Source organism: Mesorhizobium sp. 131-2-1 (genome assembly GCF_016756535.1).
Taxonomy (GTDB): Bacteria; Pseudomonadota; Alphaproteobacteria; order Rhizobiales; family Rhizobiaceae; genus Mesorhizobium.
Window position 1 is genome coordinate 4,162,121 of record NZ_AP023247.1, and the last position, 55,944, is coordinate 4,218,064.

55 protein-coding genes and 1 pseudogene (2 of these 56 only partly in view) are annotated in these 55,944 nt (G+C 65.2%); 20 read left to right on the forward strand and 36 right to left on the reverse strand.

The window, feature by feature from the left end:
- The 6 genes from JG743_RS20170 to hutI all read right to left on the reverse strand — a co-directional run.
- Positions 1-3,756 carry the beginning of a GH36-type glycosyl hydrolase domain-containing protein gene (locus JG743_RS20170; RefSeq protein WP_202292521.1) on the reverse strand. The gene continues 4,839 nt to the left of window position 1, outside the view, so 3,756 of the gene's 8,595 nt are visible here — the first part of the coding sequence; the start codon lies at positions 3,754-3,756; the stop codon falls past the left edge of the window.
- Positions 3,757-4,026: 270 nt separating this feature from the next.
- Positions 4,027-4,614: a HutD/Ves family protein gene (locus JG743_RS20175; RefSeq protein ID WP_202292522.1), complete on the reverse strand. Its 588-nt coding sequence runs from the start codon at positions 4,612-4,614 to the stop codon at positions 4,027-4,029.
- A 4-nt stretch (positions 4,615-4,618) separates the two neighbouring features.
- Positions 4,619-6,289, reverse strand: coding sequence for a urocanate hydratase (gene hutU / locus JG743_RS20180; protein WP_202302763.1), 1,671 nt, complete (start codon positions 6,287-6,289; stop codon positions 4,619-4,621).
- A gap of 28 nt (positions 6,290-6,317) precedes the next feature.
- Positions 6,318-7,133, reverse strand: a complete 816-nt coding sequence (gene hutG / locus JG743_RS20185) for an N-formylglutamate deformylase (RefSeq protein ID WP_202292523.1) — start codon at positions 7,131-7,133, stop codon at positions 6,318-6,320.
- Positions 7,130-8,671: a histidine ammonia-lyase gene (gene hutH, locus JG743_RS20190; protein WP_202292524.1), complete on the reverse strand. Its 1,542-nt coding sequence runs from the start codon at positions 8,669-8,671 to the stop codon at positions 7,130-7,132. Before hutH ends, hutG begins: the two co-directional genes overlap by 4 nt.
- On the reverse strand, positions 8,668-9,903 hold the full coding sequence (hutI, locus tag JG743_RS20195) for an imidazolonepropionase (protein WP_202292525.1): 1,236 nt from the start codon (positions 9,901-9,903) through the stop codon (positions 8,668-8,670). The genes hutH and hutI overlap by 4 nt, the downstream gene beginning before the upstream one ends.
- 97 nt (positions 9,904-10,000) lie before the next feature.
- Here hutI and JG743_RS20200 point away from each other — a divergent pair, with 97 nt between their 5' ends.
- Both JG743_RS20200 and hutC read left to right on the forward strand, forming a co-directional pair.
- Complete coding sequence (locus JG743_RS20200) at positions 10,001-11,356, forward strand: formimidoylglutamate deiminase (protein ID WP_202292526.1); 1,356 nt, start codon at positions 10,001-10,003, stop codon at positions 11,354-11,356.
- Positions 11,357-11,375: 19 nt separating this feature from the next.
- Positions 11,376-12,122: a histidine utilization repressor gene (gene hutC, locus JG743_RS20205; protein WP_202292527.1), complete on the forward strand. Its 747-nt coding sequence runs from the start codon at positions 11,376-11,378 to the stop codon at positions 12,120-12,122.
- Between the two features lie 123 nt (positions 12,123-12,245).
- Here the strand turns inward: hutC and JG743_RS20210 are convergent, their stop codons facing one another.
- On the reverse strand, positions 12,246-12,590 hold the full coding sequence (locus JG743_RS20210) for a RidA family protein (protein ID WP_202292528.1): 345 nt from the start codon (positions 12,588-12,590) through the stop codon (positions 12,246-12,248).
- A gap of 231 nt (positions 12,591-12,821) precedes the next feature.
- Between JG743_RS20210 and aztA the strand changes: the two genes are divergently transcribed.
- From aztA to JG743_RS20230, 4 genes are all read left to right on the forward strand, one after another.
- The gene (gene aztA / locus JG743_RS20215) at positions 12,822-13,649 is read left to right on the forward strand and encodes a zinc ABC transporter ATP-binding protein AztA (protein ID WP_202292529.1); all 828 of its coding nucleotides are present in this window, start codon (positions 12,822-12,824) and stop codon (positions 13,647-13,649) included.
- Positions 13,649-14,524 carry a zinc ABC transporter permease AztB gene (gene aztB, locus JG743_RS20220; protein WP_202292530.1) on the forward strand — a complete coding sequence of 292 codons (876 nt, stop codon included), beginning with the start codon at positions 13,649-13,651 and terminating at the stop codon, positions 14,522-14,524. The genes aztA and aztB overlap by 1 nt, the downstream gene beginning before the upstream one ends.
- 25 nt (positions 14,525-14,549) lie before the next feature.
- On the forward strand, positions 14,550-15,491 hold the full coding sequence (gene aztC / locus JG743_RS20225; protein WP_202292531.1) for a zinc ABC transporter substrate-binding protein AztC: 942 nt from the start codon (positions 14,550-14,552) through the stop codon (positions 15,489-15,491).
- Positions 15,492-15,659: 168 nt separating this feature from the next.
- Positions 15,660-15,998, forward strand: a complete 339-nt coding sequence (locus JG743_RS20230) for a TIGR01244 family sulfur transferase (RefSeq protein WP_202292532.1) — start codon at positions 15,660-15,662, stop codon at positions 15,996-15,998.
- Here the strand turns inward: JG743_RS20230 and JG743_RS20235 are convergent.
- Complete coding sequence (locus tag JG743_RS20235) at positions 15,995-16,462, reverse strand: Lrp/AsnC family transcriptional regulator (protein WP_202292533.1); 468 nt, start codon at positions 16,460-16,462, stop codon at positions 15,995-15,997. The two genes, JG743_RS20230 and JG743_RS20235, sit on opposite strands and share 4 nt — an antisense overlap.
- Positions 16,463-16,601: 139 nt before the next feature.
- On the opposite strand from JG743_RS20235, the gene hppD reads away from it, so the two are divergent.
- Positions 16,602-17,717, forward strand: a complete 1,116-nt coding sequence (gene hppD / locus JG743_RS20240) for a 4-hydroxyphenylpyruvate dioxygenase (protein ID WP_202292534.1) — start codon at positions 16,602-16,604, stop codon at positions 17,715-17,717.
- Between the two features lie 19 nt (positions 17,718-17,736).
- Here the strand turns inward: hppD and JG743_RS20245 are convergent, their stop codons facing one another.
- Genes JG743_RS20245 through hmgA form a run of 6 tightly spaced genes read right to left on the reverse strand, consistent with a single transcriptional unit; the run spans position 17,737 to position 22,120 of the window.
- Positions 17,737-18,273 (reverse strand): DinB family protein, encoded by a 537-nt coding sequence (locus JG743_RS20245; protein ID WP_202292535.1) that lies wholly within the window; start codon positions 18,271-18,273, stop codon positions 17,737-17,739.
- A complete protein-coding gene (locus JG743_RS20250) occupies positions 18,270-18,563 on the reverse strand; it encodes a hypothetical protein (RefSeq protein WP_202292536.1) in 294 nt (97 codons plus the stop codon). Before JG743_RS20250 ends, JG743_RS20245 begins: the two co-directional genes overlap by 4 nt.
- Positions 18,564-18,567: 4 nt before the next feature.
- Positions 18,568-19,581, reverse strand: coding sequence for a fumarylacetoacetate hydrolase family protein (locus JG743_RS20255; RefSeq protein WP_202292537.1), 1,014 nt, complete (start codon positions 19,579-19,581; stop codon positions 18,568-18,570).
- Positions 19,582-19,596: 15 nt separating this feature from the next.
- Entirely contained in the window at positions 19,597-19,947 is a 351-nt protein-coding gene (locus JG743_RS20260; RefSeq protein ID WP_202292538.1) for a DUF7660 family protein, read from the reverse strand.
- Between the two features lie 2 nt (positions 19,948-19,949).
- Positions 19,950-20,810, reverse strand: a complete 861-nt coding sequence (locus JG743_RS20265; RefSeq protein WP_446720867.1) for an MBL fold metallo-hydrolase — start codon at positions 20,808-20,810, stop codon at positions 19,950-19,952.
- Positions 20,807-22,120, reverse strand: a complete 1,314-nt coding sequence (gene hmgA / locus JG743_RS20270; protein ID WP_202292539.1) for a homogentisate 1,2-dioxygenase — start codon at positions 22,118-22,120, stop codon at positions 20,807-20,809. The genes JG743_RS20265 and hmgA overlap by 4 nt, the downstream gene beginning before the upstream one ends.
- 110 nt (positions 22,121-22,230) lie before the next feature.
- Here hmgA and JG743_RS20275 point away from each other — a divergent pair, with 110 nt between their 5' ends.
- The 3 genes and pseudogenes from JG743_RS20275 (at position 22,231) to JG743_RS20285 (ending at position 23,943) form a co-directional block, all read left to right on the forward strand.
- Positions 22,231-22,674: a MarR family winged helix-turn-helix transcriptional regulator gene (locus tag JG743_RS20275; protein WP_202292540.1), complete on the forward strand. Its 444-nt coding sequence runs from the start codon at positions 22,231-22,233 to the stop codon at positions 22,672-22,674.
- Positions 22,675-22,812: 138 nt separating this feature from the next.
- Positions 22,813-23,579 (forward strand): IS5 family transposase gene (locus JG743_RS20280; RefSeq protein WP_202292541.1). Its coding sequence is split into 2 segments (ribosomal slippage): positions 22,813-23,148 and positions 23,151-23,579, totalling 765 coding nucleotides; the frame shifts between segments, so codons are not numbered across the junction.
- Positions 23,580-23,656: 77 nt separating this feature from the next.
- Positions 23,657-23,943 (forward strand): annotated as a pseudogene (locus JG743_RS20285) (GIY-YIG nuclease family protein).
- A 183-nt stretch (positions 23,944-24,126) separates the two neighbouring features.
- Here the strand turns inward: JG743_RS20285 and tdh are convergent.
- Positions 24,127-25,161, reverse strand: a complete 1,035-nt coding sequence (tdh, locus tag JG743_RS20290; protein WP_202292542.1) for an L-threonine 3-dehydrogenase — start codon at positions 25,159-25,161, stop codon at positions 24,127-24,129.
- A 51-nt stretch (positions 25,162-25,212) separates the two neighbouring features.
- Entirely contained in the window at positions 25,213-26,400 is a 1,188-nt protein-coding gene (locus JG743_RS20295; protein WP_202292543.1) for a glycine C-acetyltransferase, read from the reverse strand.
- A 92-nt stretch (positions 26,401-26,492) separates the two neighbouring features.
- Between JG743_RS20295 and JG743_RS20300 the strand changes: the two genes are divergently transcribed.
- Together JG743_RS20300 and JG743_RS20305 are read left to right on the forward strand one after the other, a co-directional pair.
- The gene (locus JG743_RS20300; RefSeq protein ID WP_202292544.1) at positions 26,493-26,741 is read left to right on the forward strand and encodes a hypothetical protein; all 249 of its coding nucleotides are present in this window, start codon (positions 26,493-26,495) and stop codon (positions 26,739-26,741) included.
- The gene (locus JG743_RS20305; protein ID WP_202292545.1) at positions 26,702-28,771 is read left to right on the forward strand and encodes a putative bifunctional diguanylate cyclase/phosphodiesterase; all 2,070 of its coding nucleotides are present in this window, start codon (positions 26,702-26,704) and stop codon (positions 28,769-28,771) included. The genes JG743_RS20300 and JG743_RS20305 overlap by 40 nt, the downstream gene beginning before the upstream one ends.
- 38 nt (positions 28,772-28,809) lie before the next feature.
- Here the strand turns inward: JG743_RS20305 and JG743_RS20310 are convergent, their stop codons facing one another.
- Positions 28,810-29,208 carry a MarR family winged helix-turn-helix transcriptional regulator gene (locus tag JG743_RS20310; protein ID WP_244672833.1) on the reverse strand — a complete coding sequence of 133 codons (399 nt, stop codon included), beginning with the start codon at positions 29,206-29,208 and terminating at the stop codon, positions 28,810-28,812.
- Between the two features lie 140 nt (positions 29,209-29,348).
- Between JG743_RS20310 and JG743_RS20315 the strand changes: the two genes are divergently transcribed.
- Entirely contained in the window at positions 29,349-29,756 is a 408-nt protein-coding gene (locus JG743_RS20315; protein WP_202292547.1) for a hypothetical protein, read from the forward strand.
- Positions 29,757-29,890: 134 nt separating this feature from the next.
- On the opposite strand, the gene JG743_RS20320 is transcribed toward JG743_RS20315, so the two are convergent.
- Both JG743_RS20320 and JG743_RS20325 read right to left on the reverse strand, forming a co-directional pair.
- Positions 29,891-30,628 carry a hypothetical protein gene (locus tag JG743_RS20320; protein WP_202292548.1) on the reverse strand — a complete coding sequence of 246 codons (738 nt, stop codon included), beginning with the start codon at positions 30,626-30,628 and terminating at the stop codon, positions 29,891-29,893.
- Positions 30,629-30,739: 111 nt separating this feature from the next.
- Positions 30,740-32,785, reverse strand: a complete 2,046-nt coding sequence (locus tag JG743_RS20325; protein ID WP_202292549.1) for an oxidoreductase — start codon at positions 32,783-32,785, stop codon at positions 30,740-30,742.
- On the opposite strand from JG743_RS20325, the gene JG743_RS20330 reads away from it, so the two are divergent.
- Entirely contained in the window at positions 32,775-32,933 is a 159-nt protein-coding gene (locus JG743_RS20330) for a hypothetical protein (protein WP_202292550.1), read from the forward strand. The genes JG743_RS20325 and JG743_RS20330 overlap by 11 nt on opposite strands.
- Positions 32,926-33,387, forward strand: coding sequence for a preQ(1) synthase (gene queF / locus JG743_RS20335; RefSeq protein WP_202292551.1), 462 nt, complete (start codon positions 32,926-32,928; stop codon positions 33,385-33,387). The genes JG743_RS20330 and queF overlap by 8 nt, the downstream gene beginning before the upstream one ends.
- 20 nt (positions 33,388-33,407) lie before the next feature.
- Here the strand turns inward: queF and JG743_RS20340 are convergent, their stop codons facing one another.
- From JG743_RS20340 to JG743_RS20365, 6 genes are all read right to left on the reverse strand, one after another.
- Positions 33,408-33,989 carry a hypothetical protein gene (locus JG743_RS20340; RefSeq protein WP_202292552.1) on the reverse strand — a complete coding sequence of 194 codons (582 nt, stop codon included), beginning with the start codon at positions 33,987-33,989 and terminating at the stop codon, positions 33,408-33,410.
- A gap of 4 nt (positions 33,990-33,993) precedes the next feature.
- Positions 33,994-34,473, reverse strand: a complete 480-nt coding sequence (locus tag JG743_RS20345) for a DUF3828 domain-containing protein (RefSeq protein WP_202292553.1) — start codon at positions 34,471-34,473, stop codon at positions 33,994-33,996.
- A 179-nt stretch (positions 34,474-34,652) separates the two neighbouring features.
- Positions 34,653-36,635 carry an oxidoreductase gene (locus JG743_RS20350; RefSeq protein ID WP_202292554.1) on the reverse strand — a complete coding sequence of 661 codons (1,983 nt, stop codon included), beginning with the start codon at positions 36,633-36,635 and terminating at the stop codon, positions 34,653-34,655.
- 66 nt (positions 36,636-36,701) lie between these two features.
- On the reverse strand, positions 36,702-37,394 hold the full coding sequence (locus tag JG743_RS20355; protein ID WP_202292555.1) for a corrinoid protein: 693 nt from the start codon (positions 37,392-37,394) through the stop codon (positions 36,702-36,704).
- A gap of 92 nt (positions 37,395-37,486) precedes the next feature.
- Positions 37,487-39,136 carry an ABC transporter substrate-binding protein gene (locus tag JG743_RS20360; protein WP_202292556.1) on the reverse strand — a complete coding sequence of 550 codons (1,650 nt, stop codon included), beginning with the start codon at positions 39,134-39,136 and terminating at the stop codon, positions 37,487-37,489.
- 42 nt (positions 39,137-39,178) lie between these two features.
- Positions 39,179-40,729, reverse strand: a complete 1,551-nt coding sequence (locus JG743_RS20365) for a trimethylamine methyltransferase family protein (protein WP_202292557.1) — start codon at positions 40,727-40,729, stop codon at positions 39,179-39,181.
- Positions 40,730-40,819: 90 nt separating this feature from the next.
- Between JG743_RS20365 and JG743_RS20370 the strand changes: the two genes are divergently transcribed.
- Positions 40,820-41,725 (forward strand): LysR substrate-binding domain-containing protein, encoded by a 906-nt coding sequence (locus JG743_RS20370; RefSeq protein WP_202292558.1) that lies wholly within the window; start codon positions 40,820-40,822, stop codon positions 41,723-41,725.
- Between the two features lie 126 nt (positions 41,726-41,851).
- The gene (gene mutL / locus JG743_RS20375) at positions 41,852-43,720 is read left to right on the forward strand and encodes a DNA mismatch repair endonuclease MutL (RefSeq protein WP_202292559.1); all 1,869 of its coding nucleotides are present in this window, start codon (positions 41,852-41,854) and stop codon (positions 43,718-43,720) included.
- A gap of 30 nt (positions 43,721-43,750) precedes the next feature.
- On the opposite strand, the gene JG743_RS20380 is transcribed toward mutL, so the two are convergent.
- Together JG743_RS20380 and JG743_RS20385 are read right to left on the reverse strand one after the other, a co-directional pair.
- Positions 43,751-44,509 (reverse strand): hypothetical protein, encoded by a 759-nt coding sequence (locus JG743_RS20380; protein WP_202292560.1) that lies wholly within the window; start codon positions 44,507-44,509, stop codon positions 43,751-43,753.
- A gap of 109 nt (positions 44,510-44,618) precedes the next feature.
- Positions 44,619-45,512, reverse strand: a complete 894-nt coding sequence (locus JG743_RS20385; protein WP_202292561.1) for a DMT family transporter — start codon at positions 45,510-45,512, stop codon at positions 44,619-44,621.
- 90 nt (positions 45,513-45,602) lie between these two features.
- Here JG743_RS20385 and JG743_RS20390 point away from each other — a divergent pair, with 90 nt between their 5' ends.
- Positions 45,603-46,529 (forward strand): LysR substrate-binding domain-containing protein, encoded by a 927-nt coding sequence (locus tag JG743_RS20390; protein WP_202292562.1) that lies wholly within the window; start codon positions 45,603-45,605, stop codon positions 46,527-46,529.
- 15 nt (positions 46,530-46,544) lie between these two features.
- Here the strand turns inward: JG743_RS20390 and JG743_RS20395 are convergent, their stop codons facing one another.
- Positions 46,545-47,150, reverse strand: coding sequence for a hypothetical protein (locus JG743_RS20395; protein WP_202292563.1), 606 nt, complete (start codon positions 47,148-47,150; stop codon positions 46,545-46,547).
- Positions 47,151-47,249: 99 nt separating this feature from the next.
- Between JG743_RS20395 and JG743_RS20400 the strand changes: the two genes are divergently transcribed.
- The gene (locus JG743_RS20400; RefSeq protein WP_202292564.1) at positions 47,250-47,483 is read left to right on the forward strand and encodes a DUF2093 domain-containing protein; all 234 of its coding nucleotides are present in this window, start codon (positions 47,250-47,252) and stop codon (positions 47,481-47,483) included.
- 7 nt (positions 47,484-47,490) lie between these two features.
- Here the strand turns inward: JG743_RS20400 and lpxK are convergent, their stop codons facing one another.
- From lpxK to JG743_RS20430, 6 genes are all read right to left on the reverse strand, one after another.
- Positions 47,491-48,516 (reverse strand): tetraacyldisaccharide 4'-kinase, encoded by a 1,026-nt coding sequence (gene lpxK, locus JG743_RS20405; RefSeq protein ID WP_202292565.1) that lies wholly within the window; start codon positions 48,514-48,516, stop codon positions 47,491-47,493.
- 1 nt (position 48,517) lies between these two features.
- Positions 48,518-49,834 (reverse strand): lipid IV(A) 3-deoxy-D-manno-octulosonic acid transferase, encoded by a 1,317-nt coding sequence (waaA, locus tag JG743_RS20410; RefSeq protein WP_202292566.1) that lies wholly within the window; start codon positions 49,832-49,834, stop codon positions 48,518-48,520.
- The gene (locus JG743_RS20415) at positions 49,831-50,610 is read right to left on the reverse strand and encodes a lysophospholipid acyltransferase family protein (RefSeq protein ID WP_202292567.1); all 780 of its coding nucleotides are present in this window, start codon (positions 50,608-50,610) and stop codon (positions 49,831-49,833) included. Before JG743_RS20415 ends, waaA begins: the two co-directional genes overlap by 4 nt.
- A 5-nt stretch (positions 50,611-50,615) precedes the next feature.
- Complete coding sequence (locus JG743_RS20420; protein WP_202292568.1) at positions 50,616-50,861, reverse strand: DUF4170 domain-containing protein; 246 nt, start codon at positions 50,859-50,861, stop codon at positions 50,616-50,618.
- Between the two features lie 74 nt (positions 50,862-50,935).
- The gene (locus JG743_RS20425) at positions 50,936-51,742 is read right to left on the reverse strand and encodes a 3'(2'),5'-bisphosphate nucleotidase CysQ (RefSeq protein WP_202292569.1); all 807 of its coding nucleotides are present in this window, start codon (positions 51,740-51,742) and stop codon (positions 50,936-50,938) included.
- On the reverse strand, positions 51,729-53,072 hold the full coding sequence (locus JG743_RS20430; protein WP_202292570.1) for a TldD/PmbA family protein: 1,344 nt from the start codon (positions 53,070-53,072) through the stop codon (positions 51,729-51,731). Before JG743_RS20430 ends, JG743_RS20425 begins: the two co-directional genes overlap by 14 nt.
- Positions 53,073-53,240: 168 nt before the next feature.
- On the opposite strand from JG743_RS20430, the gene JG743_RS20435 reads away from it, so the two are divergent.
- Positions 53,241-53,657 carry a VOC family protein gene (locus tag JG743_RS20435; RefSeq protein WP_202292571.1) on the forward strand — a complete coding sequence of 139 codons (417 nt, stop codon included), beginning with the start codon at positions 53,241-53,243 and terminating at the stop codon, positions 53,655-53,657.
- Between the two features lie 30 nt (positions 53,658-53,687).
- Here JG743_RS20435 and JG743_RS20440 read toward each other — a convergent pair whose 3' ends face one another.
- Together JG743_RS20440 and JG743_RS20445 are read right to left on the reverse strand one after the other, a co-directional pair.
- Entirely contained in the window at positions 53,688-55,109 is a 1,422-nt protein-coding gene (locus tag JG743_RS20440) for a hypothetical protein (RefSeq protein ID WP_202292572.1), read from the reverse strand.
- A protein-coding gene (locus JG743_RS20445; RefSeq protein WP_202292573.1) for a CHAT domain-containing protein crosses the window boundary here: on the reverse strand, positions 55,106-55,944 show its 3' portion. It continues 844 nt past the right edge of the window; the window shows 839 of its 1,683 coding nt (coding positions 845-1,683); the start codon falls outside the window, past its right edge; it ends in the stop codon at positions 55,106-55,108. The genes JG743_RS20440 and JG743_RS20445 overlap by 4 nt, the downstream gene beginning before the upstream one ends.

A 55,944-nucleotide genomic window follows, 5' to 3' on the forward strand; every position in this document is an offset into this window, starting at 1 on the left:
GTGCGAGTCGTGCACATGCGCCTCGCAGGTGGCTTCGAGCCGCGCCGCCCAGTCGGCGATGACGTCGCTCTTCGGCGACGCCGCCTCGCTGTGGATGGCGGCGGCGAGCTTGCGGATCTCGCCGGCCAGCACCGCCAGGTTGATGGTGCGGATCGACGCCATCTCAGGCTGCGCCTTGATGGTCATCACGGCGCGGCGCATGCCGTCGAGACGGTCGGCCAGCCGCTGGCGCAGCGGCCTCAGCTGCCGGCGGTCGTCCGGCAGTTCCTCGAGGCTCTCGTCGAGGATGGTCACCGTGTCGAGGATGCCCTCGAAGTCGCCCTGCAGATGCACGGAAGGCGCTTCCGCCCATTCGGCGCAAGCCGCGGCGACCGCAACCAGATGGCCGGCGAGATTGCCGCTGTCGACCGCCGAGATATAGAGCGGATAGAGCGGCTTCAGCGTCGTCGTGTCGTACCAGTTGTAGAGATGGCCGCGGTCGCGCGGCATGCTCTCGATGGTCGTCATCGTCGCGTCGATGCGGGTGATGGCGTCGGACAGGCTGATCCAGCCGAAGTCGCGCGCCGACACCACCGACAGCAGGTAGACACCGATATTGGTCGGCGAGGTGCGCGGCGCCACCACCGGCGCCGGGCTTTCCTGGAAATTGTCCGGCGGCAGATGGTGATGCTCGGCCGTCACGAAGGTCTCGAAATAGTGCCAGGTGCGCCGCGCGATGGTGCGCAGCGTATGGATGTCGGCGGCCGAAATGCGCAGCCGGTCCTCGGTTTCGGCCGAGCGGCTGATCCAGCACGCGACAGCCGGCGAGCCGATCCAGAAGATGGCGAAGAAGAAGGCGACGAAGGCGCCGGTGGAATCGGCCAGCACGGGGATGGCAAGGCCGACGACGCCGATGATCACCGCGCCATACATTATGCCGTAATAGGCGCCGAGGTCGCTGCCGCCGCTCTTGTGCGCCTGCGAGGCTGTGCGCCATTCGAGCAGGTTCTGCCGGCTGACGAACAGGCGGTAGAGCGTACGGATGATGGCGTCGCCCATCATCCAGGCGAGATGCGCCATCAGCAGCACCTTGAGCGCCACCAGGGCGGTGCCGAAGATGGTGTCGCGCGCCAGCGCCGAGAAATGGCCGCGCGGCGTCTGGTCGCCGCTCTTGGGCAGGATACCGTTGACGATGTCGAAGGTGGGCGCCATGAACAAGGTGAGGATCAGCAGCGCCTGCCATTGCGCGGCCTGCGTGAACGGCAGCAAGGTCCAGCCGGCGATCGCCGCCATCACCCAGAAGATCGGCGTGAGCGAGCGGCGCAGATTGTCGACCATCTTCCAGCGCGACAGCGCCGGCACGCCCGAGCGCGGGTCGAGGATGAAGCCGAGAAGCTGCCAGTCGCCACGCGCCCAGCGGTGATGGCGGGACGCGTCGACCGAATAGCGGGTCGGATAGTCCTCGACCAGTTCGACATCGGTGACGAGCGCCGAGCGCGCCAGCGCGCCTTCGAGCAGGTCGTGGCTGAGGATGGTGTTTTCCTCGATGCGGCCCTTGAGCGCCGCCTCGAAGGCGTCGACATGGTACAGGCCCTTACCAGTGAAGGAGCCGTCGCCGAAGACGTCCTGGTAGACGTCCGAAACGGCGAAGACATAGGGGTCGAGGCCGCGGTTGGCGGAAAAGACGCGCTGGAAGAAGGAGGCATCGTCGCCGCTGGTCAGCGAAGCGGTGATGCGCGGCTGCAGGATGGTGTAGCCGGCGGTGACGACACGCTTGGTGGCATCGAAATGCGGCCGGTTGAGAGGGTGGCTGAGCTTGCCGGCCAAGCTGGCCACGGCATCGCGGGTGGTGCGTGTGTCGGCGTCCAGCGTCATCACATGGACGACGTTTTCCGGCAGCGGCACGTCAAGCGGCAGATAGGTGGTGTCGCTGTCGCCGCGCAGCAGAAGGTTCAGCTCATGCAGCTTGCCGCGCTTGCGCTCCCAGCCCATCCAGGAGCCCTGCGCGGCGTTGTAGAGCCGGCGCCGGTGCAGGACATAAAAGAGCGGCGCGCCTTCGGTCGGATAGCGGGCGTTGAGCCTGGCGATCTCGTCGCGGGCATATTGCAGGATCTCGATGTCGGCGGCGTCGATCTCGGTCTTCGAATCCGGCCAATCCGAAAGCAGCGCGAAATGGATTTCACCCGCCGAATTGGCGAGGTGATGCACCTCGATGTTGCGGATGTTCTCCTCGACGTCGTCGCGCGAGCCGATCAGCGAGGGCACCACGACCAGCGTGCGCGCCTCGGCGGGCACGCCATGCTTGTAGTCATAGCCGACGAGCCGCGTCGGCTTCAGGAACAGCGACACGACGGTGTTGAAGAAGGCGAGCGCGCCTTCCGAGGCCGGCACGGCGAACAGCGCCAGCATCAGGACGATCGACGGCAGCGACAGGCCGAGGTGGTCGAGCGCGTTGCCGGCGAGCGCCAGCAACAGCACCGTCAGCGCGAAGACCGGCACGACGACGCCCAGCCAGCCGGTGGCGGAGAAGGCACGCTTGACCGTGACACTGATGGTCGGCCGATAGCCGATCGCCTTTTCCAGCTCCAGCCGGCGCGGGCCGACGAGGAAGAAGCCGACATCGGTATGCGCCGTCGTGCCGGTACCGGGCGCTTCGATGTCAGGCACCTCAGCGCCGGAGGCATCGGCGATCAAAACATGGCCGGCAAGCTCGATCGCCTTTTCGGCGACGCGGAATTCCGAGAGTTCCGAGCGGCGCGCCAGTTCCTCGATCGCCGTGCGGTACTGGTCGCGCGAGAAGAAGTCGAGCGCGGCAAAGTCGGTCTTCTCGCGTAGCAGCGTGTCGATGCGGCTGACGCCCTCGAACCAGACCGTCCAGTCGACGTCGTTTATCAGGCGCAGGCCGCGGATGATGTTGCCGGTGGTGACATTGCCGCTGGACAGCGTGTGATGCTCGGAGATGATGATCTCCTCGGCATCGGAGCCGGTCTTCTCCAGCTCGCCCTCCAGCCACTCCAGCGCCCGGCCGGCATTCTGCGAGCCGTCGCGCAAGCGGTAGAGCAACTGGGTGGCGAAAGTGGTGTCCTGCGCGTGGCTGCCATAGTGCGACAGGATCTTCTGCCGGTCGGCATTGTCGTCGGTCGCCAGCACGCGGTCGGCGACCTCGTTGGCGATCTGACGCATCTGCCTGGTGCGGTTGACGCGCACGGCGATGCGGCGGAGATTCTCGATCAGCACAAAGCGCAGCAGCGACGGCAGCGCCCAGAGCTCGCCGATCTTGAGCGGCTCGACCGACTGGAATCCCTCGACGATCCCCTTGAACATGGTGGCCGAGACCGAGCTGTCGGAATGCGCGACATAGGTCCACGCCAGCGCCAGCGCGCGCGGCACGCTGGTTCCGTCCGCCAGCTTCAGAGTCGGCAGTTGGCGGTAGAAGCGGCGCGGCAGGTCGCGCTTGACCTGGAAGATGGTCTCCTCGACCAGGTAGTTGTTGTCGAGCAGCCATTGCGCCGCCGGCGTGATGGTTTCGCCCTTGGCCTGGGCAGCATTGGTCGAGCGGTAGACTTCGAGGATCCGCTTGGCGCTGTCGCGGATGCGGGCCTGGAACTCGAACGGCGCCAGGCCGAACAGATCCTTGACGTCCCCTTTGGCGAGACCGGCGCCAAGCTCGCGCAGCCGGTCTTCCGGCATGAAATTGGAGCGTATCGGCGCTTCGGTGATGACCGGGAAGCTGGCGCTCGTGAGTTCGATCTTGGCGGGATTCGTCTGTATGTTCATTTATAATTCCGTATGGCGGGCACGGTGCGGCGTCCCCGCCACGGCAATGGCCCTAAAACCTGCTCAAATGCAATTGGTTGCATGTCAACTTAGGCCGAAAGTTCGTTTTCCGCACCACGACAGGGCGTCATCTCTCAGCAACTCAATGGACGAGCGCCCCACGCTCCCCGTCCCATATCTGATCGAGGCAAGGATTCCGGCTTTTTCGTGATGCGGACAAGAGCTTACGCCAAATTTCGCCGGCGTCGCGATCATGTTTGGCAACAGGCGTTAATGGTTGCCGCCGGGCCGATCGATGCGGATCACAAACAGGATTGTGCTTCCAATGGGTTCCAGGCGCGGTTTGCGGGCGCCTCGATCCAGCACCAGCGCATCGAGCGGGCCGAGGCGGTCCGGCGTGTCGCCGACCAGCATGATTTCGCGGTCGAGGGGCAGGACGAGGGTGGTATCCGCCTCTGCCTCGATTTCCAGCGGCGCCGCGACCGTCAGCCGCTCGACCGTGTGCGCCATGCGGCCGCGCCGGGTCATGACGTTGAGGTCGGTGATCGGGCCGGAGATCAATACGGCCCCGGTCGGCACGTCGGCAGGAAAGGAAAACGGGGCGGAGGCCGCGGTCAGTTCGGCCGGCGCGCCGCCGGCTATGTCGAGCACGATCCCCTGCCCTTCCAGCACGCAAAGCGTGCGGTCGATGCCGGCAAAGCTGGAGAACGCGCCGCCGGCCTCGATGCGCGCCATGGAGACGCGCCAGTCGAAATCGTCGAGCCCGGCACCGTCGGGTGAGACGGCGACTTCGGTCGTCGTGCCGCCGCCGTTCTTCCACGGCATGACGCGGTAGCCGGCGGCACGAAGGATGCGCATCGCCTCAGCCCAGGATGCCCGGCAGGTTGAGCTGGTGCTCTTTCGCGCATTCGATGGCGATGTCGTAGCCGGCGTCGGCATGGCGCATGACGCCGGTCGCCGGATCGTTCCACAGAACGCGTTCCAGGCGCTTGGCGGCCGCCGGCGTGCCGTCGGCGACGATGACCATGCCGGAATGCTGCGAGAAGCCCATGCCGACGCCGCCGCCATGATGCAGCGACACCCACGTGGCGCCCGACGCGGTGTTGAGCAGCGCGTTGAGAAGCGGCCAGTCGGAGACGGCGTCGGAGCCATCCTTCATCGCCTCGGTCTCGCGGTTTGGCGAGGCGACCGAACCTGAATCAAGATGGTCGCGGCCGATGACGACGGGCGCCTTGAGCTCGCCCCTGGCCACCATCTCGTTGAAGGCGAGACCCAGCCTGTGGCGGTCGCCGAGACCGACCCAGCAGATGCGTGCCGGCAGCCCCTGAAAGGAAATGCGCTCGCGCGCCATGTCCAGCCAGTTGTGCAGATGGGTGTTGCCGGGGGTCAGCTCACGCACCTTGGCGTCGGTCTTGTAGATGTCCTCCGGATCGCCTGAAAGTGCTGCCCAGCGAAACGGGCCGATGCCGCGGCAGAACAGCGGACGGATATAGGCCGGCACGAAGCCGGGGAAGGCAAAGGCGTTCTCGAATCCCTCTTCCTTGGCAACCTGGCGGATGTTGTTGCCGTAGTCGAGCGTCGGCACGCCGGCGTTCCAGAACGCGACCATCGCCTCGACATGCTCTCGCATCGACGCGCGCGCCGCCTTCTCGACCGCCTTCGGGTCCGAGACGCGCTTCTCGCGCCACTCGGCCATGGTCCAGCCCTTAGGCAGATAGCCGTTCACCGGATCGTGCGCCGATGTCTGGTCGGTGACCATATCGGGGCGGATGCCGCGCCTGAACATTTCCGGCACGATCTCGGCCGCATTGCCGAGCAGGCCGACCGACTTCGCCTCGCCAGCCTTTGTCCAGCGCTCGATCTTCTCCAGCGCCTCGTCCAGCGTCTCGGCCTTCTCGTCGACATAGCGGGTGCGCAAGCGGAAATCGATCGAGTCCGGGTTGCATTCAATGGCGAGACACGAGGCGCCGGCCATGACGGCCGCCAGCGGCTGCGCGCCGCCCATGCCGCCGAGACCGGCGGTCAGGATCCATTTGCCCTTGAGATTGCCGCCATAGTGCTGGCGGCCGGCCTCGACAAAGGTCTCGTAGGTGCCCTGGACGATGCCTTGCGTGCCGATATAGATCCAGGAGCCGGCCGTCATCTGGCCGTACATCATCAGGCCCTTCTTATCGAGCTCGTTGAATTTTTCCCAGTTCGCCCAATGCGGCACGATGTTGGAGTTGGCGATCAGCACGCGCGGCGCATCGGCGTGCGTCCGGAAGACGCCGACCGGCTTACCGGACTGGACCAGAAGCGTCTCGTCATCACCTAGCGCCTTCAGCGAGGCGACAATGCGGTCGAAATCGTTCCAGGTGCGCGCAGCGCGGCCGATGCCGCCATAGACGACCAGCTCGTTGGGGTTTTCGGCGACATCGGGGTCGAGATTGTTCATCAGCATGCGCAGCGGCGCCTCGGTCAGCCAACTGCGGGCGTTGAGATCTGTGCCGCGCGGGCTGCGGATTTCGCGGATGTTGTGACGGGGATTGGTCATCATTGTCCCTTTCGAGTAAGGCGGCGCGTCAGCGCCCGGCCCAGTCAATGGCGGTTTCGAGGATGGTCTTCAGCGTGGCGCGGATCGGCGCGGCGTATTCGGCGTCGTAGGGCACCGGCCAGTTGTCCGGCGCGCCCCTTCCTTCGGGTTCGCGCATGTAGCCGCGGTTGGAAAGCTCCATCTGCAGCGCATGGACGCCGTTCTGCGGCTGGCCGAAATGGCGCGTGATCCAGCCGCCCTTGAAGCGGCCGTTGACGACCCAGGTCTGACCGGTACCAGCCATGATCTCGGCGATCTTGGCCTGGAGCGCCGGAGCGGCGCTCTTGCCGTCATTGGTGCCGAGGTTGAACACCGGCAGCGTGCCACCGAACAGGCGCGGTAGCACCGAGCGGATCGAGTGGCAGTCGTAGAGGACGACTCTTTCATGCATCCCGCGCAGCCGGTCGATCTCGGCCTGCAGTGCCGCATGATAGGGCTTGAAGTAGGTCTCGCGGCGTTCGTCGATTTCCGAGGGTGTCGGCTCACCGCCCATACGATAGAGCGGGTCGCCATCGAAAGTCTCGGTCGGGCAGAGTCCGGTCGTCGCCTGGCCGGGATAGAGCGAGACGCCCGAAGGGTCGCGATTGACGTCGATGACGGTGCGCGAGATTGCGGTGTGGACGACTGTGGCGCCGAGATCTGCCGCGAAATCATAGAGCTTGTCGATCCACCAGTCGCAGTCGCGGCGGCCGAGCCAAGGGGAGACCAGCCGGCTCTCCAGCCCCGCGAGATCGATGCCGGTGTGCGGGATGGAGACCAGTAGCGGTGCCGTGCCCCGGGTGACGGTGAGCCAGTCAGCCATCATGCCGCTCCCGCAATCCAGGGCAGCGCGATCGCGCTGGCTGCCTTCACTGCGGCGCCGCTGCGCACCATGGCGATGGCCTTTTCCATGTCGGGATGGAAATGGCGGTCATTGTCGAGATGCGGCACCTCGGCCCGGACCAGCTTGCGCACGGCCTCGAGCGCTTGGCTCGACGCAAGCGGTTGATGGAAATCGCAGCCTTGCGCCGCGGCCAGCAATTCGATGCCGATGACCGCCGTGGCGTTCTCGATCATGCCGAGCAGTCGGCGGGCGCCGTGCGCGGCCATCGAGACGTGATCTTCCTGGTTGGCCGAGGTCGGGATCGAATCGACGCTCGCCGGATAGGCCTTCTGCTTGTTCTCCGAAACGAGTGCGGCTGCCGTCACCTGCGGGATCATGAAGCCGGAATTCAGGCCCGGCTTCGGCGTCAGGAAGGCGGGCATGCCGGACAGCGCCGGATCGACAAGCATGGCGATGCGGCGTTCCGACAGCGAGCCGATCTCGCAGACGGCAAGCGCGATCATGTCGGCGGCGAAGGCCACCGGTTCGGCGTGGAAATTGCCGCCCGAAAGCGCGGTATCATCCTCGGCGAAGATCAGGGGGTTGTCGGTGACGCCATTGGCTTCGGTCTCGAGCGTATCGGCCGCCTTTCGCAGCACGTCGAGCGAAGCGCCCATCACCTGTGGCTGGCAGCGCAGGCAGTACGGGTCCTGCACGCGCTCGTCGCCGACGCGGTGCGATTCACGAATGGCGCTGCCGGCCATCAGGTTGCGCAGCGCATCCGCCGTCTCGATCTGGCCGCGATGCTTCCTGAGCAGATGGATGCGCGGGTCGAACGGCGCGTCCGAGCCCTTGGCGGCGTCGGTCGAGAGCGCGCCGGCGACAAGCGCCGATTGAAAGAGCACTTCGGCCTCGAACAGGCCGGCGAGCGCGAATGCCGTCGAGAACTGGGTGCCGTTTAGCAGCGCCAAGCCTTCCTTGGCACCCAATGTCACCGGCTCCAGCCCGTGCGAGACGAAGGCAACCTTAGCCGGGAAGCGGCCGTGCGGAGTAAAGCATTCGCCGACGCCGATCATGACGGCCGTCATGTGCGACAGCGGCGCGAGGTCGCCAGATGCGCCGACCGAGCCTTGCGCCGGCACAACCGGAATGACGTCGTTGGCAAGCATTGCCTCCAGCAACTCGATGGTCTGCGGCCGCACGCCGGAGGCGCCCTGCGCGAGGCTGGCGAGCTTCAACGCCATCATCAGCCGGGTGACAGCGACCGGCATCGGCTCGCCGACGCCGGCGGCATGCGACAGCACGATGTTGCGCTGCAAGGTTTCGAGATCGGCAGCGGGGATGCGCACGCTGGCCAGCTTGCCAAAGCCGGTGTTGATGCCATAGACCGGCTCGCCCTTGGCGACGATACGCTCGACCGCCTCGGCGCTGGCCTTGATCTTCGGCTTGCAGGCGGCATCCAGCTTCGGCACGGCGCCACGATAGATGGCGCGCCAGTCGGCAAGCGTAGCGCTTCCGGGTTTCAGAATGAGTTCGGTCATTGTCCTCTCCAGATGCGGGCGTGCAGCGGGTTGAAACCCATGCGGTAGACGAGTTCGGCCGGGCGCTCGATGTCCCAGATGGCAAGGTCGGCGGCCTTTCCCGCCTCCAGCGTGCCGGTATTGTCCAGCAGTCCAAGCGCACGCGCGGCCTCACGGGTGACGCCGGCAAGGCATTCCTCGACAGTCAGGCCGAACAGGGTCGCGGCCATGTTCATGGTGAGCAGCAAGGACGTGAGCGGCGAGGTGCCGGGATTGCTGTCGGTGGCGACCGCCATCTTCACGCCATGCCGGCGGAACAGCTCGACCGGCGGCTTCCTAGTCTCGCGGATGAAGTAATAGGCGCCGGGCAGGATCGTCGCCACGGTTCCGGCCCTGGCCATTGCCGCCGCGCCCGCCTCGTCGGTGTATTCGAGATGGTCGGCCGACAGCGCGCCGTAGCGCGCGGCCAGCTCGGCGCCGTGCAGGTTGGAGAGCTGGTCGGCGTGGAGTTTTACCGGCAGGCCGAGGGCCTTGGCCTTGTCGAAGACGCGCGCCATCTGCTCCGGAGAAAAGGCGATGCCCTCGCAGAAACCGTCGATCGCGTCGGCCAGGCCTTCCGCGGCCACGGCGGGCACGATCTCGTTCGCGACGAGGTCGATGAAAGCGTCCTTATCGCCCTTGGCCTCGGGCGGCAGCGCATGGGCGGCGAGGCATGTGGTGCGAACCGTCACCGGGCGTTCGCCGCCCAGGCGGCGCGCGGCACGCAGCGACTTCTTCTCGTTGTCGACGTCGAGGCCGTAACCAGATTTCACTTCGATGGTGGTGACGCCCTCGGCCATCAGCGCATCGAGGCGCGGCAGCGTCTGGGCAACCAATTGATCCTCGCTGGCGGAACGCAGCGACTTCACCGAGGAAACGATGCCGCCGCCGGCCCTGGCCACCTCTTCATAGGTGGCGCCGGCCAGCCGCATCTCGAACTCGTTGGCGCGGTTGCCGGCGTAGACGAGATGGGTGTGGCAGTCGACCAGGCCGGGCGTGATCCAGCGGCCTTCACAGTCGGTGATGTCAGCACCCTGAACGAGCGCCGCCGGCATGTCGGCCTCCGGTCCGGCATAGGCGATCAGGCCGTCGCGGGCGACGATCGCGCCGTTTTCGACGAGGCCCAATCCCGGCGCGCCTTCGGCCATGGTTGCCAGGCGCGCGTTGCGCCAAAGGTGAAGGCTCCCTGCCCGGCTTTTGATTTGTGCCGCCATCATCTTTTCCGTTTGATTGGATGACGATTATGTATATACATATTGAAACGCACTGCAAGCGCTATTGTCATCGGAAAACGGGATTCGGAGAAAAAACGTGACGGCGATCTTCGCGGAACAGGCACTTCTGCCGGACGGCTGGAACGACAATGTCAGGGTCACGCTGGCCGGCGGCCACGTCACGGCGGTCGAGCCGGGCGCCTTGCCGCAGGCCGGCGACGAGCGCCATGCCATCCTTCTTCCCGGCATGCCCAATCTGCACAGCCACGCCTTCCAGCGCGGCATGGCGGGGCTCGCCGAACTGCGCGGCCCTTCGGCCGACAGTTTCTGGAGCTGGCGCGAGGTGATGTACCGCTTCGCGCTGTCGATGACGCCCGACCAGGTCGAGACAGTGGCGGCGCAGCTCTATGTCGAGATGCTGGAGGCCGGTTTCTCCCGCGTCGGCGAGTTCCACTACCTCCACCACGACCGCGATGGAAAACCGTACGCCAACATCGCCGAGATGGCGGAGCGCATCACGGCGGCGGCCGCCGGCACCGGTATAGGCCTGACGCTGCTGCCCGTCTTCTATGCCCATTCGTCATTCGGCGGCGCCGCACCCAATGAAGGCCAACGGCGATTCATCAATGATGTCGAGCGGTTCGGACGCTTACTTGAGAAAAGCCGCGAAAGCGTTCGCAGGCTCGATCAGGCGATCGTTGGCGTCGCCCCGCACAGCCTGCGCGCCGCAACGCCGGAGGAGCTCGACGCGGTGACCGCGATGGCGCCTGATGGCCCGATCCACATCCATATCGCCGAGCAGGTGAAGGAAGTGGAGGACTGCGTCGCCTGGTCGGGCGCTCGGCCGGTCGAATTGCTGCTCGACCATGCCAAGGTGGACCGGCGCTGGTGCCTGATCCATGCCACGCACATGACCGAGACCGAGACGATAGGTATGGCCAAGAGCGGCGCAATCGCCGGGCTCTGCCCCATCACCGAAGCCAATCTCGGCGACGGCACCTTCGCGGCACCGCTGTTCGTCGAACATGGCGGCCGCTTCGGCATCGGCTCCGATTCCAATGTGCTCATCGGCCTGCCGGACGAGCTTCGGCAGCTCGAATATTCGCAGCGCCTGGTGCACCGCGCCCGCAACGTACTGGCGGTGGCTGGCGGCTCGACCGGTCGGGCCTTGTTCGATGCGGCGCGCGATGGCGGCAGCGCCGCGCTCGGCGCCGGTCCGGCAGGGATCGTCGCCGGCGCCTCGGCCGATTTCGTGTCGCTCGATCCGAACCATCCCACGCTCGCCGGCAAGACAGGCGACGCGATCCTCGATGCCTGGATCTTCGCCAACGGCACCAGCATCGATTGCGTCTGGGTGCACGGCAGGAAGCAGGTCAGCGGCGGCAGGCATGCCAGGCGCGAGGCGATTGCCGATCGGTTCCGCAAGGTGATAACCGCGCTTTCCGCGGGCTGAGGCGGGTCAGGTATTTCCCATGAGCATGGTCGAGACAACAGAGATGGAAAGCAGCGACGGCGTCTCGCTGCACCAGCGCATCCTGTCCGACATCAGCGAAAAAATCCTGTCCGGCGCCTGGGCGCCCGGCCATCGCATCCCCTTCGAGCACGAGCTGACGGCGGAATACAATTGCTCGCGCATGACGGTGAACAAGGCGCTGTCGCAGCTTGCCAAGGCCGGGCTGATCGAACGCCGCCGCCGTTCCGGCAGCTTTGTCCGCCGGCCGCAATCGCAGGCGGCGGTGCTGGAAATCCACGACATCCGGATCGAGGTCGAGGCGCTCGGCCTGCCTTACCGCTACGAAAGGCTGGCGCGGCTGAAGCGACGCAGCAGCGCCGAGGATCGCGCTCTGTTGGAGCTGACCGCCTCAGGACAGGTGCTTGCGCTGGAATGCCTGCATTTCGCCGGCGAGCGGCCGTTTGCGCATGAGCAGCGGCTGATCAATCTCGCCGCCGTCGCGGAAGCCGCCGAGGAGGAGTTTCTGGGCATTGCACCGGGCCCCTGGCTGATCGGCCGCGTGCCGTGGAGCGAAGCCGAGCACCGCATCCGCGCCACGGCCGCGGACGAGCACATCGCCGACGCGCTCGACATTGATACCGGCGCGCCCTGCCTGGTGGTCGAGCGCCGGACCTGGAGCGCCGAGCATCCGGTCACCCATGTCCGCTTCATCTATCCGGCGGAAAGCCACACGCTGGTGGCGAGGTTCACGCCGTCGCAGGGGTAGCGCTTCTTTACCCTCCCCCTTGTGGGGAGGGTCGCCGCTAAGCGGCGGGGCGGGGGTGCGGCGCAGACCCCCACCCGGACCTTTGGTCCGACCTCCCCACAAGGGGGAGGTAGAAGGCAGGCGCTAGATCGCCGCCGTGATGATGATCTCGACCAGATATTCCGGGCCAGCCAGCTTGGCCTCGCCGGTGGCGCGGGCAGGCGTGTGGCCCTGCGGCACCCACTTGTCCCATTCCGCGTTCATTTCGGCGAAGGTGCTCATGTCGGCCAGCCAGATGATGGTCTGCAGGATCTTGGTCTTGTCGGTGCCGGCCTTGGCCAGCAATTCGTCGACGGTCTTCAGGATGTCGCGGGTCTGCGAAGCGACGTTGCCACCGGGCTCACCGACCTGGCCGGCCAGATAGACGGTGTTGCCGTGGATAACGATCTGGCTCATGCGCGGGCCAACATCGATGCGACGAATGCTCATGGGGCGTTCCTTCCTGTTGTCGGTGGCGTTTCTTTAGAGTTGCGGCTTGCTCCGGGCAAGGCCGGCCGGCGCGAAACCTCTTGAGCCAAGACGGCAACCGAAGGCCAATCGTACACGCCGAAGTGACCACCGCGCCGCGGTCTCGCCCGACTGGCCAGGTTGACTAATGTAATAACATCACATATCGACTTGACGACCCTGACGAAGGGCCATTGCCCCAACGGACCGCCGATGACCAATGCCTGCCTGACCTTCCGCGACCTGACGCTCGGCTACGGCAGTCATCCGGCGATCCATCATCTCGACGGCACCATCCGCAAGGGATCGCTGACGGCGGTGGTCGGCGCCAATGGCTCGGGCAAGTCGACACTGATGAAAGGCATCGTCGGCGTGTTGAAGCCGATGGCCGGCGCCGTGGTCCGCATGCCCGGCGTGCGCACCGCCTATCTGCCGCAACAGTCCGAACTCGACCGTACCTTCCCCGCCCGGGTCGTCGACCTGGTATCGCTCGGTCTCTGGCCGAAACGCGGCCTGCTCGGCCGCTATACAAAAGATGACCGCGAGTCGGTCAGCCAGGCGCTGATGGCGGTCGGCCTCGGCGGCTTCGAGAAGCGCCCGATCGACACGCTGTCTGGTGGCCAGTTGCAGCGCACGCTGTTTGCCCGCGTGCTGTTGCAGGACGCCGACCTCATCCTGCTCGACGAGCCGTTCAACGCCGTCGACGCCAAGACCGTCGGCGACCTGATCCAGTTGATAAAACGCTGGCATGGCGAGGAGCGCACCATCATGGTCGTCGTGCACGACCTGGAGCTTGTCCGGCAGAATTTCCCCGAAACCTTGCTGCTCGCCCGCCAGCCGGTTGCCTGGGGCGACACAAAAGAGACGCTGCGGCCGGAAAACCTGCTCAAGGCGCGGCGTTTCCACGAGGCGTGGGAAGAGAACGCGCCGTGGTGCGAGCCGGATGATCACCATCATGATCATGCCGGGGACGATGACCATGACCATGGTCATGCGCATGATCACGATCACCAGCACGGCTCCGGACCGAGGGCGGCCTGATGGACTTTCTCTACGCCCTCTTCATCGCGCCTTTCGCCGATTTCGCCTTCATGCAGCGGGCGCTGTTCGGCTCGCTGATGCTGTCGCTCGGCGCCTGCCCGGTCGGCGTCTTCCTGATGCTGCGGCGCATGAGCCTGTCGGGCGACGCGATGGCGCACGCCATCCTTCCGGGCGCCGCCGCCGGCTTCCTGCTCTACGGGCTGGAGATCCTGCCGATGACCATAGGCGGGCTGATCGCCGGCATTATCGTAGCGCTTGGCGCCGGCGCGGTCTCGCGCTTCACCATCCAGCGCGAGGATGCCTCGATGGCGGCCTTCTACCTGATCTCGCTCGCCATTGGCGTGCTGCTGGTATCGATCCGCGGCTCCAGCGTCGATCTGATGCACGTCCTGTTCGGCACCGTGCTTGCGCTCAACAACGAAGCGCTGGCGCTGATCGGCGGCATCGTGGTGGTCACGCTGGTCGCCCTCACCATCTTCTGGCGGGCGCTGGTCGCCGAATGCCTTGACCCGCTGTTCCTGCGCTCGGTGAGCCGCATGGGCAGCCCGGTGCATTTCATCTTCCTCGGCCTCGTCGTGCTCAACCTCGTCGGCGGCTTCCAGGCGCTGGGCACGCTGCTGTCGGTTGGGCTGATGATGCTGCCGGCCGCCGCCGCCCGCTTCTGGACGGTGCGCGTCGAGCCGATGTGCGTGCTGGCAGTGCTGATTGGCTTCGCGTCCTGCATCGCCGGGCTGCTGCTTTCCTATCACGCGTCGCTGCCGTCCGGCCCGGCCATCATCCTGTCGGCAGGCGTCGTCTATTTCTTCTCGATCGTGTTCGGTTCGCGCGGCGCGCTGCGCGCCCGCATCGTGCACCATCGTCACCGGACCGCCTGACCCCCCAAGCAAGGACACCCGCCCAATGCTGAAATCCTTCCGCGCCGCCTTGGCCATGAGCGTTATAACATTAACGGCCTTTGGCGCCTCGACGGCCTTTGCCGCGCCGCTCAAGGTGGTGGCGAGCTTCACCGTTATCGCGGATTTTGCCAAGAATGTCGGCGGCGACCGGGTCAACATCACCACCATCGTCGGGCCGGATGGCGACGCCCATGTCTACGAGCCGAGCCCGGCCGATGCGGTGGCGATGGCCGGCGCCGACGTGGTGCTGGTCAATGGCCTGCATTTCGAAGGCTTCCTGCAACGCCTGGTCGACGCCAGCGCCACCAAGGCCGCGATCGTCACCTTGACGAACGGCGTCGCCCCGATCGACTTCAAGCCTGAATTCGCCGATGCCGACGCAGCCGAAGGCGCCGGCACCGGCGGCGGCAAGACGGTCACCGACCCGCACGCCTTCCAGTCGATCGCCAACGCCAGGATATATGTGAAGAACATCGCCGAGGCCTTCTGCACGGCTGACAGCGAGGGTTGCGTCGGCTACCAGACCAACGCGGCGGCCTACACGAAGAAACTCGATGCGCTGGAAGGCGAAGTGAAGGCGGCGATCCAGTCGATCCCCGAGGAGAAGCGGGTCGTCATCACCTCGCACGACGCCTTCGGCTATTTCGAGCACGAATATGGGCTGACCTTCCTCGCGCCGCAGGGCATCTCGACCGATTCCGAACCGTCGGCGGCCGACGTCGCCAAGCTGGTCAACCAGGTCAAGCAGGACAAGGCGGCGGCGATCTTCGTGGAAAACATCACCAATCCGCGGCTGATCGAGCAGATCGCCAGCGAGACGGGCATCAAGGTCGGCGGCACGCTCTATTCGGATGCGCTGTCGCAGCCCGACGGTCCGGCCTCGACCTACATCGACATGATGCACAACAACATCGCCCAGATCAAAGGCGCGATCCTCGGCAGCTGAGGTCTTGCACTCCAGCCGGGTCATGACGGCCCGGCTGGATTTTCCACGGCGAATATCTATTTGCAGCTAGGACGCCGAGCAGTGCCAAGGGTGCCGCCCGGCAACGGCGGTTGCCAGTCTCTTCCCGGAGTGGCAAGACTGCCGCCGAACCAGATTGCGAGGACGACCATGGAATACCGAGAGATCAGCGACGACTATTCGGTCTCGGGCCAGATCCAGCCCGGCGACATCGCCGCCATCAAGGAAGCCGGCTTCAAGAGCGTGATCTGCAACAGGCCGGACAACGAACAGCCCGGCCAGCCTTCGGCCGAAAGCGTCCAGGCGGCCGCCGAGGCGGCGGGCCTCGCCTTCCGCTTCATCCCGGTCATCAGCGGCCAGATCACCTTCGAGAATGTCCAGGACCAGGCCGCGGCGCTCGACGAGCTCGAGGGCCCGGTGTTCGCCTACTGCCGCTCCGGCGCGCGCTGCACCAATCTCTATGGGCTGATCCAGCAGTCGAGGGGCTAGATCGGCAGCGCGCCTGTCTCCTTCAGCGTCTCCAGCACGATCGCCGTCTTCACGTGCTGGACGGATTCGTGCGGCAGGAGCACGCCGTTGACGAACTCGGACAGTGATTTGAGATCGGGCGTCACCACTTTCAGTATGTAGTCCATCTCGCCGGTCAGCGCGTGCGCCTCCTGCACTTCGGGCAGCCGCGCCACCAGCTCGCCGAAGCGGCGGGCGTTGTCGCGGTTGTGGGTGGCCAAGGTCACCGAGATGACATTGACCAGCGAGAAGCCGAGCTTGTCGCGGTCGAGCACGGCGCGATAGCCCTTGATGTAGCCGTCCTCTTCCAGCCGCTGGCGGCGGCGCGAGCACTGCGAAGCCGACAGGTTCACCCGCTCCGAGAGGTCGTTGTTGGTGAGCCGCGCGTCGCCCTGCAGCAGCGCCAGTATCTTGCGGTCGAATTGATCAAGGCGCGCATCATCCACGGATTTCTCTCCATTCATGCACGTTCTACGCATGACATGAGCATTTCAGGCGTTCGAATGCAAGCACCGTGCGGCCCTCAGGCGTTATCATGAGCGAAGATGGCCAAGACCGGCCGCAACAGCTTTTCGGAGAACCGCCATGGGCCCCTTCCCGCACGACGCCCCGCCCGCCAGGATCAGCAAGGCGAACCCCGCCGGCACCGACGGTTTCGAATTCGTCGAGTTCGCGCATCCAGAGCCCGCCAAGCTTGCCGAGCTCTTCGCCCGCATGGGCTACGTCGCGGTGGCGAAGCACCGCAGCAAGGACATCACCGTCTGGCGCCAGGGCGACATCAACTACGTCGTCAATGCCGAGCCCGGCTCGCATGCGATGAAGTTCGTCGACAAGCATGGCCCCTGCGCCGCCTCGATGGCGTGGCGCGTGGTCGATGCCAAGCACGCCTTCGAGCATGCCGTTTCGAAGGGCGCCACGCCTTATGAAGGCCCCGACAAGGCGCTCGACGTACCGGCCATCGTCGGCATCGGCGGCTCGCTGCTCTATTTCATCGAGACCTATGGCGAAAAGGGCTCGGCCTATGACGCCGAATTCGAATGGCTGGGCGAGCGCGACCCGAAGCCCGAGGGCGTCGGCTTCTACTACCTCGATCACCTCACCCATAACGTCTATCGCGGCAACATGGACAAGTGGTGGGACTTTTACCGCGACCTGTTCGGCTTCAAGCAGATCCACTTCTTCGACATCGACGGCAAGATCACCGGGCTCGTCAGCCGGGCGATCACCTCGCCCTGCGGCAAGATCCGCATTCCGCTCAACGAGTCCAAGGACGAGACCAGCCAGATCGCCGAATATCTGAAGAAGTACAATGGCGAAGGCATCCAGCACATCGCCGTCGGCACCGACGCCATTTACGAGGCCACCGACAGGCTCGCCGCCAACGGGCTGAAATTCATGCCCGGCCCGCCCGACACCTACTACGAGATGTCGCATGACCGCGTGAACGGCCATGACGAGCCGATCGAGCGGATGAAGAAGCACGGCATCCTCATCGACGGCGAAGGCGTCGTCGACGGCGGCATGACCAAGATCCTGCTGCAGATCTTCTCGAAAACGGTGATCGGGCCGATCTTCTTCGAGTTCATCCAGAGGAAGGGCGACGAAGGTTTTGGCGAGGGCAATTTCCGCGCCCTGTTCGAGTCGATCGAGCAGGACCAGATCAAGCGCGGCGTGATCAAGCTGGACGGCAAGGCGGCGTAGGCCTCAGGCGTCGAGCGGCTCACAACCCGAGCCGCTCGACCTCTTCTTTTCTCAGCTTCAAATCGTAGTCGAGCAGGAACTCATCCAACTGCGGCGGCGGAACGGAAGTGCCGGAAAGCATCGCATGCACCTGACCGCGGTGATGGATGTCGTGCAGGAAGACATGGGCGAGGATGTCGCCGATCCGCTCAGGGATCATACCGTCTTCGCGCCGGTCGGTGATGACGCGGCGGTCGAGATCGGCCTCGGACAAAGCATCGCAGAAGGCGATAAGCCTGCGGTCGAACGTGATCTGAGCCACTGCCAAATCGGCAACGTCGTCAAACGGCACGAAATCATCATAGGCGGCGGCGCCGGCTCCGCCTTCTGTCAGGAAGTCGAGATAAAGATGGTCGACCGCAAGGATGTGGTTGAGCGTCTCCCTGATCGACGGGAAGAAGCTGGTGCGTTCGGCTTCGAATTCACCGGGCTTTAGCTGCAGCACGGCACGGTAGAGCCGGTCGTTCGACCAGCGATTGTTGCGCGCCATGCGGCGCAGATGCTCGAGCAGAGTCATGGCGCGCTGTCGACCAGACCGATGCCCGCCGCCAAAACCACGAAGCCGGCGACGACCATCAGCAGCAGCCGGATCATTTTCCGCCGCAGGCCTTGCGTTTCCTCATCCCGCGCGACGCTCAGATTGGTGATGGTGTGAAACATCATCGCGTTGCGCGGAAAGCCGCTGCGGTTGGTGAGATCAGGCGAGCGCGCCTCGATGCGGTAGCTCAGCCGGATTGCCTGGATGAAGACCACCAGAATGGCCAGCGTCCAGACGCCAAACAGCAAATAGACGGCTTCGCCTGGCATCCCCTCACCCCACGTATTTTTCGACCTTCTGCTCGATGGCGCCGAAGATCGAATGGCCGGCCTTGTCTTTCATCTCGATGCGCACCGCGTCGCCGAAGCGCAGGAAGGGCGTCTTCGGCTCGCCGCTCTCTATGGTCTCGATCATGCGCAGTTCGGCGATGCAGGAATAGCCGGAACCGCCCGCCGAGACAGGCTTGCCCGGCCCGCCATCCAGCTTGTTGGAGACGGTGCCCGAACCGATGATGGTGCCGGCGGCGAGCGGCCGCGTCCGCGCGGCATGGACGATCAGGGCCGGAAAATCGAAGGTCATGTCGATGCCGGCATTCGCCCGGCCGAACGGCTTGCCGTTGAGGTCGGCCAGCAGCGGCAGGCTGACCTTGCCGCCGTCCCAGGCATCGCCGAGTTCGTCCGGCGTCACCGCGACCGGCGAGAAGGCTGAGGACGGTTTCGACTGGAAGAAGCCAAAACCTTTGGCAAGCTCCGGCCCGGTGATGGCGCGCAGCGTCACGTCATTGACCAGCATGACCAGCCGGATCGCGTCCCTGGCCTCGTCGAGGCCGGCGCCCATCGGCACGTCGTCGACGATGACGGCGACTTCCGCTTCCATGTCGATGCCGAAGGCCTCGTCCGCCATGCGGATCGGGTCGCGCGGCGGAATGAAGCTATCCGAGCCGCCCTGGTAGATCAGCGGATCGGTCCAGAAGCTTGCCGGCATCTCGGCACCGCGCGCTTTGCGCACCAGTTCTACATGGTTCACATAGGCTGAGCCATCCGCCCACTGATAGGCGCGCGGCAGCGGCGAATGCGCGTCGTGCTCGTGGAAGCGCGCCGAGGGCACGGCATTGTTCTCCAGCGATTCCGCTATGGTCGCCAGATGCGGCCAAATCCGCCGCCAGTCGTCGAGCGCGGCCTGCAGCGTCGGCACCAGGAAGGAGGCATCGGTGAACCGCGTCAAATCGCGCGAGACCACGACCAGCTTTCCGTCGCGCGTCCCGTTCTTCAATGTGGCAAGCTTCATGCATCCTCCCAATGGTTATTCGTAATATTTGCCGGCATAGAGAATTCTGGCCGCGGCCTTCCAGGGATTGTCAGCCATGAGATGGGCTGCATCGCCACGGCTGTCATCAGTCCAGGTGGTGGCCCAAGCGACCGCGGCTTCGAGGAAATTTGCTATCGAGCCGTTTTCCCAGCCGTTCCAGCTGGTGTAAGGCGCTGCTGACCGCAACGCCTCCTTGCGGTCGGCATCCTCGCGGTCCTTGCGCAGCGCATCGATGAAGCGGACAAAAGACGGCAAGTCCCGCACGTCGTCGAGAAACGGGGAGAGCTGCGCCCAGGATTTCTCCCCGGACTTATCCACCTCGTCCCAAAGCTCTTTGTCGGCCATCATCACTCCCGAAACCCCACAACAAGGCCGTCGCGGGCAATCGTCAAGTCACCGGCCCACGATTTCCTGACCGCGGCCTCCCAATCGGACTCGCCGATTTCGGGATCGTCGGCCGGAATGAGGTGATTGAGCACCAGTCTTTTGACGCCGGCATCGCTGGCGATGCGCCCGGCCTCTTCTGCAAAGCTGTGGCTGGCGAGCAGATGTTCGCGCAGCCGGGCGCCGTTGCCGGTTTTCGCCACCAGCCGCTCGATGCCTTCCTCCAGCATGGCTTCGTGGACGAGGATGTCGGCATCTCTGGCGAAGCCGGCCAGCGGCGGGAAGAAGGCCGTGTCGGCGGAGAACACCACGCTCCTGCCGCCATGCTCGAAACGCAGCGCAAAACAGTCGGTCACCGGCGGATGGTCGACGCGCAGCGCCGTCACCTTCAAGCCGCGCTCCTCCACAACCAGGCCTTCGCCGAACTCATCGACCGAGACCAGATCCCTTATGTCCGGCCGGCCTTCGTCGACGATGCGGATCTCGATATCGAACTGCAGCGCCTCGCAGAAGCGCTGCCAATAGTGGCCGGTGCCGGGCGGACCGAAGACGGTCACCGGTGTGGCGAGGCCCGCCGTCCAGGCGGTGTGGATCAGCGGCCCGAGCTCCAGCACATGATCGGAATGAAGATGCGTGACAAAGATAAGGTCGAGCGTCGTCAGGCTGAGCCCGGCATCGGCCAGTCCGCGGGTGACGCCCAGCCCGCAATCGACGACGATCACGCGGCCGCCAATCTCAAGCAGCGAGGAACTCGGCCACGGCCCGCCCGGCCGGATCGCCGGACCGCCCTTGCAGCCGAGAAGAACGAGGCGGTCCAAATTCAAGACCAGTCGCCCTCGGGCGTGCCGTTAAAACGCTTCTTCAATCCGGCCCAGCAGTCGATGTAATTGTCCTGCCTGGTTTCTACCTCGGCGGCGTAGCGCGTGAGCATCTGCGGGAATCGGGTCTCGAACATGAAGGCCATGGTGTTGTCGAGCTTGACCGGTTTCAGCTCGACGCGCGAGGCCTTTTCGAAGCCAGACGCATCGGGGCCATGGGCCAGCATAAGATTGTGCAGGCTGATGCCGCCTGGCACAAAGCCCTCCTCCTTGGCGTCGTACTGGCCATGGACCAGGCCCATGAACTCGCTCATGATGTTGCGGTGGTACCAAGGCGGCCGGAACGTATCCTCGGCCACCAGCCAGCGCGGCGGAAAAAGCACGAAGTCGATATTGGCGGTGCCTTCCTCGCCGCTCGGCGCCGTCAGCACGGTGAAGATCGACGGATCGGGATGGTCGAACAGGATGGCGCCGACCGGCGAAAAGGTTGCCAGATCATATTTGTAGGGCGCGTAGTTGCCGTGCCAGGCGACCACGTCGAGCGGCGAATGGCCGATCTCGGTGACATGGAAGGAGCCGCACCATTTGACGATCAGCCGGCACGGCGTCTCCCTGTCCTCGAACCAGGCGCAGGGCGTCTTGAAGTCGCGCGGATTGGCAAGGCAATTGGCGCCGATCGGGCCGCGGTCGGGCATGGTCAGCTTGGCGCCGTAGTTCTCGCAGACATAGCCGCGCACCTCGGCATCGGTGAGCTCGACCTTGAAGACGAGGCCGCGGGGCAGCACGGCGATTTCGCCGGGTCTCAACTCGATGACGCCCATCTCGGTGACGAAGCGCAAGGCGCCGACCTGTGGCACGACAAGCATCTCGGCGTCGGCGTTGAAGAAATGGTCGTCGGTCATCGAGCGGTTGGCGACATAGACATGCGCCGCCATGCCGGACTGCCCGAGCACGTCGCCGGCAGTGGTGAAGGTCCGCATGCCCTCAATGAAGTCGGTAGGCTCCTTCGGCATCGGCACCGGGTTCCAGCGATACTGGCCAAGCGCCAGCTCGTGGTCGCCGAGATTGGGTGCTGTCTTCCACAGCGGATAGAGCGCGGACTTGAAGCGCCCGGTGTGCCGGACGCTCGGCCGGATGCGGTAGAGCCAGGAGCGCTCATTGGTGCCACGCGGCGCTGTAAAAGGTGAACCGGAAAGCTGCTCGGCATAGAGCCCGTAGGCCGGCCGCTGCGGCGAATTGCGCCCCTGCGGCAGAGAACCGGGCAGCGTCTCGGTCTCGAAGTCGTTGCCGAAACCCGGCATGTAGGAAAAGGCCATCCGATCCTCCCGTATCCCCGTCATGCCGCTCTCGGCTTCCGGGGATGTTGACCAAACTGGTTTCATTTGTAACCATCTAGAATGTAACTATCAAGAACAGGGCACAGGCGATGGAAACGGAAATCCTCGAGCTCGAAAGCTTCCTGCCCTACCGGCTCTATCGGCTGGCCGACGCTGTCAGCCGGGAATTCTCGACCATTTACAGGGACCGTCACGGCCTGACCCGGCCGGAATGGCGCACGCTTTCGGGGCTCGGCCAGCACGGCACGATGACCGCGACGGCGCTCGGCGAGCAATCGGCCATGCACAAGACCAAGGTCTCTCGCGCCGTGGCCGAGCTGGAACGCCGGCGCTGGCTGACGCGCACGCCCGATGAAAACGACCGGCGCGTCGAGGATCTCGCGCTTACCAAGGCGGGCCTTGCCGCCTATCGCGAGATGGTGCCATTGGCGAAAGCGTTCGAACGGGAATTGCTGGGGAGGCTGAGTGCCGAGGAGCGGGCAGCGATCGTCAGCGGGGTGGCGGCGCTGGAGGGGGCTCTTTCCGCTCCGTAGCGAAGGAAAGCCGCCCTATCCCTTCGTCATTCTAGGGCGGAGCAAGGAGCGAAGCGACGCGCGCAGACCCTAGAGCGCGTACTCAACCCTTGCACGACGTTTGAAGCAGTGATTCAACGCCTTGATTTGGAGGCGATGATGGCACGCTACGATCTAAGCGAGACGGAATGGCAAATCGTGGAGCCGCTTCTGCCGCCGCACGGTTTGGGCAAGAAGCGGGTCGATGATCGGCGGGTGGTAAATGGCATATTTTACGTTTTGAGGACCGGATCGCCTTGGCGCGATCTGCCCGAACGGTATGGCCCCTACACCACGGTCTACAATCGCTTCAACCGCTGGGCCAAGAGAGGTGTCTGGTTGGCGATGTTTGAAGCCCTGGCGGCTAAGTCACCACAGTCTTTGCACTTAATCGACAGTTCGATAATCCGCGCTCACCAGCATGCCGCGGGCGGTAAAAAGGGGGTCCGGATAACGCCATTGGCCGTTCTCATGGCGGACTAAGCACCAAGGTTCATGCCCTTGTCGATCAGGATGGTCTGCCCATCCGTTTGCTTATCACCGAGGGCAAGGCATCCGATAAGACCATCGCCCCGCAGCTGATTGAAGGGTTGCCGCCGGCAAAGGCGCTTGTCGCTGACAAAGGCTACGACAGCTGGCCGTTAGTTGCTCTCATTGCCAGAACCGGTGGCTCGGCCAACATTCCAACCCGCCGTCACGTCAAGAATAAACGTGTGGTTCCGCCAGAGCTCTACCGGGAGCGCAACCGCATCGAACGCTTCTTCTGCAGGCTCAAGCAATTCCGCCGGGCCGCAACCCGCTTTGACAAGCTCGCACGCAACTACCTGGCCATCCTCAATCTCGCATCGCTCCGAATATGGCTGCGACACGTTGAGTCCACGCCCTAGAATCCATGCCGTTACCTAAGCCAAGAATGCAACGGTCCAGAATAGCCGCCGATGACTGCACCAACTAAGATCGCCTAATGACCGGCTACGTTTACATGACCGCAAGCCAGAAAGGCGGCACAATTTATATCGGTGTCCCAACGACCTTGGCCGCCGAATGTCCGAGCACAAGACCGGCCAAGGCTCACGATCTACTAACCGCTATGGCGTGCAGCGCCTGGTCTGGTACGAGGAATATTTCGACATCACCGATTTTATCCAGCGTGAGACGTAGTTGAAGCGCTGGCCACGCCAATGGAAGGTTGAGCTGATCGAGAAGACCAATCCGGAATGGTTCGAGCTGTTTCGCGGAACTGGCTGGTGAACGTCTGCGCCGTTGCGGGGCTCGCGCGTCGCGGCATGGATTCTAGGGTCTGCGCGCGTCGCTTCGCTCCTTGCTCCGCCCTAGAATGACGAAGGATAGGGCGGCGTTCTTCGCCTCCGCATGGGCCTTGCGGGGAGATGTCCGGCAGGACAGAGGGGGGCGCGAAGGCCTCCCATCAAGGCCCTACCAATCCATCACCACCTTGCCGGAATTGCCGCTGCGCATCGCGTCGAAGCCGGTCTGGAAATCGTCGATGCCGATGCGATGCGTAATCAGCCCGCTGACATCGAGCGGCCCCTGCACCAGGGCGATCATCTTGTACCAGGTCTCGAACATCTCGCGGCCGTAGATGCCTTTCAGGTGCAGCATCTTGAAGATCACCTTGTTCCAGTCGATCTCGAAGCCGGTCGGCGCGATGCCGAGGATGGCGATCTTGCCGCCATTGTTCATGGTGTCGATCATGTCGCGGAAGGCGGGCGCCGCGCCCGACATCTCCAGGCCGACATCAAAACCTTCGGTCATGCCGAGCTTAGGCATGACGTCGCGCAGCTTCTCCTTCGAGGCGTCGACGACATGCTGGACGCCCAGTTTCCTGGCCAGGTTCAGCCTGACCGGATTGATGTCGGTGATGACGACTTTCCTGGACCCAACGCACTGCGCCACCAGCGCGCCCATGATGCCGATCGGCCCGGCGCCGGTGACCAGCACGTCCTCGCCGACGAGATCGAAGGACAATGCGGTGTGGACGGCATTGCCCAGGGGATCGAAGATCGCGGCGATCTCGTCCGGCACGTCGTCGGGGATCGGCACCACATTGTGCTGCGGGATGGCGACATATTCGCCGAAGGCTCCCGGCCGATTGACGCCGACGCCGAGCGTGTTGCGACAGAGATGCCCCCTGCCCGCCCGGCAATTGCGGCAGTGGCCGCAGACGATGTGGCCTTCGCCCGAGACGCGCTGACCGAGCTTGTATTCGGTGACCGCCGCGCCGAAATCGGCGACTGTGCCGACGAATTCATGGCCGGTTACCATCGGCACCGGCACCGTCTTCTGCGCCCACTGGTCCCAATTGTAGATGTGGACGTCGGTGCCGCAGATGGCGCTTTTCCTGACCTTGATCAGCACATCGTTGGGGCCGATCTCCGGCACCGGCACCTCTTCCATCCAGATGCCCGGCTCGGCCTTGGCCTTCACCAGCGCCTTCATCATGTTCGACATTCTTTTGTCCCTTGAATCTCTTGATCCGGAATCGTTTTCAGCGCCAGCCGTTCAGGAAATCACGCCCAGTTCCTTGCCGATCGCGCCGAACGCCTCGACCGCGCGGTCGATGTCGGCGCTCGAATGGGCGGCCGACATCTGCGTGCGGATGCGCGCCTGGCCCTTCGGCACCACCGGGAAGGAAAAGCCGATGACGTAGATGCCGCGCTTCAGCATGCGCGCCGCCATCTCCTGCGCGAGTGCCGCATCGCCCAGCATCACCGGGATGATCGGATGGTCGGCGCCGGCGAGCGTAAAGCCGAGCTTGCCCATTTCGGAGCGGAACCGCGCCGCATTGGCATAGAGGCGCTCGCGCATAGCACCGCCATTGCGGATCATGTCGAACACCTTGATCGAGGCGCCGGCGATCGCCGGCATCAGCGTGTTGGAGAACAGATAGGGCCGCGAGCGCTGGCGCAGCCAGTCGACCACTTGGGCTTTGCCGGACGTGTAGCCGCCGGAGGCGCCGCCGAGCGCCTTGCCGAGCGTGCCGGTGATGATGTCCACCCTGCCCTCGACGCCGCAATGCTCGGCCGAGCCGCGGCCGTTCTTGCCGACGAAGCCGACCGCATGGCTGTCGTCGACCATGACCATGGCATCGTATTTCTCGGCGAGGTCGCAGACGCCTTTCAGGTTGGCGATGATGCCATCCATCGAGAACACACCGTCGGTGGCGATCAGCCGGAAGCGGCAGTCCTTCGCCTCCTTCAGCCGCGCCTCGAGATCGGCCATGTCGTTGTTGGCGTAGCGGAAGCGCTTTGCCTTCGACAGCCTGACGCCGTCGATGATCGAGGCATGGTTCAGCGCGTCGGAGATAATGGCGTCCTCCTCGCCGAGCAGCGTCTCGAACAGGCCGCCATTGGCGTCGAAGCAGGAGCCGTAGAGGATGGTGTCGTCCATGCCGAGGAAGGACGAGATCGTCGCCTCCAGTTGCTTGTGCTCCTCCTGCGTGCCGCAGATGAAGCGCACCGAGGCCATACCGTAGCCGTAGCGGTCCAGCGCCTGCTTGGCCGCCTCGCGCAATTCGGCGCTGTCGGCGAGGCCGAGATAGTTGTTGGCGCAAAAATTCAGCACTTTCTGGCCAGCAACCTCGATCTCGGCCGATTGCATCGAGGCGATCACCCGCTCCGATTTGTAGAGGCCGGCCGATTTCAGCCCTGCAAGTTCATTGTCGATGTGGGAAAGGAACGCTGTGCTCATGGTTCGGCCCTGTTCGGTTCGAGGCGGACTGTCGCGCCGCGCGGCTGAAAAATCCATCGCAAAAGCGACGGCTTCGGTGGCGCGGCGAAAGCTTGACGACATCCAATTTCGGCGGCACGGGCGGCGATGCGTTCAAATGCACCGATCCGGCGAAAGGACGTGATAACCATTTCCGCAGCTTTCCGGTGCCGGCCGCGTTGCCGGCCGGGCTGCTTGCCTGCCTGTTAACCCTTTCAAGTCAATGGTCTTCACGCAATGAAAACCAGGACGGGAATCCGTCGGCGGGAGGGGTCACCCAGAAATGTCGCAGCAGCCGGTGCATAGCGTTTCGCGCAAGCTGACACTGCTGATCAAGAGCGGCTACTGGCTGGCGCTGCTGATCATCGCTGCCATGGTTATGGGTTCCTTCGTGCTCCTGCAGCAGATGATGGCGGCGCAGCAGAACAACGACTCGCTGCTCAACATCGTCAGCACGCAAAAGGCGCTGTCGCAGCGCATCGTCTTCCTGGCCGGCGCGACGGGCGCGGCCTCGCGCGACAAGCAGCCGGCCCTGGTTGCCGCGCTCAAGCAGGCGACCGCGGAATTCGAAACGAATTACGACTTGCTCCTTGACAAGACGGGCGCAGACCCGATGTCGCCGGCGCGCTTCGATCCGAAGTCGATCGAGAACGTGCTGTTCGCCAAGCCGTTCCACCTCGACTACTTCTCCGTCGGCCTGATCGCCAATGGCAAGCGACTGATCTCCTCGTTCGAGACCAAGCTGACGACCGGCCTCGACGGCTACAAGGGCGGCGCCGACCGCGTCGATCTCGACGCCTCGGTCGCCAATGCCACGCTGTCGGGCTACGCCGCGCTTGGCCAGCGCATCAGCGCGTTTGCCGACGAGCGCTCGGGAAAGCTGCTCGATCTCCACCGCACCCTGTTCTTCGCCACCATCGGCGTCATCGTGCTGGTGGCGCTGTTCATCTTCAGGCCGATGTCCAAGGCGATCCTGCGCAAGACGCATGAGCTGGTCGACGCGCGCAACTCGATGGCCTTCATCGCCGTCCATGACGGGCTGACCGGCCTGCACAACCGCACCTTCCTTACCGACCATTTCGACACGCTGATCAAGGGTGCGCACCGCCGGCGCGAGCGGCTGGCGGTGATCCAGCTCGACCTCGACCGCTTCAAGCAGATCAACGACACGCTGGGCCACGCCGCCGGCGATTATGTGCTGGTCGTTACCGCGCAGCGCATGCGCGACTCCTGCAGGGCCTCGGATCTCTGCGCCCGGCTCGGCGGCGACGAATTCGTGATGATCCTCAACGGCGCCGGTGGCACCGAGGACATCAACATGCTGGCCAGGCGCATCCTCGAGCAGATCAACGAGCCGATCACCTTCCAGGGCACGACCATCCTGCCTGGCGCCAGCGCTGGCATCGCCGTCTACCCGGTCGACGCCGACAATGCGGAGGATCTTCTGGTCCATGCCGACCTTGCGCTTTACTCGGCCAAGAAGCTCGGCGGCGGCAATTTCTCGTTCTTCTCCGAGGAGCTGCGGCGCGAGCTCGACTACCGAAAGCAGCTCGAGCACGACATCCGCGCGGCCATCGCCGACAAGACGTTCGAAGTCTATTTCCAGCCGCAGGTGTCGCTGACCAGTGGCAAGATCAGCGGCATCGAGGCGCTCGTGCGCTGGAAGCACGCCGAACGCGGCATGATCTCGCCGGGCGAGTTCATTCCGGTCGCCGAGAAATGCGGCTTCATGCCGGAGATCGGCCGCATCGTCATCAGCAAGGCGATCAACGAGGCGGCGGAGTGGGACCGGGCCGGCATCGATTTCGGGCGGCTCGCCGTCAATGTCTCCGGCACCGAGCTGCGCGAGCCGGACTTCGACAGGTTCCTGTTCGGGACGCTGGAGAAGGCTGGGCTGGCGCCGCAGAAACTGTCGCTGGAGATCGTCGAATCCGTCATCCTGGATGACGAGAAGACCGGCATCGCTGCCAAGCTCAGGCAGATCCGCGCCGCCGGCGTCCATCTCGAGCTCGACGATTTCGGCACCGGCTATGCCTCGCTCAGCCACGTCAACCCGAATGAGATCGATCGGCTGAAGATCGACCGCCGCTTCGTCCAGAACATCAACGAGAATGGCGACAACTCCAAGATCGTGCGCGCCATCACCGAGCTTGCCCGCGGGCTGGGCATCTCGATCGTGGCCGAAGGCGCAGAGACCGAAGCCGAGCTCGATTCGCTGATGGCGATCGGTTGCGACCAGGTGCAGGGCTATTCCATCGCCTTCCCGATGCCGCAGGACAAGGCGCGCGAATGGCTGACGGCGCGCAACCCGAAGAAGGCGAAGCTGAAGGTGCTGCAGGGCAGCCTGGCTTAGGGTGCATCAGTATTTATGACGGGTGACGGAGCGTCGCTTCAGCCACCCACATTCGTCCGCAGCGCCGCAAGCACCTCAGCGAATTCGGCCAGCCGTTCGTCCGGCAATCCCGCCCGCAACCGCTTGTCGAAGGCAAGTGCTGCCGTGCGCAACCTTTCGAACATCGCTTCCCCGGCCTCGGTCAACGCCACCTGATGGACCCGGCGGTTATCCGGATCGCGCCGCCGCGTCAGCAACCCTTGCGCCTCCATGGCGTTGAGATGATGGGTCAGCGTCGCACCCTGGATGCCGATCATGCCGGCGAGCTCGCGCTGGTTGGCGAGTTCCTTCGACTTGACCGAGAGCAGCGTCAGCCAGACCGGCAGCGTGCCGCCGGCTTCGACCAGGGCGGCATCGAAAGCCTGCGCCACCACCTTGGCGGTGCGGGCGAGGTTCATTCCGACGGGGGGGCGGTCAAAGGGTGTCATGATGCGACAGTAGAACAAGGCATTGGGCGTTGGAACTTGCCATTATAGATTGACATCGAATCATTCGATATCTAACTATTTGGTGGGCGGCGGAAGGAAGGAATGCGGTCATGCAATATGTCTACATTATCGTCATCGGCCTTCACGTCATGGCCGGCGTGTTCTGGGCCGGCACGACAATCACGCTCGCCCGCGATCCCGAGATCAAGGCGGAGCGCTTCATCCGGCCGCAACTCGGCGCATCGGGCATAGTGTTCGTGACCGGCGCGCTGCTCTGGTATTTCTTCCACGAGGGCAGCTTCGGCTCGATGGAGATCGTGCTGGCAATCGGCATCGTCGCGGCCATCGCGGCCGCCGGCGTCCTCGGCGCCATGGTGCGCCGGCCCAGCAGCCAACTCGCCGGTGCCGATGCAACCACCGAACCGATGCTGCGCGCAAAGATGGCCGTGGGCGAACGCATCGCCGCCTGGCTGCTGGTGCTTACCGTGCTGTGCATGGCCACCGCCAGGATGTTCTAGGTCGGAAAAGATCGCTCGGCGCCGGCGCCAAGCCGGTGCCAGGCGCGGCGCGCACCGGACCGGCGCGGCAGGTGGCTCTCCTTGCGAAGGTCCGGTGCGCGTGCAGCCATGATCGCGGACATCCGCCCTGCCAATCAAAGCACCTCGACCTTGCCTCCGCGCCAATTTTCCCAACGCAGCTTGATGTATGTGCGCAAATTCGGCGCGATACGAAAACCTCCCAACTTGGCGTCCTGCAGCGCGCTCGCCCACGCCTGCGTCTCGTACAGGCTGCCGTAGCCTTCTATCGTCGCGGCCAAGCGCTCGCGATCCAACCGCCTGGCCAGGGTGGCACAGGCCTTGACCCGCGATTCTATCGATTGGCCATATTTGGGAGCAAATGCCATTCCCCCATCCGCCATGTCATCGATCTCGTGGGCAAGCCGCACAAACAGGATGTCTTCGTCACCAGCCGGCACACCTTGCGCGGCAAGGCGCTCTGGGTCTCCGGTGTCGAACTTCATTGCGTCGACCCTTGCCACAAGATTTTCCACCGTGGGCCCGATCTTTTGCTCCAGCCACTTTCGGTGCGCATCGCTGCGCCGGCTGGATTTGCCGTCCGGATATTGGGCGCTGTCGTAGGCGGCGTGAAACAGCGCCGCGATGACAAGGTCGAGGTTCCTGTCGAAATGCGCGGCCGATGATGCGGCGCCCACCGCATGGCAGATGAAGGGCCGCGCCGATTTGCGGTAGCGGCCGTTGAACATAGCGCAAGCCACGCGGTAGGCCTTCTGGACGCGGAGGATGTCGTCCACCGTGTGCCCGCCCCCGTGCAATTGCATGTAAAGCGCCGTATTGGTCTGGCGCGGAACGAACAAGTCTTCTGCGGTCAAGCAAGCCCCCGACTGAGCGGACCCTTCGGCACAGGTTGTGCCAGCCTCGGACCGGTGGCAGAAAATTGCAAATATGACCGGCCAAGTCCAGTCAGGCCGATCGGCAACCGCTCAGATCCGCAGGCCGAAGCGGATGCCGTCATAGATGGCGGCGTGGATGTTGCGCGAGGCGACCGCGTCGCCGATGCGCAACAGCACGAAGCCGCCTTGCGGGTTACGCCTTGGGAAAATATCGCCGCCGCTCACCAGCCGCTCGTAGTCGACCGCGCCGGTATTCTGCGACAGCGGCTTCAGCGACAAATAGAGGTCGTCGAGCGGCGCCGTGCCATGCTCGACCACCACCTGATCGACGCGGCGCTCGCCGCGCCAGCCATCGGCGAAGTCCGACGCCAGCTCGGCGACGAGTTGGTTGCCTTCGCGCCGCAACGAACGCAGCCTGGTGTTGATGGTGATCGTGACGCCTTTCTCCTGGAACGCGCGCATATAGGGCACGTGGTTCAGGCCGCCCATTTCCGGCGCGAAGAAGCGCTCCGGCGAGACCAGCTCAAGTTTGGAGCCGCTGTTGGCGATCAGCTCGGCCGCGCCCATGCCCTGGTGGCCGCCATTGTCGTCATAGAGCAGCACGGTCTCGGCCGGCTTGACGGCGCCCGCCATGATATCCCAGCTCGAGGTGACGAGATTGCCGCCGGCCGTCAGCGGCGGGTTCTGCGGCAGGCCGCCGGTGGCGACAATCACCACGTCAGGAGACAGCGCCAGCACGTCATCCTTCTCCGCCCAGGTATCGTAGCGGATCTCGACGCCGAGACGATCGAGCTCTGCCAGCCGCCAGTCGATGATGCCGATCAACTCCTTGCGGCGCGGGTTCTGCGTCGCCAGCCGAACCTGGCCGCCGGCCTGGCTGGAGGCTTCGAGCACCGTCACCTGATGGCCGCGCTCGGCCGCGACGCGCGCGGCTTCCAGTCCGCCGGCGCCTGCTCCGACCACCACCACACGCTTCTTCGGCCCGTCGCTCCTCGCGATGATATGCGGTATCTCCGCCTCGCGTCCGGTCGCCGCATTGTGGATGCACAGCGCCTCGCCGCCCTCATAGATGCGGTCGAGGCAATAGGTGGCGCCGACGCAAGGGCGGATCTCGTGCTCGCGGCCCTCCATCACCTTTCGCACGATATGCGGATCGGCGATGTGGGCGCGGGTCATGCCGACCATGTCGAGCTTGCCGGTGGCGATCGCGTGGCGCGCCGTGGCGACGTCGGAAATGCGCGCCGCGTGGAAGGTCGGGAACTTCGTCGCCGCCCTCACCTCGCCGGCGAAATCGAGATGCGGCGAGGAGCGCATGCCGGTCACCGGAATGACCTTCGTCAGCGCCGCATCGGTCTCGATCGAGCCGCGGATGATGTTGAGGAAATCGACCTTGCCGGATGAGGCTAGCCGCTTGGCGATCTCGACGCCCTCTTCCTTCGACAGGCCCTTCTCGAAATCCTCGTCGGCGACCATGCGGATGCCGACGACGAACTTTTCGCCGACCGCGGCGCGCACGGCATCGAGCACCATGTCGGTGAAGCGCAGCCGGTTGTCGAGCGAGCCGCCATACTCGTCGTCGCGATGGTTGGTGGCGGGCGACCAGAAGCCGTCCATCAGATGGCCGTAGGATTCGAACTCGATGCCGTCGAGGCCGGCCGCCTGACAGCGCTGGGCGGCGGACGCGTAGTCGGAAACGATGCGCTCGATGTCCCAATCCTCGATGGTCTTTGGAAAGGCGCGATGCGCCGGCTCGCGCACAGGCGAGGCCGACAGCACCGGCAGCCAGTCGGCCTTGTTCCAGCCGGTGCGGCGGCCGAGATGGGTGATCTGGATCATCACCTTGCAGTCATGCTCGTGGCAGGCATCCGCGAGTTCGGCAAGCCACGGCACGATACGGTCGTCATAGACATGCAGATTGCCGAAAGCGGCCGGGCTGTCGCGCGACACAATGGCCGAGCCGGCGGTCATGGTCAGCGCCATGCCGCCCTTGGCTTTCTCCGCGTGATAGAGCCGGTAGCGCTCCTTCGGCATGCCGTCCTCGGAATAGGCCGGCTCATGGCTGGTCGACATCACCCGGTTCTTCAGCGTCAGGTGCTTGAGCTGGTAGGGCTGGAGAAGCGGGTCGTTGCTGGTCATCGTCTTCCTGCTGTTTCAAATTGTGCTGGAGCAGCGTGAACCGCCCCAGCGTCCATTTCTCGCATCGGATTTGTCCAAAAACCGCTGCGCGCCTTTGCCCCTGGTGCTATTGAGCGGCGAAAACCAAGAAGGCCCCGCTCATGACTGAAGCCAAAAACCTCACCCAGCTCGGCAAGCACGTCGAGACGCCACAAAGCCCCGAACAGGCGGTCCTTGAGACCGTGCCGTTTACGCGCGGCGACGGACCGCCGGCGATCGTGCGTTTCACCTGCCCGGAATTCACCTCGCTCTGTCCGGTCACCGGCCAGCCGGATTTCGCCCACATCGTCATCGACTATGCGCCCGATGCCCTGCTGGTGGAATCGAAGTCTCTGAAGCTGTTCATGACCTCGTTCCGCAACCACGGCGCCTTTCATGAAGACTGCACCGTGATGATCGGCCGTCGCATCGTGGCGGCGACCAAGCCACTCTGGCTGCGCATCGGCGGCTACTGGTTCCCGCGCGGCGGCATCCCGATCGACGTGTTCTGGCAGACCGGCGCACCGCCGGAAGGCGCCTGGCTGCCCGATACCGGCGTTGCGCCCTATCGGGGGCGCGGCTGAGCGGGATGAGGTGACCGCGCTCATTCGCACTGGTACTGGCTGAGCGCCCACTCGCCAGTGACCGACAGAAGGTCGGATATCTTCCAGTCACCGCCGACCTTCTTCAGTTTCCATTCCAGCCGGTGCGCATTGTTGGCGACGACGAAGGCGACGACCACCTTGGCCTCGTCGCCCTTGACCGCTTCAATTGTCTTCAGGCTGCCGTCGATAGCTGCCTTGTCGTAGTCGGCATTGTCCAACGCCATATTGGGATCGAGGCACTCGCCCTGCCCCGATTTCCGCAACGCGTCGCTCTTGTCGAGCACGGTCCTGGCAGGGTCGATGAAGTTGCTGCGCTGGGCGGGGTCGAGCTCCAGCCCGAGATGCTCGTAGAACGGCTTGACCAGCGCCGACGGCGAGCCCGGCAACACGGGCGCGGCAGGTGCGCTTTCCGCTGGCGGCGACGCGGCAGGCGGGGTCGCTGGCGAAGCGTCATCGGAAGGCGCGTTGTCGGCCGGGGCATTTGCCGGCGGCGCGCCGAACAGGCCCTGGGCGCCGGCGCCGCTCAAGCCAGTCGCCAGCATCAAAATGGTCGCAAGCGCCAGGGCAATGCGGCGAACCATGGCGTCACTCCGGCGCCTTGTCGGGCATGCATTCCAGAGCGCTCAGCGTCCAGCCGCTGGTCTTGGAGGCGATGTCGGCTACCTTCCATTTGCCGTCGACCTTCTTCAAGGACCAGACCATTTCGCGTTTGGAATCATCGCCTTCCGGAAAGAGGCTGAAGGTCGCCGTCACCTCCGCGGCATCACCGTTGACAGCCTCGGCGAGCTTTAGCGTCTTCGACAGGGTTTTCTGGTCGAAGTCCTGCGCGTCGAGGCCGGGATCGAAGTCGAGGCAGGCGACCTCGTCCGGATTGTTCTTCGCTGCCTGGTCGTTGAGGGCGAACAGCTTGGTCACCGGGTCGGTGAAGCGGTCGCGATACTGCTCGTCGCCCTCGAACTTCACTTCGGGCACGTAGAAGAATTTCACGGCGTTGGAAGCCGGTCCCGCCAGGGCGGCGGCGGGCAAGGCAATCGACATGGCGGCGGCCAGCACTAACGGTCTCATGCGGGATCTCCGGGTGTTCGGCGGCAAGGTGGCGAGATCGGCGCCACGCATCCTGCATATCGACTTTTTTGCGGCCCATGAAGTCCCGCAGCGCCAGCATCCGGCGCCAGGCCAGATGTTCTGCGGGAGCGTTTCAGAAATCGGCGAGATGGGACCTGATCTCCCACGAGTGCAATCCGTCAAAGACCCAGCGCCACCTTGCGCCCGTCATGGATGGCAAATGCCGCCTGTCTGGAGGCGGTGCAATCGCCGATGGAGGTATGTCCGATACCGCGCTTTTCGAGCTCGACGGACAGGCTGTCCTCCGCCATGTTGGTGGCGGCAAAGACCAAGGCGTCGGCCTCGACCTCCTGCTCGGCCTCGTCGAGCAGCGAAGCGATCCTGGCGGTCTGGCCATCCCAATGCACGACCGCGCTCTCGGTCACGAACCTGACCTTCAGCCGGGCGAGCGCCCGACGCAGCGGCGCATCCACGGCCATTCGCTGGAGTTCTTTGCCAATCATGGCGTCGGGCGTCACGATCGTCACGTTGTGACCGTCCTCAGCAAGTTTCCAGGCGGTGCCGCACCCTTTCCAATTGCCGCCGTCGTCGACGATGACCACGCGTTTGCCCGGCCTTGCCTCCCTGGCCATCACGGCTTCGGCGGAGAGAACAGGGCCACCGCCCGGAATGCTGTCCCACTGCGGCAGCGCCCTTTGGAATGCGCCGTCCCGAGGCACGGAGCCGGTCGCGACAATGACGTGATCCGCGCCTTCGCGCTCTACATCCTCCGCTTCGACATACTGACCGTAGCGCACGTCCACCTGAAGCTGGCTGAGCTGGCGTTGGTACCAGTCGATGAGGTCCAGGATCTGCGCCCGGCGCGGCTGCAGGCCGGCAAGTCGGAATTGTCCCCCGAGACGGTCCGATGCCTCGGCCAGCGTGACGCGGTGGCCGCGCTCGGCCGCCACACGCGCCGCTTCGAGACCGGCCGGCCCGCCGCCGACGACAAACACGTGTTTCGGACGATCGGCCGGGGTGAAGCGGTCGCCTCCCCACTCCCATTCCCGCCCCGCCGACGGATTGATCACGCAGCTGATCCAGTAGTCGCGGCCGCGTCGGCCCCAGCACATCTGGTTGCAGGACAGACACCCGCGTATGTCCTCGTGCCGCCCGGCGGCCGCCTTTGCGGCAAGATGCGGATCGGCGATCTGGCCGCGCACGATGGAAACCAGGTCAGCGCGGCCCTCACTCAGCACGCTCTCGGCATTCTCCGGAGTACGAATGTGGCTCTCGGCGGTAACCAGCGCGTGCCTCACGGTCGATTTCAACACCGCCGCAAGGTCCGCACCGAGCTTTTCCGGATAAAGGAAGGTCGGCATGATCTTGTAGAAATCGAAGTAGGAACCCGATCCGCAGGTGACATAGTCCATCAGGGCGTCGCGGTCGTGCAGGTCGACTATCTCGGCCAGCGCCTCGCGCTTCAGCGTCACCTCGACTTCCGGTTCGTCGTTCATTGCCAGACCGATGATGAAATCCTCGCCGCATTCCTTGCGGATGCGGGTCATCACTTCGCGGCTCATGCGGGTGCGATTTTGCAGGCTGCCACCCCATTGGTCATCCCGGCGGTTCGACCAGGGCGTCCAGAACTGGTCCAGCATCGAATGGTAGGCGGCCCAGACCTCGACGCCGTCAAATCCGGCCTCACGGCAGCGGCGCGCCGCCTGTACGAAGCCGTCGATCGTTTCTTCGATCTGGCGCTCGGACATTCGATGCGAACCGTCGGAGTCGTGATAACTCGGCAAGCCAGAAGGCGACCAGCCAGCATGGAACGAGTTATCCGCGTCCGCATGTTGACCGACATGGTAGAGCTGCTGGATGGCGATGGCGCCATTGCCGCGGATCGCCTCGGTTACCTTGCGAAAATGAGGAACGACGCTGTCGTCGGAAGGGCGAAAATTGCCGCGCGTCAGCACCGCGGCCTGATGTACAGGCATCGGCTCAACCACGATCATGGCGGCTCCACCGATCGCGCGCTCGGCATAGTAGCCGACATGGCGCTCAGTCGGCAGCCCATTCTCGGCCATGTTCGCGGTGTGCGCTCCAAACACGATCCTGTTGCGCAACGTTTTGCCACGCAACGCCGCCGGCTCGAACAGACGCTTGAAGACCCGCTCAGACATATGCCTCTCTCGTTCAGCGTGCGACAGCATGGATGGCCCGATCTCGATCGGATCGCACTGCTTTGCTCAAGCCCGCACATTGTGCTTGCGCTTCATGAAGTCCTTGGCGGTCTCGACGGCCACCGCCGCATCGCGGCAATAGGCGTCGGCGCCGACGGCCTTGCCGAACTCCTCGTTGAGCGGCGCGCCGCCAACCAGCACGACATAGTCGTCGCGAATGCCTTTTTCCTTCATCGTGTCGATGACCACCTTCATGTAGGGCATGGTGGTGGTCAGCAGCGCCGACATGCCGATGATGTCGGGCTGATGCTGCTCGATGGCGTCCAGATACTTCTCGACCGCATTGTTGATGCCGAGGTCGATGACGTCGAAGCCGGCGCCCTCCATCATCATGCCGACGAGGTTCTTGCCGATGTCGTGGATGTCGCCCTTGACGGTGCCGATCACCATCTTGCCCTGCTTCGGCGCGCCGGTGGCGGCCAGCAGCGGACGCAGGATGGCCATGCCGGCCTTCATGGCGTTGGCCGACAACAGCACCTCCGGCACGAACAGGATGCCGTCGCGAAAATCCTCGCCGACGATGCGCATGCCTTCGACCAGCGCCTCGGTCAGCACCTTGTAAGGCACCCAGCCGCGCTCGAGAAGGATGTTGGTGCCTTCCTCGATCTCTTCCTTCAGACCGTCATAAAGGTCGTCGTGCATCTGCTGCACGAGCTCGTCGTCGGAAAGCTCGGAAAGGATGATCTCGTCGTCGGACATTTTTCGATCCAGCTGCACAGTGACGTTTCAAAAATCGGCCGGCATCTGCCCGCGTGAGCAAGTGCCGGCCCAGGTAGCCCCGGGAGTCGGGCTTAAGCGTCCAGCCAGACGTTCTGGAAGTCCATTTCGTAGGTCTGGTGCATCGAGTAGTTCTTCACCTTCTTGTTCATGTGGCAGTAGAGCTTCTGCCAGAATGGCTGGATGATGACGCCGGAATCCTGCAGGATCTGCTCGACGTCCTTCATCACTTCCTTGCGCTTGGCGGGGTCGGCCAGCGAAAGCGCCTCTTTGAGCTTGGCGTCGAAATCCGGGTTCGCGAACGCCGTCTCATTCCAGGCCTCGCCGGAGCGATAGCCGAGCGCCAGCACCTGGACGCCGAGGGGCCGCATGTACCAGATGGTCATCGAGTATGGATACTTCGTCCAGTCGTTCCAGAAGGTCGAGCCCGGCAGCACCGTACGCTTCACCTTGATGCCGGCATCGCGCAGCTGGCCGGCGATGGCATCGCCGGTGTTCTTCTGCCACTCGTCCTCGACGGTGATCAACTCGTGCTCGAAGTCGGCCTGCCCGGCATCCGCCATCAGCTTCTTGGCGGCGGCGGCGTCGCGCGTCTTCTTGGGCAGCGGATAGTATTCGGGATGGATCGGGGCGACGTGGTGGTTCTCGCCCACCGTGCCGCGCCCGGCGTAGCCGAGCTGCATGACGGCATTGTTGTCGACGGCCATCTGCAGCGCATTGCGCACCCGCTGGTCGTCATAGGGCTTGTGGGTGATGTTGGTGCGGGCAACGAGCGTGGTCGCCGTCGCGACCTCCGATTTCACCAGATCCATCTTGTCGAGGGCATCAATGAAGTCGGCCGGCGTTTCGAAATCGAGATCGATCTCGCCGGACTCGAAGGCATTCAGCGTCGCGTTGAAGTCGGTGCCGTAGTCGATGAACTCGACACCGTCGAGCGGCGCCTCGCCACCCCACCACTTGCCGTTCTCGCGTCGCTTGACGACCGCCTTCTGGCCGACATCGTACGAGACCAGTTCGAACGCTCCGGTGCCGATCGGCTTCTTGATCGGGTCGGCACCGTCCTTGTCGAAATCACGATGCACCACCAGCGCCGGATAATCGGTGAGGCCCGGTATGATCGCGATGTCGGGTTCGCCGAGCTTCAGCTTGACCGTGAGGTCATCGACCTTGGTGATCGCGCCATCCTTGGCCTTGCCGGTCTTGGCGTCGATCAGCGCGCCGACGCGCGCGGCCATGGAGTTGCCGGAAGCACCCTTCTCGCACCAGCGGTTCAGATTGGCGACCACGTCATCGGCGTTGAAAGCATCACCATTGTTCCAGGTAACGCCCTTGCGCAGATGCAGCGTGTATTCGGTGGCGTCGTCATTGATGTCCCAGCTTTCGAGCAGCACCGGCTCGAACGTGAACTGATGCGTGTAGCGCACGAGCGGCTCAAGCCATGTGCGTGTAATATTTGCCATCTCTGTCCAGTCATAGGTGCGCGGATCCTTTTGCGCCTTGACCGACATCGAAACATGCAGCGTGCCACCCTTCTTCGGCTCCTCGGCCAGGGCTTTTGTCGGCGCCGCAAGGCCGATCATGCTGTAGGCGAAAGCCGTCGATGCGCCGAAAGCGCTGGCCAACGCCAAGAATTCGCGCCGGTCCATGCGGCCCGTACGCGCCTCTTTCGCCATTGCCTCGATAGCGCCCGGGACGCGGTCGCCATTGCTTCTAAAGAGCGTCATGTTTTCCTCCCTTATGGTTCGTCAGGTTCTTCGCCTGTCGTATCAACTAACGCTGTCCGGCAGAATTTCCTCACGCCGCGCGATCAAATCCTTGAGACCCTCGGCGACGCCTTCGTCGAGCTTCGGCTCCTCATAGTCGGCCAGCATGTTGCGCGCCTTCTCGCGGCCGCGGGCGTCATGGTCCTTCGCGCCTTCGGCGCTCCACTGCTCGAAGGAGTTGAAGTCCATGATGGTGGGCATGAAGAAGGCGGACTCGAAATGTTCGAGCGTGTGCTGGGTGCCGAGGAAATGGCCCTGCGGCCCCACCTCGCGGATCGCCGCCATCGCTTCCTTGAAATCGTCGAAGGATACGCCGCCGGCATATTTGTACCAGCCGACGAGCTGCTCGCAGTCGGTGGCGAATTTCGAATAGCCGCAGGTGAGGCCCGCCTCCAGCCAGCCGGCCGAGTGCCAGATGTAGTTGGCGCCGGAGAGGATCGCGGCATGCATCAGCATGTTCGCCTCGTAGCCTGCCTGGGCGTCGTTGAGCTTGGAGCCGACATGGAAGCCGGAGGTGCGCCACGGCAGTTTGTATTTCCGCGCCAGCGCGCCCATCAGATACATCATCTGCGCGGCCTCCGGCGTGCCGCCCATCGGGGCGCCGGTCTTCATGTCGACCGTCACCATGAACTGGCCGTAGATCTGCGGCGAGCCGGGGCGGATGAGCTGGGTCAGCGCCACGCCGGCCAGCGCCTCGGCGTTGACCTGCGCCACCGCGCCGACGGCGGAGGCCGAGGTCGAAGCGCCGCACAGTGCGAAAGGCGCCAGGATCAACGGTTGATTGTGGCTCGCATAGACGCGCATGGCGTCGATCATGGTGGCGTCCCACACCAGCGGCGAATTGCAGTTGGTGATCGCCACCAGTACAGGATTATCGCGCACGAACTCCTCGCCGAACACGATGCCCGCCATCGCCATCGTGTCCTCGGCGCGCTCCTTCGAGGTGACGATGCCCATGAACGGCTTGTCGGAATGTTTCAGCGCCGACTGGATGATGTGCAGATGCCGTTTCGGCACGGCGATTTCCATCGGCTCGCAGATGACCGAGCTCGAGGAATGCAACGCCGGCGCCATGTAGGCGAGCTTATGGAAATTGTTGAGGTCGGCGAGCGTGCCGTAGCGTCGCTTGTTGTCGAGGTCGCGGACATAGGGCGCGCCATACATCGGCACGAAGATCGAGTTCTTGCCGCCGACGCGCACCGTGCGCTCGGGGTTGCGCGCATTGAGCGTGAACTCCGGCGGAACCTTCGAGACGAGTTCCATCAGCAGCGCCCGGTCGATGCGGACACGTGTTTCCCTGACATCGGCACCGGCCGCCTTCCAGAGGGCGATCGCCCCGTCGTCGCGGAATTCGCAGCCCACCTCCTCGAGGATCTTGAGCGACTCCTCATGGATCAGTTCCACCGCCTCGTCGGGAACGATCTCGTAGACGGGAATCTGCCGGACAAGCGTCGGGAACGACGCGATCGGCGCGCTCCTCAGCGCCTTGCGGCCCAAGCGGCCACCGCCGCGGCGGTGGGCAGGTTCAATCATTTCAGCGGCCGGCGCACTCATGGCAACTCCATTCCTCTATGCATCCAGCCTAGCCGCACAAATATGGGCTGTGACGCTGGAAAATCCTGATCTCTTGTATAAATTCTGCTTATGCGAAGCCTGCGCCATCTTCTGCCCTCGGCCGGCAGCCTGATCGTCTTCGAGGCGGCGGGACGGCTGTCGAGCTTCACGGCCGCCGGACGCGAGCTCGGCATGACGCAGGCCGCCGTCTCCTATGCGGTGCGCGGGCTGGAGGAACAGCTTGGCGCGAAGCTCTTCCAGCGCCGCCACCGCCAGGTCAGCCTGACAGAGGCCGGCCAGCGCTTCCACGCCGACGTCTCGCTCGGCCTGTCCCACATCCGCAAATCGGCGGAGGATTTGCGCCTGCAGGCGACGGGCGGCCATGTCACGCTCGCCGCCTCGACCGCCTTCGGCTCGTTCTGGATGATGCCGCGCCTGCAGCAGTTCCGCGACGAACTACCGGGCATCGACCTGCGCATCCACACCGCCGACCGCGACCTCGACATCATCGCCGAGGGCATCCCGCTTGCCGTGCGCGGCGGCGAGCCGAGGGAATGGCAGGACTATCATTCGCTGGCGCTTGCTGAGGAGGAGATCTTCCCCGTCGCCGGCACGAGCTATGCGGCGAAGTTCGGCCTGCCCAAGACCGTCGGCGAACTGGCCTCGCACCGCCTGATCCATCTGGAGGAACCCTATCGCGAGGCGGCGAGCTGGGACGAATGGTTCCAGTCGGCCGGCGTCAGGCTGAGCAGCGATGCCGGGCGCGGGCTGCGCATCAACGACTATGCACTGGTGATCCAGGCCGTCATGGAAGGGCAAGGCATTGCGATTGGCTGGCGGCATCTCGTTGAGCGCCTGGTTGCATCCGGCCTGCTTGTGCCGGTGACGGATCACGTGATGAAGACGGGCACGGCCTTCTATGTCATCTGGCCGAAGAACCGAGAGCTCAGCGATAATGCGCGCAAGGTGCGCGATTGGCTGGTGGCGCAGGCGTGAGGCCCCCTGGCTGCGCCGGGCATGGCTGTGCTGGCGGGACAGAGCGCGCCGAATGTATCAGCGGCACCCGGCATTGACGCGATTGCCCCCTCGCCCCTCCGGCACGAATCCGCCTATAATTGCCGGATGCCCATCCGCCAGCTTTCCGAAACGATGATCAACCAGATCGCCGCCGGCGAGGTCATCGAGCGTCCGGCGAGCGTGGTGAAGGAACTGGTCGAGAATGCGCTCGATGCCGGCGCATCCAGGGTCGAGATCGTCACCGCCGGCGGCGGGCTGAACCTCATCCGCGTCACCGACGACGGCTCGGGAATCCCGAAAAGGGAGCTGGCGCTGGCGATCGCGCGCCACTGCACCTCCAAGCTTTCAGACGACATCCACGACATCCGCTCGCTCGGCTTCCGCGGCGAGGCGCTGCCCTCGATCGGCTCGGTGGCGCGGCTATCGATCCGGTCTCGCACGGCACATGGCGACAGCGCTGCCGAGATCGGCATCGAGGGTGGTCGCGTTTCGGCAGTGAAGCCGGCGGCGGCCAACCGCGGCACCACCGTCGAGGTACGCGACCTGTTCTTCGCGACGCCGGCGCGGCTCAAATTCATGAAGGGCGAGCGGGCAGAAAGCTCGGCGACCAGCGATGTGGTGAAGCGTATCGCCATCGCCTTCCCCGCCGTGCGCTTCACGCTTGCCGGCTCCGACCGCTCGACACTCGAATTGCCGGCGACCGACGATAGCGCGGAGGGCCGGCTGCAACGCGTCGCGCAGGTGATGGGCGCCGACTTCCCCGACAATGCTATTGCCATCGATGCCAGCCGGGAGGGCGTGCACCTTGCCGGCCATGTTTCGATCCCGTCCTTCACGCGAGCGAACGCGCTGCAGCAATATGCTTATGTGAACGGCCGGCCGGTGCGCGACAAGTTGATCGCCGGCGCGATCCGCGGCGCCTTCGCCGACGTGCTGCCGCGCGACCGTCATGCGGTGACCGTGCTGTTCCTGACGCTCGATCCGGCGACGGTCGACGTCAATGTCCACCCGGCCAAGGCCGATGTCCGCTTCCGCGATCCCGGCCTGGTGCGCGGGCTGATCGTCGGCGCCATCCGCGAGGCGCTGGCCGGTGCCGGCATTCGCGCCGCGACGACCGGGGCCGCGGGCATGACGGCGGCGTTCCGGCCGGGTGCTGCCCCCTTCGGCCATGGCGGGCCGGCCAATGGCCACCGCAGCTACGAGGCTGCCTACCGCGCGTCGGGTTTCGCCGGCTTCGAGCATTCGCAGCAGCGACCGCTCGACATCGGATATGGCGACGGCCGGCCGCAACGGGCCGGTTTCGGCGAAAACGAGCAGGCGGCGTTCGATGCTGGGCCGCTCGCCAGCGCCGACGCTCGCGCTGGCGCGGCCGAGCCGGCCGAGACGCTGCTTGGCACGGTGCTGGGCGCGGCGCGCGCGCAGGTGCACGAGAACTACATCGTCGCCCAGACCAGGGATTCCCTGGTCATCGTCGACCAGCACGCCGCGCATGAGCGGCTGGTCTACGAGGCGTTGAAGAACGCGCTGCATTCCCGCGCGGTGCCCTCGCAGATGCTTTTGCTGCCGGAGATCGTCGACCTGCCGGAGGAGGACGCCGAGCGGCTGGCCATGCATTCCGAAACGCTGGCCAGATTCGGCCTCGGCGTCGAGCGCTTCGGCCCGGGTGCGGTGGCGGTGCGCGAGACGCCTTCGATGCTCGGCGAGACCAACGTGCAGCAACTGGTGCGCGACCTTGCCGACGAGATCGCCGACAACGACACGGTCGAGACGCTGAAGGAGCGACTGCACAACATCGCCGCCACCATGGCCTGCCATGGTTCGGTGCGCTCCGGCCGCTTGCTCAAGCCCGAGGAGATGAACGCGCTCTTGCGCCAGATGGAGGCGACGCCCGGTTCCGGCACCTGCAACCACGGCCGCCCGACCTATATCGAGCTCAAGCTCGCCGACATCGAGCGGCTGTTCGGACGGCGGTGAGCCGGCATCGCGAGGAAGCTGACCGCGGCGTCATTTCTTTTGCTGATACTTCTTGGTCTTCCGATTGAAAACGTAGTCCTTCGCATCTCCAGCGCCGCCATCGCGAAAATTCACGGAGATGACGTCCTTGCCTCGCTCGACGAACTTCTGGACATTCATATAGATCGGCGTCATCAGCATGCCGGCGCCGCAGATATCGTCATCGAAGGCGATCTCCTGGATGACCTTGCCGCTCGCCTTTTTGATGACCTGCATTTTCGCCATGCAGATGCCGGAGCTGGTTTTCGTATAGACACCGGCAAACCTGTCGGCGGCTGTCTCGGCCCAAAAGGGAATCTCGACGGCTCCGTCGATCTTCCCCTCGCCTGTGTCGTCGAGGCTGGCGACCTTCCTGAGCGTGACGGGATGCTTGTCCGCCCCTTTCCTCCAGCTTCCGGTCGCGCCGCTTTCGCTCATACCGAGGGAAAACGGGCATCCGGCGGTGTCGACGGGTGCTTTCGATCCCATGACAAGGACCCGGTTGAATTCCTTATCGTCCGCGATTTCGCAAAGCGCGATCCTGGTGCCGTCGATCTTGCCGTAAACCGCTACGGGGGTTTGCTTGGCGTCGTAGAAATAGCTCCCCTCGACCGTTATCCCGCTGCCGAAGCCGTCATAGGTCTGCAGCGAGACATGAACGGGATTGGACCCGATCGAGCCTTCGTAGTTTTCCACATGGTACATGCCGGCCGTGGCCGTGACGCTCCAGAGCAACAGCCAAAAAATAGCCGATATGAACTGTCTTCCCATCCCGACCCCCTGCACCACCAAGGCAGCCACCATAGCCGCCCGCATGGCGCGTGTCTGTATCGCAGCGGGGCTCTCGGTTTGAGTCCGGAAACGGCTACAATATCCTGTTTTACCTTTTCAAATTCACCACGATGACACCGCCGAGCGCCAGCGCGCCACCGAGGATGCCGAGCAGCGTCGGCACTTCGCCCAGCCAGAAGAAGCCGATCAGGGCGGACATCGGCGAGACCAGATAGAGGAAGTTCGAGGCACGCGCCGCCGGCAGGCGCGATAGCGCGGTTGCCCAGGCGGCGTAGGCGATCAGGCTGGGTACGATGCCGAGGTAGATGACGGCGCCGAGACCGGCAGTGTCGGCGACCGCCGCCTGCGACAATGCTTCCGGCAGGAAGGGCGCCAGGCAGAGCGCGCCGAGCACCATGTTGGAGGCGGCGATGGTAAGCGGGTGATGGCGGGCAAAGAGCGGCTTCTGGACGATGGTGTTGACGGCCGAGCAGAGCGCCGAGCCAAGAACCAACAGCGCGCCGGCGTTGAAGTGCAGGCCCTGTCCGTCGGCAACGGCGATGATGCCGATGCCGGCGAAGGAGATGAGCGTGCCGAGCCAGGCGACAGCCGAAAAGCGCTCGCCGAGCAGCGCCATGGCCATGATGGCGGTGAAGATCGGGCTGACATTGATGATGAAGCCGGCAGCGCCCGCCGAGACGGTCTGCTCGCCGAAATTGAGCATGGCCGTATAGAGCGCGACGAAGATGGCGCCGCCGAAGCCGAAGCGCCACAGCTCGTCGACCCGCGGCAGCGTCGGGCGCTTGACGGCCAGGAAGATCGCCGCCGGCACCGCGGCGATGGCGAAGCGCAGCGCGCCGAGCTCCAGCGGCTGGAAGGCGGCCAGCCCAGCGCGGATCGCCGGGAAGGCGGAGGCCCAGCCGACCACCGTGAGCGCGACAGCGACGACCGCGGTGGTGTCCATGCGCTGTGTCTGATTCAACGTGCCGGCATAGGCGCTCATCGCTGTATCCTCGTTCCTTGGCTCCATGAGGACAGGAAACCGCATCGTCAGTCGATTGACAAACGACCAAATCGAGGGTCACCTGTGAGCATGGATCACAGCTCGAACCAGCTACTGCCGTTGGAGACCTTGCGCGCCTTCGATGCTGCCGCGCGAACCGGGAGCTTTTCGGCGGCGGCGGAAAGGCTCAACCTCACCCATGGCGCCGTCAGCCGGCAGATCGCCAAGCTGGAGGACTGGCTGGGGCTGAAAGTATTCGAGCGCAACGCGCGCGGCGTGACGCTGACCAATGAGGGCAACCGCCTGCATCTGAGGACCACCGAGGCCTTCGCGCTGATCTCGGTCAATTCCGACCGCTGGGTGGAGCCGCGTGGCACCGCCGTGGTGCGGCTGGCCTCGATCCCCTCGGTCAGCGGGCTCTGGCTGATGCCGCGCATGGCGGCGCTCGAGAACAGCCCGACGCGGCTGCGCATCGTGCTCGACGTCGACAACCGGCAGGCGGACCTCGCCGACGAGGGCATCGACTTGTCGGTGCGCTGCGGGCGCGGCCGCATTCCCGGCCGGGTCTCGGTGCAGCTGTTCGAGGAACACATCTTCCCGATCGCCTCGCCGGAATTGGCGAGGGAGATCGGCCGCGGCGACCCGGCGCGGCTGCTCAGATATCCGCTGATCAACGATTCCGACGCGTCGGGCTGGCGCGCCTGGCTCGCGGCGCAGGACATTGACTACCGCCCTCGCCCGCAGGACCGGCGCTTCGAGGACTACAATCTGGTGCTCGACGCGGCGGCGCACGGGCTGGGCATCGCGCTGGCGCGGCCGCCGCTGACGCAGGACCAGTTGAAATCCGGCCGCATCGTCACCGTCGATGACCGCGTCGCGCTCAATCCGGTGTCCTACTGGCTGGACCGGCCTGTCGGCCGCCCGCGCGCCGCCGCGGCAGACCTTGCGCGGCGCATCGCCGCCGCGGCCGGGCTGGCGACTGAAAAGCTCGAAGCCTTCCTGAAGGATGACGCTTAAGCCGGTCAGGCCGGGTCAGCGGAGCAGCAACAGCGCGATCGTCGTGATCGTGGCCGAGAGCAGCGCCGTTGCGATAGACATCATCCACAGCGGCGGCTGGCTGGGTTCCGGCGATCGAGCGTGACCCGGCCGGGCGGCCGCGCCACGAGGCCGAGGCGCGTTGGAATTGGCCGCAACCAGCACAGACGAGGAAACCGCAATCGTCGACACCGGCAATGACGGTGCCGCCGCGGCCCTCGCCATGTTGTCGGCGATTGGCGGCTGAGGTGAGGTCAGGCGGCGCGAGCCCTGTTCGGCTTCCGCTGCCCGCCTGCCGGCGGGAACGCCCGCCGAATTGCGATCAGCATCCGGTTCCATGACCGCTTTGTAGGCGTCCTCGATCTGGTCGGAAGACAGCCGTTGGGTCGCATGGGCGGGCAGCCTCGGCAACGAGCCATTCAGGGCTTGCGCGGCGAACTGCACCGACGACGCGACCGACGGCGCCGGCGGCTGCACCAGCGCCTTGACCAGCGCGGTGGTCGCCGGATCGGCCTTGGCAGACGGCACCGGCTGCGGCGTCAGCGCCTCCTTCAGCAGCGACGTCAGGCGGGTGGAGGAAATGTCCATGCCGGCTCCCAGCAATCCTTATGCCGTTGCAGCGATACTCCACGAGCATTGCGTCAAGCTTGACCTTGCCCGCGATTTGTGGCGATTGAATCCCATGAACCCAAGCGTAATTTCATGATGAACCGTTTTGAAGGCCCGGGCGGCAAGGAAGCCCGCATCCGCTATCTCGACGGCGACTTCCAGGTCACCAGCCCCGGCGCGTTCGTGCGCTGCGCGGTGACCGGCGAGAGCATTCCGCTCGACGAGCTCAAATACTGGAGCGTCGCCCGGCAGGAACCCTACGCCAACGCCACCGCCTCGCTGCGCCGCGAGATCGAGGTGCGCCCGGAGCTGCGCAGCCGCGGGTAGGCACGTCTCACCCCCGCAGCTTGCGCTGCCGCCACGCATCAAGCGTCTCGTTGATGATGCGCTCGGGCACGTGGCCGAGCTCGAACACGGCATCGATCTCCAGCACCTCGAGCTGGTCCAGGAACTCTTGCGACGCGCCATGGCGCAGCCGGGCTGCGTCCTTGGCCGTGGTGATGAGGCGGAGCCCATCGCGCCTGGCGGTCGCCGCCAGCTCGGCAAGCTCGTCCTCGGCGTAGAAATGGTGGTCGGGGAAGGATTTTGAGACCACCACCTCGCCGCCGGCCTGGCGCAGCGTGCCGAAGAACTTGTCGGGATGACCGATGCCGGCAAAGGCGAGGAAGCGCTTGCCGGCGAAGCGCTCAGCGCCGCGAGGCTCGGTGTGCGCCTCGAAGATAGCCCGGCCGGCGCGCGCCGCCCGGCGCACCACCGGATCGGCCGCCGTCCCCTCGCCCATCTTGAGCAGCCCGCTGGTGAACACCAGCTGGTCGACGATGTTGGCCCTGAGCGGCCCGCCCGGAATGACGCGACCATTGCCGATGCCGTAGCGCGCGTCGACGACCACCAGCGCGAAGTCGATATGGAGGCGCGCGCTCTGGAAGCCGTCGTCCATGATGAGGAAGTCGCAGCCCAGCTTTTCCACCAGCAGCCGGGCGCCGGCGGCGCGGTTCGGCGTCACCGCCACCGGCGCATGCTCGGCCAGAAGCAGCGGCTCGTCGCCGACATGCCTGGCGGCATCGTGATGCAGATCGACGATATGCGGCTCACCGAAGGACCCGCCATGGCCGCGCGACAGGAAGCCGGGGCGGAGCTGCATGCGCCTGGCTTGCCCCGCCAGCGCGATCGCCACCGGCGTCTTGCCGCTGCCGCCGACGGTGAAGTTGCCGACGCACAGCACCGGCGCCTCGACCTTTTCGCGCGGCGCGCGGCGCATGCGGCGGCCGGCAATGAGCGCATAGGCGGCCGACAGCGGCGACAGCGCCAGCACGCGCCAGTCCGGTTCTTCCCACCAGAAGGGTGGTGCTTCGGAGGTCACGCTACCTCCCGTCGGCGCCCTTCAGGCGCGACTTGACGATCAGCGGCTGGATATAGGGCTCCAGCGACTTCAGCGTGCGCGCCAGCGCGCCGCGCATCTCGTCGACGGTGGCAGCGCCCGCCGCCATCATCTCGTGGCGCGCCACCTCGTTGCTCAGCAGGAAGTTGACGGCGCCGGCCAGCATGTCGCGATCGCGCACCAGCTTGGCGCCGCCGCTGTCGAGCAGGCGCTGATAGGCTTCGCGGAAATTCTGCACGTTGCGGCCGGCAAGCACCGCCGTCTCAAGCATCGCCGGCTCGAGCGGGTTCTGGCCGCCCTCGGAGGTCAGCGAGCGGCCGACGAAGGCGATCTCGGTCAGCCTGAGATAGAGGCCCATCTCGCCGATCGTATCGCCGAGCAGGATGTCGGTGTCGGCCGTGATCCTGTCGCCCTTGCTGCGGCGGGCAAGCTTCAGGCCCATGCCGGAAATCTGCGCGGACAATGCCTCGGCGCGGTCGGGATGACGCGGCACGATGATGGTGAGCAGGCCATGGTGGCGCCGGTGCAAGGTGGCGTGCACCTCCGCCGCCACCACCTCCTCGCCGTCATGGGTCGAGATCGCCGCCCAGGTCGGACGCTCGCCGATCTGCCGCCTTAGCGAGGCGAGCGCGCGCTCGTCGACCGGAGGCGGCGCGGTATCGACCTTCAGGTTGCCCGACACGGTGACCGGCCGGGCGCCGAGCGTGCGGAAGCGCTCACCGTCGACATCCGACTGGGCAATGACATGGGCAAGGTTCTCGAACAATGCCTCGGCGATGTTGGCGCGCTTCTTCCAGGACGAGAAGGAGCGGTCGGAGAGCCTGCCATTGACCAGCACCTGCGGCACGCGGCGGGCGCCGAGCTCGAGCATGGTCATCGGCCAGATCTCCGATTCGGCGATGATGGCGAGATCGGGCCGCCAGTGATCGAGGAAGCGGCTGACCGCGGGCTTCAGGTCGAGCGGCACATATTGATGGATGATGCGGTCGCCGAGCCGCTCGTCGACGACCTGCGCGGAGGTGACCGTGCCGGTGGTGAGCACGATGTTGACGCCGTAGTCGAGGATGCTCTCGACCAGCGGCACGACGGCGAGGGTCTCGCCGACACTGGCTGCGTGGATCCAGATCACCGGCCCTTCCGGGCGCGGACGGCCGGCGACGCCGTAGCGCTCGCGCCGGCGCACGCGATCCTCCTTGCCCCTGGAGGTGCGCCAGGCGACATAAGGGCCGATCAGCGGATAGGCGGCGGCGCCCGCGTAGCGGTAGGCCGACAGCATGGCGCGCGCCCAGCGCTCGCTCATTTCGGGCCGTCCACGAGGCGATAGACCTCGGTCATTGCCGCGTTGATCGCGGCGGTGACTTCCTGGCGCTTGCGTTCCATCTCGGCGTCGTCGGCATCGGCCGGCACGAATACCGGCGGCCCGACGATAACCGCTGAGCGGCCGAAAGGCAGGTTGATGGTGGTTTTGTCCCAGCTTTTTTCGAGCACCTTGCGGCGGCTGGTGGCGATCGCCGAAGGCAGGATCGGCCGACCGGACAGGCGCGCCAGAAGCACGATGCCCATCCCCGCGTCGCGCGGCGTGCCGTGCGGGATGTCGGCGATCATGGCCACGTTCTTGCCGGCGGCGAGTGATTTCTTCAGAGCAATCAAGGCTTTGGCGCCGCCTTTGTCGACATGCCTCGAACTGTCACGACCACCGGAGCCGCGCACCGCCTCGATGCCGAATTTCTCAAGCATCAGCGCGTTGAGCTCGGCATCCGCGCTGCGCGAGACCATGGCGACAAGCGGCCGGCCCTTGGGATAATACGCAGGCGTCAAGAGATGCTGGCCGTGCCAGAGGGCGATGATGCCGGGTTCCAGATGCGCGTAGGCGCCGCCGGCGACCTGAGTCGACCCCTTGACCAGCGGGCTGGTCAGGCGAACCAGACGGACGAAATTGGCGAACAGGCCTGCGATGAAGCTCTTGACGAACCGCGATTGCGCCAGCGGCTCGCGGATCCGGCGCCAGAGCGTGCGGGTCGTGCCGCCGCGCCGCGCAGGGCTGGTGACCGGCCCTTTCACCGCTTCATGCTCCATCGGTCTCAACCGGCGGCCCTGCTGTCCGGATCGAGCAGCCGGTGCAGGTGAACCACGAAATAGCGCATATGGGCATTGTCGACGCTGGACTGTGCCTTTGCTTTCCAGGCCGCGTGCGCGGATTGATAGTCGGGATAGATTCCGACGATGTCGAGCCCGTCGAGGTCGCGGAATTCGGTTCCGCCCAGCTTCTTCAGCTCGCCGCCGAACACCAGGTGCAAAAGCTGTTTCTTTCCGTCTTCCACGGCCATGTCGGTCCTTCACATATCGTGAGTTTGCAAAGGTCTAGACCAAAGCCGCCGACTTTGGAACCTTTGATGATGGTTCAACTCTCCAGCCCGGCGATGACGCCGGCAAGCACGTCGAGCAGCTCGCCGCTGCCGGCGGCCAGTGCGCCGTGGTGGATCACCGCGCCGGCATAGCGCGGCTGCAGGCCTTGCCGGTCGAGCAAGGCGCCGCCCGCCTCGCGCAGGATGAGGTCGGCGGCGGCGATGTCCCAGTCATGCGCATTGGGCTTGACGAAGGTCGCATCGAGCTTGCCGGCGGCGATCATCGCCAGCCGGTAGGCCAGCGAGGGGATGTATGGCATGCGGTGCAGCCGGCCCTGCCAGGCTTCCGGCATCAGGTCGACCAGCGGCTTCGGTCCGCCGATATCCACCATGTCCGCCGGCGCGCGCACACGGATGCGCTCGCCGTTCAGAAAGGCGCCCTCGCCGGGCAGCGCCCAATAGGTCTCGTGCTTGGCCGGGCATTCGAGCACGCCGGCGAGCGTTACGCCGTTTTCCACCACGGCGACGCTGACGCACCAGGAATGCAGGCCGTCGAGAAAACCGCGCGTGCCGTCGATCGGATCGACGACGAAGGTGCGGCGCGCGGCAAGCCTGGCGTGGTCGTCGGCGGTTTCCTCCGACAGCCAGCCATAGTCCGGCCGCGCCTTGAGCAAGGTTTCGCGCAGATAGGCGTCCGCCGCGTGGTCGGCCTCGCTGACCGGCGAGGTGCCGCCCTTCATCCAGACTTGCGGGTTGTTGCCGAAATAGCGCATGGCGATCGCGCCCGCCTCGCGGGCGGCGTCACGCAGCAGAGCGAGATCCTCGCGCGCCCCGGTCAGGATGAGCGGGTCAGGCGCCGGCAAGGGTCATGCCTTCGATGAGGAGCGAGGGCGCGGCGGTGCCGAAATTGCGGTCGAGGTCGCTTGCCGGCACCATGTTCAGGAACATGGTCTTCAGATTCGAGGCGATCGTCACCTCGGCGACCGGATAGGCAAGCTCGCCATTCTCGATCCAGAAGCCGGAGGCGCCACGGCTGTATTCGCCGGTCACCATGTCGACACCCTGGCCAAAGACTTCAGTGACATAGAAGCCGCTCTTCAGCGACTTGATGAGATCCTCCGGCGCCTGCTCGCCCGGCTCGATGGCAAGATTGGTCGAGGAAGGCGAGACCGAAGAGCCACTGCGCGAGCCGCGTCCGTTGGTGACCAGGCCGAGCTCGCGAGCCGCCGAGGTCGACAGGAACCAGTGGTTGAGCACGCCCTTGTCGAGCATGAGCAGCTTTTGCCCCTCGACGCCCTCGCCGTCGAAGGGGCGCGAGGCCTGGCCGCGGCGCCTGAGCGGCTCGTCGGTAACCGTGATTGCGGAAGACGCAACCTGCTTGCCCATCATGTCGCGCAGGAAGCTGGTCTTGCGCGCCACTGCCGCGCCATTGATTGCGCCGGCGAGATGGCCGGCGATGCCGCGCGCGACGCGCGGGTCGAACACGACGTCGACCGGCCCGGTCGCCGCCTTGCGCGCGCCGAGACGGCGCACGGCGCGCTCGCCGGCCTTGCGGCCAATCTCTTCGGGCGCATCGAGATCGGCGAAATGCTGGCGGGAGGAAAACTCATAGTCGCGCTCCATGCCGGTGCCCTCGCCGGCAATGACGCTGGTCGAGCGCGAGAAGCGTGAGGCGACATATTGGGCGACGAAACCGTGCGAGGTGGCGAGCACCAGGCCGCCGAGGCCGGCGCTGGCGCTGCTGCCGGCCGAATTGGTGACGCCCTTCACGGCGAGCGCTGCAGCCTCGGCGGCAAGCGCCGCCTCCTTCAACGCGTCGGCCGGAACCTCGGTGGCGTCGAACAGGTCGAGGTCGCGCGGGCTGCGGGCCAGAAGCGCGGGATCGGCAAGGCCCTGATAGGGATCCTCGGGCGATCCCCTGGCCATGGCGACGGCGCGTTCGGCAAGCGCCTTGGAGTCAGATGCGGCGGTCGCGGAGACGCTCGCCACCCGCTGGCCGACGAAGACGCGCAACGCGACATCCTCGCTTTCGGACGACTCGGTGCCCTCGACCTTGCCTAGCCGCACCGAAACGCCGGCCGAACGGCCGCGCACCGCGACCGCGTCGGCGGCATCGGCGCCGGCGCGCTTCGCAGCCTCGACAAGCGCCGCGACGCGGTCGGTCAGTTTCGCTGCGTCGAGCTTGTCGGTCATGCACTTGATCCTGTCTGTTCGGCCCGATTAAGAGGCTGCCGCACCATCTATTGTTCCCCTGCCGCTTGTGCAATGGCAGAAGGGCAATCAGGGCGCCGCGACCAAAGCGCGTCCGAACCGGCCAATGCAACCGGCCGGAGCATCGCCAAACTGCCAGGAGCCTTCGCCATGACGCCTTTCCATCTCGCCTTTCCGGTGCGTGATCTCGATGAAACCCGCGCTTTCTATGGCGAGGTGCTCGGCTGCGCCATCGGCCGCTCCTCGGCGACTTGGGTGGACTTCGACCTCTACGGCCACCAAATGTCGGCGCATTTGCGGCCACGGGCATCGCAAGCGGCGCGCGACGGCGAGGTCGACGGCGTCGCGGTGCCGATTCCGCATTTCGGCGCGGTGCTGCTGATGGACGAATGGGAGCGACTGGCCGCCCGGTTGGAAGCCCGCGACGACATCGACTGGCTGGAACGACCGATGGTGCGCTTCAGTTGCGAGCCCGGCGAGCAGGCCACGCTGTTCATCCGCGATCCCTCCGGCAATGCCCTGGAATTCAAGGGTTTCCGCTCGCTGGAACAGGTTTTCGCGCATTGATGCGCGATCCGGACCACGCCGCGCGGCGCGCTACTTCGCGCCCGCCTCGTACTGGCCGGCGATGAAGATTTCGAGGAAGCGCCGGCCGTCGCGGCGGGAGGCTTCCTGGCCGGCGTCGTAACTGGCCATCGCCGTTTGCCTTTGCCTGAAGACGTCGTAGGCGCGGTGGGCAAGCGGCATGGCGGCTTCATAGCTATTGGTCTTGGTCACGATCATACGCACCGCCGTCGTCAGCACATATTCGGCCATCTGCGGATCGTCCCGGGAGACGTCCGCCGCGGCTGTGGCGGCCTGCACGAGAGCGCGCAATTCGGTCCCGTCGGACGTGCTGCCACCACGCGCCAGGGCCGCGATTGCGATATAGAGCCGCGACAGCGCCGCGTTGACCGCGTTGCCTGATTCGACTGCTTCGGCCTCGCTCTTCCTGAAGGCTTCCTCCGCGCGCCGGTAGTCGCCATCGGCGAAGGCGAGCGCGGCCTGCTGCGACAGCAGCGAAAAGCGCTGTTCCGGTGCCTCGGCAAAGGCACTCGCGGTTGCGACGGCGATAGCGGCGCCTTTCAAGTCGCCCGTCGCCTGGGCCGAAGCGCTGAGATGGCTGAAGACATCCCAGGCCAGGCGTCGCCAGCCAGGATCCGTAAGCACCCGATCGCGCAACTTGGGCTTCGACTGGCCGTCCCATGGCGAGGCAACGAGAAGGTCGCCAGCCCTGCGCAGCGCCATCACGGCCAGGGCATTGCGCCCCTCGAGCGCATAGGCCACGCCGGAGATCGACTGGCAGCGGGCATTCTGGAAATCGACGTCGTCCGGGGCAAGTCCGGTGCCGCCCGGCAGCATGGCCCGCGATGCGAGCGCGAGAGCAAGTTCCGTATTGCCAACGGCGAGCGCCTGCTCGGCCTTCCCGGCAAGATCGAGCGCCAGTTCAGCGGCCGACGGCAGGGCCTGCCCGGCAGCGGCGCCGGCGGAGAGCTTCGCCCACGACTGGGCTTGGTCCTCCAGTTGCTTGCGCTGCGCCTCGCCGAAGCGTTCGCCCATCCACAGCGCGGTGATGGTCACCGTCTCGATCGCTTCCTTGTAGCGGCCGAGATCGGCAAGCGCATAGGCGCGCGACACCAACAGCGAATTCTTCATGTCGGCATCGGGCTGCGGCGCGCCGAGCGCGAGCGCCAGGCCCTCATCCGCCAGCTGCAACGCGAAGGCCGGGTTGCCGTCGAAACGGGTTGTGTCGGCATACATGGCGTAGATGATCGCAAAGTCGGGCGTGAGCTCGCCCTTGCGGCGGGCGTCGCGCAGAGCCTCGCTGAATATGCCGCGCACTTCGGGGTAGCTGTCGTTCTTGCGGTAGGCCTCGGCCGCCTTCCCAGCCAGGGCGAAAGGATCGATGCGGTCAGCCAGGGCAATATTTGCCTGGAGACATAGCAGGGACGCGGCGATGAGGCGCAAAACCGTCTTCAATAGCCGCCCTCCCCGACAATGACGAAAGGCGCCCAGGCGGAAGGGTGCGCAAGCGAGGGATCGTCTTTGTTCCCCATGAGATCGAGCATGGCCAGGCGCAACGCCTCGGCACGGCGGACCCTGACGCCGCTGCCGAGCGCGGCAAGCGTCTGCGTGGTCAGGCGGGCGGCGGCATCGTCGCGGACCGGCCAGTGGGAGACGAGGATCGCCCGCGCGCCGGCATAGAGGAAGGCGCGCGCCAGGCCCGATAGACCTTCCGCATCCGGCCGGCCGTCGCCGCCGGCGGTGTTGCAGGCCGACAGGATGACCCATTGCGCCGACAGTTTCAGTTCCGCCACCTCGGACGCCGTCAGCAAACCATCATCCTGCGCGGTGGCGACTTGCGGTGGCGTCAGCACCAGGGCTGGCTCGGCCAGGCCGCGCAGGTCGCCAGAGAGCAGGCCGTGGGTGGCGAAGGCCAGCACATCGGTCGTCGACAGGTCGGCCTGCTTGACGATGATCTCGCTCGCCCGCGCCCCGATATAGAGGTCCGTTTCGGGCGCGCCGAGAATGGCGGCGAGCTTGCGCAGTTCCGGGCCGGTCTGCGGCAGCGCCGGCAGATCGCGCACCGCTTCGACGTCGGCCAGGCTGCCGCGAAAGAAGCCGGTGGACGAGGCGGATGCCACCTGCACCGTCTCGCCGCCCAGCACCGGAGCGCCGAAGCCACGAAAGGCGGAGCGCTTTTCGGCGCCGCGCGGCGGCGGGTATTTGCGGATGACGGCAAGGCTGTCGACCGACGGCAAGGTGGTGAAGGCATAGTGCCTCGCCAGCCAATCGGTCCGGCGCAGCGCCTCCG

What these genes read in the sequence shown, in the direction of transcription:
- JG743_RS20175 (WP_202292522.1), bottom strand. Translation starts at nt 4,614, where the DNA reads ATGCGCATCCTTCGTGCCGCCGGCTACCGCGTCATGCCGTGGAAGAAC.
- hutU (WP_202302763.1), bottom strand. Translation starts at nt 6,289, where the DNA reads ATGACCAATCCCCGTCACAACATCCGCGAAATCCGCAGCCCGCGCGGC.
- hutG (WP_202292523.1), bottom strand. Translation starts at nt 7,133, where the DNA reads ATGATGGCTGACTGGCTCACCGTCACCCGGGGCACGGCACCGCTACTG.
- hutH (WP_202292524.1), bottom strand. Translation starts at nt 8,671, where the DNA reads ATGACCGAACTCATTCTGAAACCCGGAAGCGCTACGCTTGCCGACTGG.
- hutI (WP_202292525.1), bottom strand. Translation starts at nt 9,903, where the DNA reads ATGGCGGCACAAATCAAAAGCCGGGCAGGGAGCCTTCACCTTTGGCGC.
- hutC (WP_202292527.1), top strand. Translation starts at nt 11,376, where the DNA reads ATGAGCATGGTCGAGACAACAGAGATGGAAAGCAGCGACGGCGTCTCG.
- JG743_RS20210 (WP_202292528.1), bottom strand. Translation starts at nt 12,590, where the DNA reads ATGAGCATTCGTCGCATCGATGTTGGCCCGCGCATGAGCCAGATCGTT.
- aztA (WP_202292529.1), top strand. Translation starts at nt 12,822, where the DNA reads ATGACCAATGCCTGCCTGACCTTCCGCGACCTGACGCTCGGCTACGGC.
- aztB (WP_202292530.1), top strand. Translation starts at nt 13,649, where the DNA reads ATGGACTTTCTCTACGCCCTCTTCATCGCGCCTTTCGCCGATTTCGCC.
- aztC (WP_202292531.1), top strand. Translation starts at nt 14,550, where the DNA reads ATGCTGAAATCCTTCCGCGCCGCCTTGGCCATGAGCGTTATAACATTA.
- JG743_RS20230 (WP_202292532.1), top strand. Translation starts at nt 15,660, where the DNA reads ATGGAATACCGAGAGATCAGCGACGACTATTCGGTCTCGGGCCAGATC.
- hppD (WP_202292534.1), top strand. Translation starts at nt 16,602, where the DNA reads ATGGGCCCCTTCCCGCACGACGCCCCGCCCGCCAGGATCAGCAAGGCG.
- JG743_RS20245 (WP_202292535.1), bottom strand. Translation starts at nt 18,273, where the DNA reads ATGACTCTGCTCGAGCATCTGCGCCGCATGGCGCGCAACAATCGCTGG.
- JG743_RS20250 (WP_202292536.1), bottom strand. Translation starts at nt 18,563, where the DNA reads ATGCCAGGCGAAGCCGTCTATTTGCTGTTTGGCGTCTGGACGCTGGCC.
- JG743_RS20255 (WP_202292537.1), bottom strand. Translation starts at nt 19,581, where the DNA reads ATGAAGCTTGCCACATTGAAGAACGGGACGCGCGACGGAAAGCTGGTC.
- JG743_RS20260 (WP_202292538.1), bottom strand. Translation starts at nt 19,947, where the DNA reads ATGGCCGACAAAGAGCTTTGGGACGAGGTGGATAAGTCCGGGGAGAAA.
- hmgA (WP_202292539.1), bottom strand. Translation starts at nt 22,120, where the DNA reads ATGGCCTTTTCCTACATGCCGGGTTTCGGCAACGACTTCGAGACCGAG.
- JG743_RS20275 (WP_202292540.1), top strand. Translation starts at nt 22,231, where the DNA reads ATGGAAACGGAAATCCTCGAGCTCGAAAGCTTCCTGCCCTACCGGCTC.
- tdh (WP_202292542.1), bottom strand. Translation starts at nt 25,161, where the DNA reads ATGTCGAACATGATGAAGGCGCTGGTGAAGGCCAAGGCCGAGCCGGGC.
- JG743_RS20295 (WP_202292543.1), bottom strand. Translation starts at nt 26,400, where the DNA reads ATGAGCACAGCGTTCCTTTCCCACATCGACAATGAACTTGCAGGGCTG.
- JG743_RS20305 (WP_202292545.1), top strand. Translation starts at nt 26,702, where the DNA reads ATGTCGCAGCAGCCGGTGCATAGCGTTTCGCGCAAGCTGACACTGCTG.
- JG743_RS20310 (WP_244672833.1), bottom strand. Translation starts at nt 29,208, where the DNA reads ATGAACCTCGCCCGCACCGCCAAGGTGGTGGCGCAGGCTTTCGATGCC.
- JG743_RS20315 (WP_202292547.1), top strand. Translation starts at nt 29,349, where the DNA reads ATGCAATATGTCTACATTATCGTCATCGGCCTTCACGTCATGGCCGGC.
- JG743_RS20325 (WP_202292549.1), bottom strand. Translation starts at nt 32,785, where the DNA reads ATGACCAGCAACGACCCGCTTCTCCAGCCCTACCAGCTCAAGCACCTG.
- queF (WP_202292551.1), top strand. Translation starts at nt 32,926, where the DNA reads ATGACTGAAGCCAAAAACCTCACCCAGCTCGGCAAGCACGTCGAGACG.
- JG743_RS20340 (WP_202292552.1), bottom strand. Translation starts at nt 33,989, where the DNA reads ATGGTTCGCCGCATTGCCCTGGCGCTTGCGACCATTTTGATGCTGGCG.
- JG743_RS20345 (WP_202292553.1), bottom strand. Translation starts at nt 34,473, where the DNA reads ATGAGACCGTTAGTGCTGGCCGCCGCCATGTCGATTGCCTTGCCCGCC.
- JG743_RS20350 (WP_202292554.1), bottom strand. Translation starts at nt 36,635, where the DNA reads ATGTCTGAGCGGGTCTTCAAGCGTCTGTTCGAGCCGGCGGCGTTGCGT.
- JG743_RS20355 (WP_202292555.1), bottom strand. Translation starts at nt 37,394, where the DNA reads ATGTCCGACGACGAGATCATCCTTTCCGAGCTTTCCGACGACGAGCTC.
- JG743_RS20360 (WP_202292556.1), bottom strand. Translation starts at nt 39,136, where the DNA reads ATGACGCTCTTTAGAAGCAATGGCGACCGCGTCCCGGGCGCTATCGAG.
- JG743_RS20365 (WP_202292557.1), bottom strand. Translation starts at nt 40,729, where the DNA reads ATGAGTGCGCCGGCCGCTGAAATGATTGAACCTGCCCACCGCCGCGGC.
- JG743_RS20370 (WP_202292558.1), top strand. Translation starts at nt 40,820, where the DNA reads ATGCGAAGCCTGCGCCATCTTCTGCCCTCGGCCGGCAGCCTGATCGTC.
- mutL (WP_202292559.1), top strand. Translation starts at nt 41,852, where the DNA reads ATGCCCATCCGCCAGCTTTCCGAAACGATGATCAACCAGATCGCCGCC.
- JG743_RS20380 (WP_202292560.1), bottom strand. Translation starts at nt 44,509, where the DNA reads ATGGGAAGACAGTTCATATCGGCTATTTTTTGGCTGTTGCTCTGGAGC.
- JG743_RS20385 (WP_202292561.1), bottom strand. Translation starts at nt 45,512, where the DNA reads ATGAGCGCCTATGCCGGCACGTTGAATCAGACACAGCGCATGGACACC.
- JG743_RS20390 (WP_202292562.1), top strand. Translation starts at nt 45,603, where the DNA reads ATGGATCACAGCTCGAACCAGCTACTGCCGTTGGAGACCTTGCGCGCC.
- JG743_RS20400 (WP_202292564.1), top strand. Translation starts at nt 47,250, where the DNA reads ATGATGAACCGTTTTGAAGGCCCGGGCGGCAAGGAAGCCCGCATCCGC.
- waaA (WP_202292566.1), bottom strand. Translation starts at nt 49,834, where the DNA reads ATGAGCGAGCGCTGGGCGCGCGCCATGCTGTCGGCCTACCGCTACGCG.
- JG743_RS20415 (WP_202292567.1), bottom strand. Translation starts at nt 50,610, where the DNA reads ATGGAGCATGAAGCGGTGAAAGGGCCGGTCACCAGCCCTGCGCGGCGC.
- JG743_RS20420 (WP_202292568.1), bottom strand. Translation starts at nt 50,861, where the DNA reads ATGGCCGTGGAAGACGGAAAGAAACAGCTTTTGCACCTGGTGTTCGGC.
- JG743_RS20430 (WP_202292570.1), bottom strand. Translation starts at nt 53,072, where the DNA reads ATGACCGACAAGCTCGACGCAGCGAAACTGACCGACCGCGTCGCGGCG.
- JG743_RS20435 (WP_202292571.1), top strand. Translation starts at nt 53,241, where the DNA reads ATGACGCCTTTCCATCTCGCCTTTCCGGTGCGTGATCTCGATGAAACC.